The organism is Lysinibacillus sp. NPDC097231, from assembly GCF_044761885.1.
Classification (GTDB): Bacteria; Bacillota; Bacilli; order Bacillales_A; family Planococcaceae; genus Lysinibacillus.
In genome coordinates this window covers 1-56471 of the sequence record NZ_JBIWDH010000001.1, presented here as the reverse complement: position 1 = coordinate 56471, position 56471 = coordinate 1, and the positions used below count along the sequence as shown (strand labels likewise).

At 38.1% G+C, this 56471-nt stretch carries 64 protein-coding genes and 2 pseudogenes (1 of these 66 running past the window's edge); 44 read left to right on the top strand and 22 right to left on the bottom strand.

Features of this window, described 5'->3' with window-relative positions; translation table 11 throughout:
* Positions 1 to 1223 carry the 3' portion of a DUF2339 domain-containing protein gene (locus tag ACIQXF_RS00335; protein WP_402777495.1) on the top strand. Its footprint begins 916 nt before the window's first position, so the window shows 1223 of its 2139 coding nt (coding positions 917–2139); the start codon falls outside the window, past its left edge; it ends in the stop codon at positions 1221 to 1223.
* Between the two features lie 83 nt (positions 1224 to 1306).
* Here the strand turns inward: ACIQXF_RS00335 and ACIQXF_RS00330 are convergent, their stop codons facing one another.
* From ACIQXF_RS00330 to ACIQXF_RS00320, 3 genes are read right to left on the bottom strand one after another with little or no spacing between them, the layout of a single operon-like run.
* A complete protein-coding gene (locus tag ACIQXF_RS00330) occupies positions 1307 to 2521 on the bottom strand; it encodes a hypothetical protein (RefSeq protein WP_402777492.1) in 1215 nt (404 codons plus the stop codon).
* Positions 2521 to 2964 (bottom strand): type II secretion system protein, encoded by a 444-nt coding sequence (locus ACIQXF_RS00325; RefSeq protein WP_402777489.1) that lies wholly within the window; start codon positions 2962 to 2964, stop codon positions 2521 to 2523. The genes ACIQXF_RS00330 and ACIQXF_RS00325 overlap by 1 nt, the downstream gene beginning before the upstream one ends.
* A gap of 11 nt (positions 2965 to 2975) precedes the next feature.
* A complete protein-coding gene (locus ACIQXF_RS00320) occupies positions 2976 to 3440 on the bottom strand; it encodes a type IV pilus modification PilV family protein (protein WP_402777486.1) in 465 nt (154 codons plus the stop codon).
* 409 nt (positions 3441 to 3849) lie between these two features.
* Here ACIQXF_RS00320 and ACIQXF_RS00315 point away from each other — a divergent pair, with 409 nt between their 5' ends.
* The 10 genes from ACIQXF_RS00315 to ACIQXF_RS00270 all read left to right on the top strand — a co-directional run bounded on the left by ACIQXF_RS00315 (position 3850) and on the right by ACIQXF_RS00270 (position 13593).
* Positions 3850 to 5181, top strand: a complete 1332-nt coding sequence (locus ACIQXF_RS00315) for a G5 domain-containing protein (RefSeq protein ID WP_402777484.1) — start codon at positions 3850 to 3852, stop codon at positions 5179 to 5181.
* A gap of 17 nt (positions 5182 to 5198) precedes the next feature.
* Positions 5199 to 6869, top strand: a complete 1671-nt coding sequence (locus ACIQXF_RS00310; protein ID WP_402777481.1) for a GspE/PulE family protein — start codon at positions 5199 to 5201, stop codon at positions 6867 to 6869.
* Between the two features lie 11 nt (positions 6870 to 6880).
* Entirely contained in the window at positions 6881 to 7927 is a 1047-nt protein-coding gene (locus tag ACIQXF_RS00305) for a type IV pilus twitching motility protein PilT (protein WP_402777478.1), read from the top strand.
* A complete protein-coding gene (locus tag ACIQXF_RS00300; RefSeq protein ID WP_402777475.1) occupies positions 7924 to 9129 on the top strand; it encodes a type II secretion system F family protein in 1206 nt (401 codons plus the stop codon). Before ACIQXF_RS00305 ends, ACIQXF_RS00300 begins: the two co-directional genes overlap by 4 nt.
* 66 nt (positions 9130 to 9195) lie before the next feature.
* Entirely contained in the window at positions 9196 to 9657 is a 462-nt protein-coding gene (locus ACIQXF_RS00295) for a prepilin-type N-terminal cleavage/methylation domain-containing protein (protein WP_402777472.1), read from the top strand.
* Between the two features lie 113 nt (positions 9658 to 9770).
* The gene (gene pilM / locus ACIQXF_RS00290; RefSeq protein ID WP_402777469.1) at positions 9771 to 10745 is read left to right on the top strand and encodes a type IV pilus biogenesis protein PilM; all 975 of its coding nucleotides are present in this window, start codon (positions 9771 to 9773) and stop codon (positions 10743 to 10745) included.
* Complete coding sequence (locus ACIQXF_RS00285; RefSeq protein WP_402777466.1) at positions 10745 to 11338, top strand: PilN domain-containing protein; 594 nt, start codon at positions 10745 to 10747, stop codon at positions 11336 to 11338. The genes pilM and ACIQXF_RS00285 overlap by 1 nt, the downstream gene beginning before the upstream one ends.
* Complete coding sequence (locus tag ACIQXF_RS00280; RefSeq protein WP_402777463.1) at positions 11335 to 12024, top strand: hypothetical protein; 690 nt, start codon at positions 11335 to 11337, stop codon at positions 12022 to 12024. The genes ACIQXF_RS00285 and ACIQXF_RS00280 overlap by 4 nt, the downstream gene beginning before the upstream one ends.
* A 59-nt stretch (positions 12025 to 12083) precedes the next feature.
* Positions 12084 to 12836, top strand: coding sequence for a prepilin peptidase (locus ACIQXF_RS00275; protein WP_402777460.1), 753 nt, complete (start codon positions 12084 to 12086; stop codon positions 12834 to 12836).
* Between the two features lie 34 nt (positions 12837 to 12870).
* Positions 12871 to 13593, top strand: a complete 723-nt coding sequence (locus ACIQXF_RS00270; RefSeq protein ID WP_402777457.1) for a gamma-glutamyl-gamma-aminobutyrate hydrolase family protein — start codon at positions 12871 to 12873, stop codon at positions 13591 to 13593.
* A 155-nt stretch (positions 13594 to 13748) separates the two neighbouring features.
* On the opposite strand, the gene lexA is transcribed toward ACIQXF_RS00270, so the two are convergent.
* Positions 13749 to 14366, bottom strand: coding sequence for a transcriptional repressor LexA (lexA, locus tag ACIQXF_RS00265; RefSeq protein WP_402777454.1), 618 nt, complete (start codon positions 14364 to 14366; stop codon positions 13749 to 13751).
* 164 nt (positions 14367 to 14530) lie between these two features.
* Between lexA and yneA the strand changes: the two genes are divergently transcribed.
* Together yneA and ACIQXF_RS00255 are read left to right on the top strand one after the other, a co-directional pair.
* A complete protein-coding gene (gene yneA / locus ACIQXF_RS00260; RefSeq protein WP_402777451.1) occupies positions 14531 to 14845 on the top strand; it encodes a cell division suppressor protein YneA in 315 nt (104 codons plus the stop codon).
* Positions 14842 to 15510 (top strand): YneB family resolvase-like protein, encoded by a 669-nt coding sequence (locus ACIQXF_RS00255; protein ID WP_402777448.1) that lies wholly within the window; start codon positions 14842 to 14844, stop codon positions 15508 to 15510. Before yneA ends, ACIQXF_RS00255 begins: the two co-directional genes overlap by 4 nt.
* Before the next feature lie 321 nt (positions 15511 to 15831).
* Here the strand turns inward: ACIQXF_RS00255 and def are convergent.
* From def to ACIQXF_RS00240, 3 genes and pseudogenes are all read right to left on the bottom strand, one after another.
* Positions 15832 to 16410 (bottom strand): annotated as a pseudogene (gene def, locus ACIQXF_RS00250) (peptide deformylase).
* Positions 16403 to 16594, bottom strand: coding sequence for a helix-turn-helix transcriptional regulator (locus tag ACIQXF_RS00245; RefSeq protein ID WP_402778245.1), 192 nt, complete (start codon positions 16592 to 16594; stop codon positions 16403 to 16405). Before ACIQXF_RS00245 ends, def begins: the two are co-directional and overlap by 8 nt.
* A gap of 344 nt (positions 16595 to 16938) precedes the next feature.
* Positions 16939 to 17451, bottom strand: a complete 513-nt coding sequence (locus ACIQXF_RS00240) for a GNAT family N-acetyltransferase (RefSeq protein ID WP_402777445.1) — start codon at positions 17449 to 17451, stop codon at positions 16939 to 16941.
* A gap of 304 nt (positions 17452 to 17755) precedes the next feature.
* Between ACIQXF_RS00240 and ACIQXF_RS00235 the strand changes: the two genes are divergently transcribed.
* The 3 genes from ACIQXF_RS00235 to ACIQXF_RS00225 all read left to right on the top strand — a co-directional run bounded on the left by ACIQXF_RS00235 (position 17756) and on the right by ACIQXF_RS00225 (position 21160).
* Positions 17756 to 17989, top strand: a complete 234-nt coding sequence (locus ACIQXF_RS00235; protein ID WP_402777442.1) for a DUF896 domain-containing protein — start codon at positions 17756 to 17758, stop codon at positions 17987 to 17989.
* Between the two features lie 298 nt (positions 17990 to 18287).
* Positions 18288 to 20282, top strand: a complete 1995-nt coding sequence (gene tkt / locus ACIQXF_RS00230; RefSeq protein ID WP_402777439.1) for a transketolase — start codon at positions 18288 to 18290, stop codon at positions 20280 to 20282.
* A gap of 227 nt (positions 20283 to 20509) precedes the next feature.
* Positions 20510 to 21160 carry an HAD family hydrolase gene (locus tag ACIQXF_RS00225; protein WP_402777436.1) on the top strand — a complete coding sequence of 217 codons (651 nt, stop codon included), beginning with the start codon at positions 20510 to 20512 and terminating at the stop codon, positions 21158 to 21160.
* 218 nt (positions 21161 to 21378) lie between these two features.
* On the opposite strand, the gene ACIQXF_RS00220 is transcribed toward ACIQXF_RS00225, so the two are convergent.
* From ACIQXF_RS00220 to ACIQXF_RS00195, 6 genes are all read right to left on the bottom strand, one after another.
* The gene (locus ACIQXF_RS00220; protein ID WP_402777433.1) at positions 21379 to 22011 is read right to left on the bottom strand and encodes a response regulator transcription factor; all 633 of its coding nucleotides are present in this window, start codon (positions 22009 to 22011) and stop codon (positions 21379 to 21381) included.
* Entirely contained in the window at positions 21986 to 23023 is a 1038-nt protein-coding gene (locus tag ACIQXF_RS00215; RefSeq protein ID WP_402777430.1) for a sensor histidine kinase, read from the bottom strand. Before ACIQXF_RS00215 ends, ACIQXF_RS00220 begins: the two co-directional genes overlap by 26 nt.
* Complete coding sequence (gene liaF / locus ACIQXF_RS00210; RefSeq protein ID WP_402777428.1) at positions 23020 to 23712, bottom strand: cell wall-active antibiotics response protein LiaF; 693 nt, start codon at positions 23710 to 23712, stop codon at positions 23020 to 23022. The genes ACIQXF_RS00215 and liaF overlap by 4 nt, the downstream gene beginning before the upstream one ends.
* Positions 23713 to 23762: 50 nt before the next feature.
* Positions 23763 to 24878, bottom strand: coding sequence for an alpha/beta fold hydrolase (locus ACIQXF_RS00205; protein WP_402777426.1), 1116 nt, complete (start codon positions 24876 to 24878; stop codon positions 23763 to 23765).
* A gap of 118 nt (positions 24879 to 24996) precedes the next feature.
* Positions 24997 to 25635: a PspA/IM30 family protein gene (locus ACIQXF_RS00200; protein ID WP_402777423.1), complete on the bottom strand. Its 639-nt coding sequence runs from the start codon at positions 25633 to 25635 to the stop codon at positions 24997 to 24999.
* A 15-nt stretch (positions 25636 to 25650) separates the two neighbouring features.
* On the bottom strand, positions 25651 to 26004 hold the full coding sequence (locus ACIQXF_RS00195; RefSeq protein WP_402777420.1) for a lmo0954 family membrane protein: 354 nt from the start codon (positions 26002 to 26004) through the stop codon (positions 25651 to 25653).
* Between the two features lie 331 nt (positions 26005 to 26335).
* Here ACIQXF_RS00195 and sirA point away from each other — a divergent pair, with 331 nt between their 5' ends.
* The 3 genes from sirA to ACIQXF_RS00180 all read left to right on the top strand — a co-directional run bounded on the left by sirA (position 26336) and on the right by ACIQXF_RS00180 (position 27765).
* On the top strand, positions 26336 to 26761 hold the full coding sequence (gene sirA, locus ACIQXF_RS00190) for a sporulation inhibitor of replication protein SirA (RefSeq protein WP_402777417.1): 426 nt from the start codon (positions 26336 to 26338) through the stop codon (positions 26759 to 26761).
* A gap of 98 nt (positions 26762 to 26859) precedes the next feature.
* Positions 26860 to 27078, top strand: a complete 219-nt coding sequence (locus tag ACIQXF_RS00185) for a YneF family protein (RefSeq protein WP_402777414.1) — start codon at positions 26860 to 26862, stop codon at positions 27076 to 27078.
* A gap of 198 nt (positions 27079 to 27276) precedes the next feature.
* Positions 27277 to 27765, top strand: coding sequence for an S-ribosylhomocysteine lyase (locus tag ACIQXF_RS00180; RefSeq protein WP_402777411.1), 489 nt, complete (start codon positions 27277 to 27279; stop codon positions 27763 to 27765).
* A 297-nt stretch (positions 27766 to 28062) separates the two neighbouring features.
* On the opposite strand, the gene ACIQXF_RS00175 is transcribed toward ACIQXF_RS00180, so the two are convergent.
* A complete protein-coding gene (locus ACIQXF_RS00175) occupies positions 28063 to 29034 on the bottom strand; it encodes an alpha/beta hydrolase (protein ID WP_402777408.1) in 972 nt (323 codons plus the stop codon).
* A 499-nt stretch (positions 29035 to 29533) separates the two neighbouring features.
* On the opposite strand from ACIQXF_RS00175, the gene ACIQXF_RS00170 reads away from it, so the two are divergent.
* On the top strand, positions 29534 to 30718 hold the full coding sequence (locus tag ACIQXF_RS00170) for an acetyl-CoA C-acetyltransferase (protein ID WP_402777405.1): 1185 nt from the start codon (positions 29534 to 29536) through the stop codon (positions 30716 to 30718).
* A gap of 23 nt (positions 30719 to 30741) precedes the next feature.
* The gene (locus ACIQXF_RS00165; protein ID WP_402777402.1) at positions 30742 to 31011 is read left to right on the top strand and encodes a YqkE family protein; all 270 of its coding nucleotides are present in this window, start codon (positions 30742 to 30744) and stop codon (positions 31009 to 31011) included.
* A 57-nt stretch (positions 31012 to 31068) separates the two neighbouring features.
* On the opposite strand, the gene ACIQXF_RS00160 is transcribed toward ACIQXF_RS00165, so the two are convergent.
* The gene (locus tag ACIQXF_RS00160) at positions 31069 to 31521 is read right to left on the bottom strand and encodes a Fic family protein (protein ID WP_402777399.1); all 453 of its coding nucleotides are present in this window, start codon (positions 31519 to 31521) and stop codon (positions 31069 to 31071) included.
* Positions 31505 to 31681, bottom strand: coding sequence for a Zn-dependent hydrolase (locus ACIQXF_RS00155; protein ID WP_337991185.1), 177 nt, complete (start codon positions 31679 to 31681; stop codon positions 31505 to 31507). Before ACIQXF_RS00155 ends, ACIQXF_RS00160 begins: the two co-directional genes overlap by 17 nt.
* Before the next feature lie 550 nt (positions 31682 to 32231).
* On the opposite strand from ACIQXF_RS00155, the gene ACIQXF_RS00145 reads away from it, so the two are divergent.
* Entirely contained in the window at positions 32232 to 32678 is a 447-nt protein-coding gene (locus ACIQXF_RS00145; protein WP_402777393.1) for a GNAT family N-acetyltransferase, read from the top strand.
* 338 nt (positions 32679 to 33016) lie between these two features.
* Here ACIQXF_RS00145 and ACIQXF_RS00140 read toward each other — a convergent pair whose 3' ends face one another.
* The 5 genes and pseudogenes from ACIQXF_RS00140 to ACIQXF_RS00120 all read right to left on the bottom strand — a co-directional run bounded on the left by ACIQXF_RS00140 (position 33017) and on the right by ACIQXF_RS00120 (position 35724).
* Positions 33017 to 33502 carry a hypothetical protein gene (locus ACIQXF_RS00140; protein WP_402777390.1) on the bottom strand — a complete coding sequence of 162 codons (486 nt, stop codon included), beginning with the start codon at positions 33500 to 33502 and terminating at the stop codon, positions 33017 to 33019.
* 35 nt (positions 33503 to 33537) lie between these two features.
* Positions 33538 to 33741, bottom strand: a pseudogene (locus ACIQXF_RS00135) (DUF4879 domain-containing protein); the annotation flags it as partial.
* 235 nt (positions 33742 to 33976) lie between these two features.
* On the bottom strand, positions 33977 to 34120 hold the full coding sequence (locus ACIQXF_RS00130; RefSeq protein ID WP_402777388.1) for a hypothetical protein: 144 nt from the start codon (positions 34118 to 34120) through the stop codon (positions 33977 to 33979).
* Positions 34121 to 34333: 213 nt separating this feature from the next.
* Positions 34334 to 34828 carry a VanZ family protein gene (locus ACIQXF_RS00125; protein WP_402777385.1) on the bottom strand — a complete coding sequence of 165 codons (495 nt, stop codon included), beginning with the start codon at positions 34826 to 34828 and terminating at the stop codon, positions 34334 to 34336.
* A complete protein-coding gene (locus ACIQXF_RS00120; RefSeq protein WP_402777382.1) occupies positions 34825 to 35724 on the bottom strand; it encodes an aldo/keto reductase in 900 nt (299 codons plus the stop codon). Before ACIQXF_RS00120 ends, ACIQXF_RS00125 begins: the two co-directional genes overlap by 4 nt.
* A gap of 76 nt (positions 35725 to 35800) precedes the next feature.
* Here ACIQXF_RS00120 and ACIQXF_RS00115 point away from each other — a divergent pair, with 76 nt between their 5' ends.
* The 15 genes from ACIQXF_RS00115 to ACIQXF_RS00045 all read left to right on the top strand — a co-directional run bounded on the left by ACIQXF_RS00115 (position 35801) and on the right by ACIQXF_RS00045 (position 47952).
* Entirely contained in the window at positions 35801 to 36337 is a 537-nt protein-coding gene (locus ACIQXF_RS00115) for an NUDIX domain-containing protein (RefSeq protein WP_402777379.1), read from the top strand.
* A 73-nt stretch (positions 36338 to 36410) separates the two neighbouring features.
* Positions 36411 to 36923 carry a hypothetical protein gene (locus tag ACIQXF_RS00110; protein WP_402777376.1) on the top strand — a complete coding sequence of 171 codons (513 nt, stop codon included), beginning with the start codon at positions 36411 to 36413 and terminating at the stop codon, positions 36921 to 36923.
* 124 nt (positions 36924 to 37047) lie between these two features.
* Entirely contained in the window at positions 37048 to 37512 is a 465-nt protein-coding gene (gene fur / locus ACIQXF_RS00105) for a ferric iron uptake transcriptional regulator (RefSeq protein ID WP_004232171.1), read from the top strand.
* Positions 37513 to 37832: 320 nt separating this feature from the next.
* Complete coding sequence (gene xerD, locus ACIQXF_RS00100) at positions 37833 to 38735, top strand: site-specific tyrosine recombinase XerD (protein ID WP_402777373.1); 903 nt, start codon at positions 37833 to 37835, stop codon at positions 38733 to 38735.
* Positions 38736 to 38824: 89 nt separating this feature from the next.
* Positions 38825 to 40006, top strand: a complete 1182-nt coding sequence (gene deoB / locus ACIQXF_RS00095) for a phosphopentomutase (RefSeq protein ID WP_402777370.1) — start codon at positions 38825 to 38827, stop codon at positions 40004 to 40006.
* A gap of 14 nt (positions 40007 to 40020) precedes the next feature.
* Positions 40021 to 41271: a thymidine phosphorylase gene (locus ACIQXF_RS00090; RefSeq protein WP_402777367.1), complete on the top strand. Its 1251-nt coding sequence runs from the start codon at positions 40021 to 40023 to the stop codon at positions 41269 to 41271.
* A 320-nt stretch (positions 41272 to 41591) separates the two neighbouring features.
* Positions 41592 to 41771, top strand: a complete 180-nt coding sequence (locus ACIQXF_RS00085) for a hypothetical protein (protein ID WP_402777364.1) — start codon at positions 41592 to 41594, stop codon at positions 41769 to 41771.
* A gap of 24 nt (positions 41772 to 41795) precedes the next feature.
* Entirely contained in the window at positions 41796 to 42368 is a 573-nt protein-coding gene (locus ACIQXF_RS00080) for a hypothetical protein (protein ID WP_402777361.1), read from the top strand.
* A gap of 72 nt (positions 42369 to 42440) precedes the next feature.
* Complete coding sequence (locus tag ACIQXF_RS00075; protein ID WP_402777358.1) at positions 42441 to 42623, top strand: hypothetical protein; 183 nt, start codon at positions 42441 to 42443, stop codon at positions 42621 to 42623.
* A gap of 250 nt (positions 42624 to 42873) precedes the next feature.
* Positions 42874 to 43227: an anti-sigma F factor antagonist gene (gene spoIIAA / locus ACIQXF_RS00070; protein WP_402777355.1), complete on the top strand. Its 354-nt coding sequence runs from the start codon at positions 42874 to 42876 to the stop codon at positions 43225 to 43227.
* Positions 43220 to 43660: an anti-sigma F factor gene (spoIIAB, locus tag ACIQXF_RS00065; protein WP_402777353.1), complete on the top strand. Its 441-nt coding sequence runs from the start codon at positions 43220 to 43222 to the stop codon at positions 43658 to 43660. The genes spoIIAA and spoIIAB overlap by 8 nt, the downstream gene beginning before the upstream one ends.
* Before the next feature lie 58 nt (positions 43661 to 43718).
* Complete coding sequence (gene sigF, locus ACIQXF_RS00060; RefSeq protein WP_402778243.1) at positions 43719 to 44462, top strand: RNA polymerase sporulation sigma factor SigF; 744 nt, start codon at positions 43719 to 43721, stop codon at positions 44460 to 44462.
* Positions 44463 to 44477: 15 nt separating this feature from the next.
* Complete coding sequence (locus ACIQXF_RS00055; protein ID WP_402777350.1) at positions 44478 to 45926, top strand: spore germination protein; 1449 nt, start codon at positions 44478 to 44480, stop codon at positions 45924 to 45926.
* A 132-nt stretch (positions 45927 to 46058) separates the two neighbouring features.
* Positions 46059 to 47378 (top strand): diaminopimelate decarboxylase, encoded by a 1320-nt coding sequence (gene lysA / locus ACIQXF_RS00050; RefSeq protein ID WP_402777347.1) that lies wholly within the window; start codon positions 46059 to 46061, stop codon positions 47376 to 47378.
* Between the two features lie 199 nt (positions 47379 to 47577).
* A complete protein-coding gene (locus ACIQXF_RS00045) occupies positions 47578 to 47952 on the top strand; it encodes a GNAT family N-acetyltransferase (protein ID WP_402777344.1) in 375 nt (124 codons plus the stop codon).
* On the opposite strand, the gene ACIQXF_RS00040 is transcribed toward ACIQXF_RS00045, so the two are convergent.
* Positions 47946 to 48452: a DUF309 domain-containing protein gene (locus tag ACIQXF_RS00040; protein WP_402777341.1), complete on the bottom strand. Its 507-nt coding sequence runs from the start codon at positions 48450 to 48452 to the stop codon at positions 47946 to 47948. The genes ACIQXF_RS00045 and ACIQXF_RS00040 overlap by 7 nt on opposite strands.
* A 55-nt stretch (positions 48453 to 48507) precedes the next feature.
* On the opposite strand from ACIQXF_RS00040, the gene ACIQXF_RS00035 reads away from it, so the two are divergent.
* From ACIQXF_RS00035 to ccsB, 7 genes are all read left to right on the top strand, one after another.
* Complete coding sequence (locus tag ACIQXF_RS00035; protein ID WP_402777338.1) at positions 48508 to 49287, top strand: segregation/condensation protein A; 780 nt, start codon at positions 48508 to 48510, stop codon at positions 49285 to 49287.
* Positions 49259 to 49852: an SMC-Scp complex subunit ScpB gene (gene scpB, locus ACIQXF_RS00030; RefSeq protein ID WP_402778240.1), complete on the top strand. Its 594-nt coding sequence runs from the start codon at positions 49259 to 49261 to the stop codon at positions 49850 to 49852. The genes ACIQXF_RS00035 and scpB overlap by 29 nt, the downstream gene beginning before the upstream one ends.
* Before the next feature lie 108 nt (positions 49853 to 49960).
* Complete coding sequence (locus tag ACIQXF_RS00025; protein ID WP_402777335.1) at positions 49961 to 51031, top strand: D-alanyl-D-alanine carboxypeptidase family protein; 1071 nt, start codon at positions 49961 to 49963, stop codon at positions 51029 to 51031.
* A 521-nt stretch (positions 51032 to 51552) separates the two neighbouring features.
* A complete protein-coding gene (locus ACIQXF_RS00020) occupies positions 51553 to 52284 on the top strand; it encodes a pseudouridine synthase (protein WP_402778237.1) in 732 nt (243 codons plus the stop codon).
* A gap of 629 nt (positions 52285 to 52913) precedes the next feature.
* Complete coding sequence (gene resA / locus ACIQXF_RS00015) at positions 52914 to 53447, top strand: thiol-disulfide oxidoreductase ResA (RefSeq protein ID WP_402777332.1); 534 nt, start codon at positions 52914 to 52916, stop codon at positions 53445 to 53447.
* A 13-nt stretch (positions 53448 to 53460) separates the two neighbouring features.
* On the top strand, positions 53461 to 55125 hold the full coding sequence (gene resB / locus ACIQXF_RS00010; protein ID WP_402777329.1) for a cytochrome c biogenesis protein ResB: 1665 nt from the start codon (positions 53461 to 53463) through the stop codon (positions 55123 to 55125).
* Positions 55122 to 56309, top strand: coding sequence for a c-type cytochrome biogenesis protein CcsB (ccsB, locus tag ACIQXF_RS00005; protein ID WP_402777326.1), 1188 nt, complete (start codon positions 55122 to 55124; stop codon positions 56307 to 56309). Before resB ends, ccsB begins: the two co-directional genes overlap by 4 nt.
* Positions 56310 to 56471 lie beyond the last annotated feature (162 nt).

Below are 56471 nucleotides of genomic sequence, written 5' to 3'. Positions count from 1 at the left end.
TTAATACTGAAACTAAATGGAAACATATTCATGTTGGTCTTCAATTTAGCCTCGGAGCTTTTAGCTTATTGCTCATGAATCTTATTATTTGGCCAATTGAATATGGCGAAGCACTATTACTCGTGTTAGTCATCTTGTTTGCAGCTTTAGCGGGTTATGGCTATAAGCAGAAATGGCAGGAGGCATTTGATAGTGCCGTAACACTCGCATTTATCACACTATGTAATACGTTACTTGTTATGAGTTTGCCAGAGAAAGTGGATCATTTGTTATTCCCGTTCATCGCATTTGCAGGTGTTATGATGAGTTTACGCTTGCGAGCAAGCTTGATGAAGGTCGTCGGCTCATTGTTATTTGCGATTACTCTCACGATAAGCTTTATGATCCATGAGCCGACACCATTTTTCAGCATAGATCATGCTAGCTTGTTGATGCCTGGTATATATCTCCTGATTATATATGTATATGCAAGACGTCCAAAAGAGACGCTGACTACATTTGAAAAGTTTACGAAGGATTTATATGTAATTGATATTTTAGCAGTTATTGTGGCAGGCTATTTCTTAGCCTATATCGGCAAGCTTGACGCAGCTTATTTTGTAAGTGCGAGCAATATTCCGCATATGATGTGTATGGCCCTCGCACTATTATTTGCAGGATCACTACTCGTACCAACAAAATATATAGGGCGTGCATTAACACCAGTCCTTACTGCATTTTTTCTTCTCTTTACCCTATCTATTGAAGTTATTCCGTACAATATGCAGGGCGTTGAGTGGTTAAATATAGTGACAAGAATCGTCTATCTTGCTGTTATCGTAGCAATAATTGCCGATTTACTAATGAAAGGGCGCATTTATCAAATCTACAAAGAGCGAATGGAGAAACTGTTAGATCCAATTGTCAGTGCAGGCGTGGTACTTACGATGATAGCCGTTTGGGGTCTAATATTCCAACTTTCATACAACAGTATACTTGATTGGAAGCTAAGCATTGCCTTTTCGTCCATCACATTATTCCTGACAGCAAGTATTGCGCTATGGCTTAGCTCAGTACGCAACTTACGAACATTACGCTTAACAGGTTTCATCATTTTAGTCTTTGCGTTTATTAAGCTAATATTCTTTGATTTGTCAGCACTAGATTTATTAATCAGAGCGGCACTGTTTATCACGATTGGTGGTATTGGGATGTTGTTGTCGGGTAGGTTGTTGAAGAAATGAAAAAGGGTTACTTAGTTTGCCGTTATAATTACGGTATTCTAAGTAACCCTTAATTATTGCTGTGATTAGCTAACGAGTAGCAATTAATAAGAATATTCATAGTCAGTAGTATAGTTGATAGATCCCGGATCCGCTGAAGAGCCACCACCTGTACATGCAGCCTCAAATGCGGCATTATCAGTATTAACCATAGGATTATTAGATGTTTTCGCATAAATACTGATTTTGTTTGAGTCACTCTTGATTTGACCTATTTGTAAATCGCCATTGACGCAAATTTTGGAATTTTGTAATTTATTCACATTATCGATTGAGGCATCTCCTTTAATAAACATGGTAGAGTTAATTAATTTTATATTCCCCATTTGGGCACTTCCACCAACTTCAATAGTAGAGTTGGATAAACCACTTCCAATAACATTACCGACTGTAAGTGAACCTTTAACATGTAATAATAAACCATTCGTCGAGTTTAAATTACCACTCGTCATGCTTCCGAGTATATAAATGGTTGAATTTTCAAGTCTGCTATTATTTAAATTACCAGCCATAAATGCCCCACTTACTCGGTAGATCGCGTTTGAAAAAGTTAAATTCTCATTTTGCTGATAAATAACACTTCCGTCGATTTGACAAGATTCATTAGTTAAATTTGCTTTTTTCTCAGCAGGGCAGATTTTTAATTTTGTACCTGGATCAGCAATCAAATCAGTTGTATCTTTAGGTATATGGTTGGCTTTTGGCTCAATCATATTAGAAAAATCGACTGTAATTGTGCCCTTAATCTCCGCATGCTTAGCCTCAGCATAACCTGTACTTGTAAAAGCGATAATCAGATTATCACTCGTTTTTGAGAAATATTCTGGTTTGTAAGTAGGTGTAATATCGAACGTATTTTGTTTATTTTGTTTTATTTCCACATTAATGGTTTTATCATCGTCTGTTAGAGAGGAGATGATGTTTTGTAAATAATTTTCCATAGCATTGATGGCTAAGCCTTTATAGTAGTCATCGTTTTCAATAATCATGTTTATAATATCCTTGTCTCTCTGAGCGATTACTTCTTGAATAATTTCATTTTGCTTGGTGATGATTTCATTGGTCATGGCATGTTGAAAATAACTTACGCCCATTTCAGCGATAGATTGTGATTGGAATGTACCTTCTATAATGTTATTTTGCTTTGTTGTATTAGAGGAAATCGCTAAAAATGAGAAAAAAATCACAGTGAATAATATTGAAATTATTAATACTAATGCCAATACATAACCTTTATCATTATTTATGACACCCCTCATTAATTTTTCTCCTCCTTTAAGCGACTTAGCAAAGTATTGATTTGAATTTTATTTTTAGGGTTGCCCTTTTCCTCGATTAATAAATTGATTTCTGTATCAGTGGTTTTGGGGGTTATAGGGTTTGTAAAATTATCTGCTAATTTAATGCACATAAGGCTGTTTTCAAATACGTCTGTTTCTGTCATACCTCGAACAGTATATTGAACTGAAAAGCTACAGCTATTGGGTGTGGCAGAATATTCGGTGGAACGTTTATGAATAGAGTTTAAACTAGCTATAATAACATTAGCTTCTTGTTGCATTTGGTTTTTTGAGACAGCTTTCTTTGAGAATTCAGTGCCTTGAAAAAATATACTCCACGCTAGAATCGAAACTAAAGAGAAAATAATCACTGTTGCCAACACTTCTACTAAAGTAAGACCTCGTTCGTTTTTAGTTGCCATTAACCTCACCCTTAATAAAAGACATAGCCATATATTTCTGTTACTAAAATAGAATTATTTTTATAGATGAAAACGCTAATCTGATTAGCTTTTGTAGGTAATGTATCTAAATCAGGTGTTTTTGTTATTTTTATTTCTGTCGTATATTTTGATGACATTGATTTCGTAGTAGCTGTTCGAATCATAATGGTATCGCCATCATCTGTAAGTATGTCACCAGATTCGACAAAGGAAAATGTATCATCTGGATTAGCTAATAAGGCAGTAAAATCATCTTTTAGCACGGACTGCCAATAGGCGAGCTCTTTGGATGCTAAGTTTACAGCTACCTGTTTATCTTCATTTTGTTTGCTTTTTAAGCCCATTTGTGGAAGCAAATTAATGACTGAAACTAAAATAATGGCTAGTAAGGCAATAGCAACAACAACTTCCACTAAAGACATACCACGTTCATTTAATAATTTTTTTTGGTTCATTTTCTCAACACCTTCTATCAGCAGAAAATTGTGGATTACTTTTGATTCGGGAAAACGTTGAATTGAAGAGGTTGCAAAATCGTTTACTCACAACTAACGAAAAAATTACTTTCCGTTTCATATTATTTCATGTGTCAAATTTGCATAGAAAATCTGGTGCTTCATCGAAACTTTAACTTGATGAAACTAGATAAAAATGACTATTAAGGATAGTATAACGAAATCTTGAATCAATATCTAATGATTTTTTCTGTTTATTAATTCTATTGAACTATTTTTTGAATTATTTTTGAATTTTTGAGTAATTTTTAAAAGAGAAACCGGGATAAAGTTTATTTTTATAGTGTCAAACTACTATGAATGTAGTATTATTTGTAATAAATAGAAATTGCAACGAAGGGTGATGTGGATGAAAACATACATAAAAGTAATTGGTTTATTAGTAGTGATTGTTCTAATTGTAGGAGTTTACATTCCATTGCTTGTACTAAATGGCACTGTCTATGCTGAAGAAAGTCCTGGTGGGTCAACAATTGGTGGGGTATCTATTGAAGGGCTTGAAAGAGAAGAGGCTATCCAAGTTATTCGTGATTCTGTTGAAAAATGGCAGGAAACCCCTCTGGTCATTGGTGGCGGTGGTATCGAGCAGGAAATTGATACGCATGATTTACAGTTCGATATAGAACAGGTAGTTGCCCAATACGAGAAGCTGACAAAAAAGCCATGGTATGCATTTTGGCAAAAGGAGAAAACTGTACATATGCCCATTCCTTTAACAGTCAATAAATCAATTGTTCAACAAATGGAAAAAATGGGTGTTTGGGATATAGAAAAAAATCTTCAAAAAATAATAATACAAGCAAGCTATTTGAAAAATCATGAGGTTCAAGCAGTCACTAATCCAGAATTTATGCGAACAGATGAGAGGATTGCCTTTCAAATTGCGGATTTTCCAGCAGATGGAGAAGGGGTTTCGAAAATCATTCCATTGCTAAATGATGTCATGCTTGTACCAAACCAAACGATATCTTTACTTTCCCTTTTTGGAGAACAAGTAGGAGCTGTTAATGATGCGGATTTAGATTTTGTTGCATCAATACTATACAGTGTGATTCTTCAGACAGATTATGAAATTTTGGAACGATATTCTCAGCAAGCCAACCCTGCCTATATACAACAGGGAATAGAAGCGGATGTCAATGCTACATTAGCAAAAGACCTCCAATTTATTAATCGATCTCATCAATTAGGTAAACTGAAAGCCACTATTGAAGGCAATCAATTAAAAATAGAAATCTTTGCGACAGGAAGGGACAAGGACATTACAGTTCGGGTCAGCAAGGATACAATCGTCAAGCCGCGCATCATTTATCGATATTCGGATGATTTAAAGATTGGACAAGAACGTGTAGAACAGGAAGGCAAAGAGGGGGCTCGTGTTGAGGTTTACCGTTCGATTGTAGAGGATGGTGCAACGGAAGAACAGTTGATTAGTAGAGATTACTATGCACCTCAAAATAGAATTGTTACACGTTCATCAAAGGAGCCTGTCACAGTAACTACTCCAACACAAAATGCAGGCGCAAATACAACAGATCCAGATTTAGAAGTGGATTTAGATGGAAATGGTCTGCCTGATATAAAACCTTCTACACCAGAGGAGTCTAAGCAAGAAGACGGACCAGAAATTGTCTATGGTTATTATGATAAGGGTGGAAATTTTGTTCAAACAAGTCCATAACGATGGGAGGTATGTTTATGGCAATGAAGCCAGGTCGTAAACGTTTAGGTGATTTACTTGTAGAATCAGGTGTTATCACGGCTACACAACTAGAGTATGCACTAACTACTAAATTGAAAAGTGAGAAACTAGGGGATTTTCTTATAAAAGAAAACTTTTTAACGGAGCAACAGCTCATTGAGGTACTTGAGTTCCAGCTTGGAATCCCACATATTAGCTTAAATCAATTTTCTATTAGTCCTGAATTATTGCAATTAATTCCTGCCGAACTTGCAAAGCGAACAAATATTATGCCCATCCGCAAGGAAAAAAATAAGTTATTTATAGCAATGGAAGATCCGATGGATTATTTTGCAATCGAAGAAGTTCGTATGACGACTGGTTGTCAAATCGAGACAAGTATCGCAGCAAAAGATGATTTATATCGCACCATTACCAAATACTATGATTTGCAGGAATCAATGGATGCTGCAATGTTAGATTTAGCAGCAACTAGTACTGAACAGCAGGAAGAAATTGATAATGAAGATTCCCCTATTGTTCGCTTAGTTAATCAAATAATCGCGAATGGCGTAGCACAACGAGCGAGTGATATTCATTTCGATCCACAAGAAACAGAGCTACGTGTACGTTATCGGGTAGATGGTGTACTGCGTACTGAGCGATCATTACCAAAGCATATGCAAAATGTGGTACTGGCTCGAATTAAAATAATGGGCAATTTAAATATTACGGAAAATCGTATTCCTCAAGATGGTCGTATAAAAACCAATGTGAATTTTAGACCTGTAGATATACGATTAGCAACACTACCGACCGTTTATGGTGAAAAGATTGTTATGCGAATTTTAGATTTAACCAGCGCGGCAAATGAGATTGATAAACTCGGTTTTAGTGCAAGTAATGAAGCACTTTTTAGGAAAATGATAGCCCATCCAAATGGTATTATGCTCATTACAGGACCAACAGGCTCAGGGAAATCCTCTACGTTATATGCAGCACTCTCTCATTTAAACGAGGAAGGCGTAAACATTATTACGGTTGAGGATCCTGTGGAGTATCAGTTGGATGGAATCAATCAGATTCAAGTAAAGGAAGAGGTTGGTTTAACGTTTGCCAAGGGTCTGCGTTCGATTTTACGACAGGACCCTGACATTGTCATGGTGGGAGAAATTCGCGATCTGGAAACAGCCCAAATTGCTATCCGTGCTTCACTAACGGGACATTTAGTGTTAAGTACTTTGCATACTAATAGCGCAGTAGAATCTATCTCGCGTTTACATGATATGGGAATTGAACCATTTCTTTTATCTTCCTCACTTGTAGGAATTATGGCGCAACGTCTCGTGCGTAAAGTTTGTCGAGATTGTGCAGAACCATATGTATTCACTGCCCGTGAGCTTGAAATACTAGAGGAAAATGGTATAGAGGGTGTAACGCATGGTAAAAAAGGTCGTGGCTGTCCTGCCTGTAATCATACGGGTTACCGAGGTCGTATGGCCATCCATGAAATCCTACCGGTTGATCGCCAAGTGAAAGACATGATTTTAAGTAGCGTGGGCGATATGGCTATACATGATTACATGAAAGAAAAAGGCTATTACACATTATTAGTGGATGGATTATTAAAGGTTGTAGCTGGCCAAACAACCACATCAGAAATTTTACGCGTTGCAAGTGCAGACTAGGGGTGACAGAAATGACAGCATATTCAATTGTTGAATTATTAACACGTGCGTTTGAGGAAAAAGCATCAGATCTACATTTAACAAAAGGCATTCCACCGGTATATCGTATACACGGACAGTTGGAGCAATATGGCACAGTACCGTTAGAAACGAATGATTTAAAGGAAATGGTAAAGGCTATTCTTCCTGTGCATAAACAGCAGGAGTTTGACGAAAAGGGAGAAACGGATTTCAACTTTTCATTGCCCGGGAAATGTCGATTCCGTGTAAATGCCTATCATCAGCGCAATGAAGTAACAATAGCAGCACGCTTAATCGAAGCGAAAATACCATCAATCGAGTCACTTAATATGCCACAAGTTTTATACAGACTTGCAGAAAAACCACAAGGATTAATTTTAGTGACTGGTCCTACGGGTTCAGGGAAATCAACTACACTAGCAGCAATGATAGATTATATCAATGAAACAAAATCAAAACATATTATTACATTAGAAGATCCAATTGAATATCTGCATACACATAAAAAATCCATCGTCAATCAACGTGAGGTTGGTGTAGATACAAAGAGCTTTGCGAATGGCTTACGTGCATCTTTGCGTCAGGACCCCGATATTATTTTAGTTGGGGAGATGCGTGACTACGAAACCATTTCAACGGCTATTACGGCTGCTGAGACTGGGCACTTAGTGATGGCAACACTCCATACAAGCAGTGCACCAACTACAATAGATCGTATTATTGATGTATTTCCACCACATCAGCAAGGTCAAATTCGGGTACAGCTTGCTAATGTCCTACAAGGCATTATTTCTCAACGCTTATTTGTGCGTAAAGATGTGAAAGGCCGCATAGCCGCAACGGAAATTTTAGTACAAGCACCTGCCATTTCGAACTTAATTCGTAACGAAAAAATTCATCAAATCCAAAGTGCTATGCAGACAAGTAAAGCGTTAGGTATGCACACATTAGAATCATCGATGCAGCATTTAATTGCAACGGGGAAGATTTCGCTAGAGGATGCACGACCATATATGAACGCTGGTGATTATAATTGACAGTATTTCGTTATAGTGGTCGTACAAGAACGGGCTCTCTTAAAAAGGGCATAATTGATGCGCCAAACAAAAAGGTAGCCTTTGAAAAGCTTCGGGCTCAAGGTATTAATGCACGAGAACTCCAAGAATCAAATAGTATTTTACATAAAGATATTGCCTTAGGCACCAAGGTTAAACACCAAGATTTTGTTATTTACTGTCGGCAATATGCGACTTTAATACGCGCAGGCGTTTCCGTTGTAGAGGCTACCCATATTTTGAGTGAACAAACAAAAAGTAAGCCATTAAAAAGAGCGTTGATACAGGTTGAAGAAGATATTCGTAATGGAACAGCCTTTTCAGATGCAGCAGGCAAGCATCCTAAAGTGTTCCCTGTGCTATTCGTTAATATGATGCGTGCAGGGGAAGCAACAGGTAGCGTAGACGACACATTAGATCGTCTAGCAGGTACACTTGAAAAGCAGTATAACATCAAGAAAAAAATTCAATCAGCGATGACCTATCCAGCAATATTATCACTATTAACACTAGTAGTGGGGATGTTTTTAATGATTTTTATAGTCCCGACCTTTATGGATGCATTTAAAGAGATGGATTTAGAAATGCCATTCATTACAGTGATAGTTGTTGGTATTAGTGATTGGCTGATCGAGTTTTGGTACTTTCTGATTTTAGTCTTATTGGTGCTAGTAGTAGGCTTTCACCTTTTCTATAAAAATAATAAAGAGTTTCATTATACTGTGAATGTTTTCCTACTACGTATGCCGATATTCGGACAGCTTTTGCAAAAAGATATTATAGCGAGGGTGACAAGGATATTGTCAACTTTATTTAGCAGCTCAGTGCCGATTTTACAAGCCTTAACAATTGCTGAAAAGGTTGCAGGTAATCCAGTTATTGGGAAAGTGGTGCTGGAGGCTCGTGATAATTTGGAAAAGGGTGGCACATTATCAGAGCCACTTGAAAAAAGCTGGCTATTTCCGCCACTCGTTACGCAAATGACGTCAATTGGTGAAAGAACAGGCTCCCTGGATTATATGCTTGAAAAAGTTGCTGATTTTTATGAGGAAGAAGTAGATCGTGCCGTAGATACTTTAAAATCTTTGATTGAGCCCTTAATGATTGTTGTTCTTGCCTTCGTTATTGGAATTATCGTTGCGGCAATTTTCCTACCAATGTTCCAACTATATGAAAATATGTAGAAATAATTTTAAGAGGAAGTACGTGTTATTACACTTCAAATAATAAAAAATAAGGAGGAACCTATTATGATTAAAAAGTTAAAAAATAAAAAACTAGTAAAAAATGAAAAGGGTTTGACATTAATTGAGTTATTGGCAGTTATTGTGATTCTTGCAATTATCGCAGCGATTGCGGTGCCGGCGATTGGGAATATCATTAATAAATCTAAAGATCGTGCTATTTTAGCTGAAGCTTCAAATATTTTAGCAGGGGCTAAGATTGCTTATATTGATGGTGCATGTGAGGATGATACATGTAGTAATACTGAGTTAAAAGGCTTTGTAGATGGCATTGCGCTAGATGCTAATGATCAAGTAGTGTATGACGGTGAAAAATGGGCAATCAAATACTCAAAATTTGATAAAATAAAATTAGAAGCTTATAAAGAAAAGATTGATTCAAATAATACAATAACAGAAGCTGATTTAAATATTAGCTTGACAGATGCAGGTGGTAAACCAAAGACTAATCCAACAGAAGATGAATAATCAGTCCTCCCAACCCATTCAGAAACGCAAGTTTTCCTGCGTTTCTGGCTGGGAAATGGATGACTAATTGACAAAATCATGTATCCTCGGGTAGGAGAAGGAGGTCTTTTCACATGTTTAAGAGAAAGAGAAAGTCGCATGTTTCGATTGAATTGAAGGATTATGTGCTGCGTGCGATTATGGCGAAAGGACCAGAGCCTAGTCAGTGGCAGGGCTATGAATATCCTTTAGAAGCAGGCATTGTTGAAACAGGGGCAATTGTTGATGAAATGGCTCTTTTTGAGATAATGAAAGAACAGATTAAGAAATGGACGGGAAAAAAACAGGCTGTTCGTATATTTGTGCCTGATACGACGGTTTTATTGAAAAACTTTGAGCACCCACTAGATGTGAAATCACAGGAATTACGAGGATATGCGGAGATGGAGCTGGGCCATTCGATTCATTTACCTTTCCAGGATCCATTAATTGATGTCTATGATGCTGATACTGAGGATGGTAAGGCAATGTTATTTGCAGCACCCTCAGAGGAGATTACGAAAATGGTGGGGATGCTGTTAGATGTATCATTAGATCCCGAAGCTGCCGATATTCGAGCATTATGTAATATACGCTTATTAGAACATATGGCTTTGTTAACACCTGAAAAAACCTATTTAATTGCCGATTGGTCCATAAATGAACTCTCTATTAGTATATTTTCAAATGGCCAGGTTGAGTTTCTGCGTTATCAATCTATCGATACGGATGTGACGCAATGGCAGGGCAAAAAAGAGGATGAGTTTAGCTATCAATTTACCTACAAGGGTGAAACTGAAGATTACCAAATGGTTGTCATGGATCAGGTTTTAGAGATTGATCGGATGATGAATTTCTTTAAGTTTTCTTTACATAAAGGTGAAAAAGCAGTGGATGAAATCATTATGCTTGGCGATAATCCAATGATGAAGTCAATTGGGAACTTGTTAGCCTCTAATTTAGAAACACCTTTGATGGTTATTGATGGCGCAAAAATCGAAGAATTCTTTCCACATTTTAAGAAAGAATTTTCAACGTTACTCGGCTTAGCATTAAAGGAGGTTCATTAATGGTTCCAGATATAAACCTCTTACCGCAACTCGAAAAAAGGACAGCCTCGCCAAAGCTTTTTTATACCTTGATTATCTTAATTGTTGGCTGCATCCTTGCTTATTTATTATTTTTATTTTTTACAACGAAAAGTGACTTAGCTCGTTTAACTGCTGAACAGCAAACGTTAAATACACAGCTTGATCAATTACAGCAGGAGCTGCAGGCAAGACAAAGTGTCAATCAAGGTTCTCTAGAGCAGTCTGTGACATTTATTCAAAGTGTTTCTTATCCAGTGACACCACTAATTAATGAAACGAAAACATTGCTACCAGTTCATGCCTATTTGCGTAGCTACACCTTTGGGGCGAAAACAGTTAATATCGAAGCTGATTTTGAAACGATGACAGATATATCGAAATATGTTGAGAGACTTTTAACAAGTAGTTTTTTTACAGATGCACAAATTAATACAGTCTCAAACTTTCATATAGAACTAGGCGAAGACAAAGAGTTAACGCCTGAACAAAAGTTTAAAGAAGTGCCACGTTATTCAGTATCCATTACAGCGACCATCGATTTTATGTATTTGGCTGGAGGTCGGCGCTCATGAATAAATTAACTAGTAGTAAAAAGTCGTCTATTATTCTTTTAGTAGCTTTAGTAGCCGCTATCTTATTTGCGCTATATTATTATTTGTTATTACCAAAATTGGATGAAGTGGCAGCAAAAGAAAGTAGTATATCGAAAGCACAACAAGAAATCTCTCATTTAAAAGAGCAGCTTGCTCAATTAGATAAAGAGCAGGGGCAACCCACTATAAATATTTTAACGTTGCGGCAAAAACTACCTGAAACAAGAGCGGTAGAAAAGATTATTCTAGATTTGGCTGAGATTGAAGAAGTGACAGGAACACGTATTGAGTCATTAACTGTTCATAATGATGATGCAGCTGTCTCACAATCAGAGGTTTCTAATTCCAATATCCTTGAACAAGCTGATGCACAGGTGAATGACGATCAGGATAATGAGGAAGCAATTACCCCTATTGTATCTATTGCAAAGGAATCTCTTCCAGCTAATTTAAAACTAATCACTTTTACTTTAGAGGTTGCTGCACTAGATTATCCTTCACTTGAGGCTTTCTTGCAGGAGATAGAACAATTAGAGCGTGTGATGAAAACCGATTCCATTGATTTTAAATTACCTGGAGAGCAGGATCAGCTAACGAAAGATGCAGATCTAATTTTAAAGGCGACCGTGCAAGTAACAACGTTCTATTACGAAGGACAACAATAACATGATAGGCGCACATACTGCAAATGTATGAGCGCCTATTCGTTTAGGAGGTCATAAAAATGGAAATGGCTTATACAATTGTAGTTTTAATATTTGGGCTCGTGCTTGGCTCTTTTTTTAATGTAGTGGGCTTACGTGTACCTATGAAGGAATCCATAGTGCGGCCACCCTCGCATTGTACCAATTGTCAGAGACAGTTGACGGCAATTGATTTAGTGCCTGTTTTGTCTTATTTGTTTTTAGGTGGGAAATGCCGTAGCTGTGGGCAAAAAATTTCTTGGATTTATCCACTGATGGAATTGATAACAGGAGTCTTATTTGCTTTTGCTTATTGGAAATTAGGTTTTAGTGCGGAGCTTTTCGTAGCACTATTATTGATTTCTTTATTAGTCATTATTGTCGTATCGGATTTTGCCTATATGCTTATTCCAGATAAAGTACTGCTATTCTTTTTACCATTGCTTGTGCTTGGACGAGTGATATCGCCGTTGTCACCATGGTGGGATAGTTTAGTGGGTGCTGTTGTGGGCTTTGGCATATTATATTGTATTGCTGTTTTATCAAGAGGTGGTATGGGTGGGGGCGATATTAAACTTTTCTTTTTACTCGGTCTCGTACTCGGCACGCTAAATGCACTGCTGACACTATTTTTAGCATCCGTGATAGGAATGTTTGCTGGTATAATTATGGTAAAGCTACGCAGACAGGGCAGAAAAACACCTATACCATTTGGTCCATCCATTGCTTTAGCAGCAATCATCGTTTATTTCTATGGGGATGTATTGATTAATTGGTATCTAGGATTTTGGTAAGCTAAAAAGCTTGTGAATTTAGGAGGGAAATATCATGAAACCAGTGATCGGGATAACGGCGTTTGTGGAGGATGATTTGTCCTCGGGATTAAATGCGGCCTATAGTAAGAGCATTATAGAAGCTGGGGGCATTCCTCTTATTATTCCGCTTGGAGTGGAAGCGGATGTGGCACAGATTTTATCGTTAACGGACGGATTATTGCTGTCGGGTGGTCATGATGTCCATCCATTCCTCTTTGGTGCAGAGCCAACACCCAAATTAGGGAAAGTTCATCCAGAAAGGGATTCGGTGGAGCTTGCATTAATTGAAGCGGCCTTTATTCGAAAAATGCCGATCTTTGCTATTTGTCGTGGCATTCAAATGCTAAATGTTGCACTAGGAGGTACAGTATATCAAGATATTGATAGCGAATACCATAGTAGTAAGTTAATAAAGCATAAGCAACAAGCGGCTAGAGGCGTTGCAACACATTATGTTAATGTCACACCAAATACATTATTACATTCGATTATTGAGGAAGAAAAAATTGCAGTGAATTCATTTCATCACCAAGCGGTCAATGTATTAGCGGAGAACTTGATAGTTGCCGCAAAATCAAGTGATGGTATCATTGAAGCGTTGGTACATGAAGAATTACCATTTTGTCTGGGCGTACAGTGGCATCCTGAAGAACAAGCTATTTCAGGGGATGAAGTAGCAAAGAAGTTATTCACTGCATTTGTGAATACATGCCTGAAATTCAAGGTAGAGAGATAAAATAGATCAGGGCTATTTCACGATGTTTTGTTAAATAATATAAAATACAGGCGACGTAGCAAGGAATCCATTTGAAAGTGGATTCCTTTTTTAAAATCAAAAAAGAGGTATATGCTCTTTTACGAACATAATAACCTCTTAGAATTTGAAGTATTTTAGTGTACGCGACGATAGAGTCCAACAACTTGCCCTAAAATAGAAACTTGATCTACAATAATTGGCTCCATTGTAGAGTTTTCAGGCTGCAAACGGAAATGATTTTTTTCCTTGAAGAAACGCTTTACAGTTGCTTCGTCCTCTTCGGTCATAGCAACGACAATATCACCATTGTCAGCAGTTGCTTTTTGTTTAACAATGACTAAATCTCCATCAAAGATACCAGCTTCAATCATTGATTCACCCATAATTTCTAGCATAAATAACTGTTCTTCGCTTGTACCATAAATATCCGGTAGTGGGAAATATTCATCGATATTTTCAATGGCAGTTATCGGTGAACCTGCTGTGACCTTCCCTACAAGTGGGACATGAATAACACTTTGCTTTTGAATAGAATCCTCTGGCTCCAGAATTTCGATAGCACGTGGCTTCGTTGGATCTCGACGAATAAAGCCTTTTTGTTCTAAACGAGCTAAATGTCCATGAACTGTTGAGCTTGAAGCAAGTCCAACTGCCTCACCGATCTCACGTACAGATGGTGGATACCCCTTTGCCCGCACTTCTTCCTTGATGAACGCTAAAATGTCCTCTTGTCTTTTCGAAACTTTTTTCATGATTGCTCACCTCTTTTTTCTATTCATTCTACTTAATTAAATAGTATAGCAGAATGCGAACACTAACGCAAACATAGGTTCGAAAAGTGTTTGACAAAAACGTTTGTTCGCATTATTATGAGAACATATATTCCGAACAAACATTCTAAAAAGGGGCAATAATCATGAAATTCTTAAAGAAAAATCCACATATTACAACTTTATTAGGGGCTTGCGTATTATTTGCAGCATATCTTTTTATAACAGATCCAGGAGATGTTTCATATACAGAAATTGAAGTTGAACACGGTGATAGCTTATGGTCGTTAGCTGAACAATACCGTGGTAAAATGAGTACGGAAAACTGGATTAAGATTGTGAAAGCAGAAAATGAATTACCAAACGTTAAAATTATTGCAGGTAATTCACTAGTGATTCCAGTAGTGGGGGGCCATTCCAAGCCTCTAAATACAATCGAAATCGCGAGAAATGAGAAATGATGAATCAACAACAATCGGCTGTTGTCTATTGCCGCGTGAGTACAGAAAAAGAGACACAAAGTTCCTCGCTTGAGCGTCAGCAGGAGGAGTTAGTGCGCTATGCTAAAGAGCAGGGCTATGAAGTGAAGAGCGTTTTTAAGGATAAGCATAGTGGCTACGATGTGGAACGCGAAGGCTTACTAGATATGCTCGATTTCATCAAAGAAAAAGATATTAAAGCATTATTTGTGCAGGATGAAACACGTTTAGGACGTGGCAATGCTCGAATGGCAGTACTGCATTTATTGCAAAAAATTGAAACGGATGTTTTTTCTATGAGAGACGCAGGGCCAGTACAGTTAAATGAAATGGATACGATGCTGCTGGAGATTTTAGCAATAGTAGAGGAATACCAGCGAAGAATGCATAATGCTAAAATACGGCGAGGCATGCGTCGTGCTGTTGAAAATGGCTATCGTCCTGAAAACAATTTATCGAATCGTGGAAATCCTCATGGTCAAGAGCGCAAGGATGTGCCTGTAGAGGAAATTGTAAATCTTCGTAATCGAGGTTTTACCTTTGAGGAAATCGCCATAACGCTTAGAGGTCTTGGCTTTGAGGTAAGTAAAGCTACTGTACATCGAAGATATCGGGAATATCAAGAGGGAAGCGTGCAAATGAAGTAAGGTTTTGTCAGTGGGAGTTTTATCGTCCCACTGATTTTTTACTTTAAAAGGCTCTAAATGGTGGTAAAGGATAGGCTCGCGGAAGTGACGGATAGAAGGGCGGAATAGAACCGCCGAAGTGACGGATAGAACGTCGAAAGTGACGGATAGAAGGGCAAGTGACGGATAGACTCGCCGAAGTGACGGTTAGAATGGCGGAACTGACGGATAGAGTCGCCGAAGTGATGGTTAGAATCACCCAAGCGACTGATAGGACGGATTCCACCTTCAAAATAACAGGTACAATAAATAACTAAGTCCTATTTATCCTAAAGTATTAAATTAATACAAACTTTCGATAGTCACATTGTCTGGTAGTTTGAATGGATTTTCTTTATTTATTCTGTCATAAAACATGATCCCGTTTAAATGATCTATTTCATGTTGCATTAAGATTGCACCGTATCCATTAAATTGAAAAATGGCTTCTTGCCCATGTATGTCATATGCTTTGACCTTAATTCTTTCATATCTTGGAACAAAACCATTAACTCTTCTATTAACCGAAAGACATCTTTCTCCCTCTGATAAATAAATCATGTTTAAAGAGTGACTAATGATTTTAGGATTAATTAACATATATTCATGATTTTTATCTCAATCTTGAAAAAGTGCAGCAAACATTCGTTTATTAAGACCAATTTGATTAGCGGATAACCCTGAACCAGGACGCAATTTGTATTTCTTTGAAAGATCCGGATCTTGGCTATTTCTCAAGTATTGAAGCATGCATAATAAACTATCTTTATCGTCTTCTGATACAGGTAACGTAACCTCTTTGGTATTCTTTCTTAATATTGCAGCACTCTCTTTTACGAAATCTTTCATTGTTATCATATACTCTGGACGAAACTTACTCATATATAAACACCTCATCTACTTTTCTATTTAGAGCTTTAGCAACTCTAAAGGCCAATTCAAGAGTAGGGTCATACTTATCATTTTCAATACAATTAATAGTTTGTCTTACAACGCCACATTCCTTTGCGAGTGCCTCTTGAGTCATACCTAATTTTTTTCTTAAAACTTTAATAATGTTTTTCAGATTTATCCCTCTTTTGTCTAACATATTGGACATATCATATAAAATAAATTCATAAATGTCCAATCATTTGGACATTGTAGATATAAAAATAAGAGAAGTAGAGCGATTTCAACTTCTCTTTCTCACGTATTCTCATAATGTTTAAAATACAATTGTGCTAGATATCGTTATAGGTATGACATTAGCAGTTTTCTGGATATTCTTGATACCAGTTCTTAACAAATAATAATTCATATTCTCTAAATTGGGATACAATAATGCTTTAAACGAAGATTTAGAAAACGACATGCGTTATTACATATGAAGTAGGTTTTATTAATTGATAGTACATTCTGAAATATTTCTTATGTCCACTCCTCATCTAAGACAGCGTAGTAGTATTCATCCCACCATTCCTCTCCGTGTGGTATACATTTTTTAAAATAACCCTCGCGTCTCATTCCGATTTTCTCCATTACCCGATAGGATGGGATATTTTCTGGCTGGCACGTTGCGATAATTCTATGTAGTTTCATAACCTTAAATCCGTAGTCCAATACAGCCCTTGCTGCTTCAGAGGCATATCCATTATTGTAATAGTTCGGATTCAATACCCAGCCGATCTCATACGTATGGTCACCAAAATATTGATGGAAAACAATATGACCAATAACAATATTTCCTGCCTGTAAAACGACAGGGAAGTATTTAGGGGTATCTTCACTATTCTCCATAACGAATTTTTTTGCTTCTTCCTCATTAAAAACGCCCTCAGGAATATATTTCATGACCGTTTTATTGGACGTATAGTTATAGACTGCCTGCCAATCATGAATATCAAATTTTCGTATTACTAATCTATTAGTTGTTATATTCATTTTGTTTTCCTCCCAATTCCTCTTTAAAGTAAACATAGTCAGTAGTGGTTTTCTTCGTCTACAACTGATTATTAGTTTTCACCAATCGGGCGTTAATCCTACCAAACTTCTTTGCTATCGCTGATGAGTCTTACCCCGTTCATGCTAGATAACTTAGTTATACACTTTTCACTTCTCAAAGTCATGTAATTTAATGGTATTTATTTCTAAATTAAAAAGGTTGGTATAACTGCATCTTAAGGGAATACATGCTATACTTTGCATACCAAATACATTAAGATATGTACTTGAAAGGTGTGTAATTATGTTATCCAAAGAAAAAATTAACCGAATCAATGAACTTTCTGCCAAAGCAAAAAGCGGTACATTAACGGAGGCAGAAGCTAAGGAACAAACAGCGCTTCGTAAGGAGTATTTAGATACATTTAGAGCAACGATGCGTGATACGATTGAAAATGTAAAAGTGGTAGATCCAGAAGGTAATGATGTAACCCCAGAGAAGGTAAAACAAGCGAAGAAAAATAAATTTCTAAATTAATATGGCACATTTAGATTACTTAGGTTTCGGCATCATTATGACCGGATTTTGAATTTGAAGTACAACTCAAAATCCTTGACATCTGCCAGTGGTTATAACTTTGTTCAGTATTTTACTCTGTTCCTGACTGTGAGGGTTTAACAGCTTTTTAAATTTTTTAGATGGGGATTTTACTACTGAAATAAAGATTAAGTATGTCATAAAAGCAAATAGTATAACAAAAGCATTGTTTTCTGAAGCAATGTTGACTAAACTGTATAAGAACAATATATAGGACGAGAAAGGATGTCACAACAAAATGACTCAACATGCGGATCAACTAGCGATTAATGCTATCCGAACATTGTCAATCGATGCAATTGAAAAAGCAAATTCAGGTCACCCAGGTTTACCGATGGGGGCAGCGCCAATGGCTTATACGCTTTGGACAAAACAACTTCGCCATAATCCGGCAAATCCAAAATGGTATAACCGCGATCGTTTTGTACTTTCTGCAGGTCATGGCTCTATGCTTCTTTACAGCCTACTACATCTTGGTGGCTACGGCTTACCAATGGAGGAAATTCAAAACTTCCGTCAATGGGATTCATTAACTCCAGGACATCCTGAATATGGTCATACAGTTGGGGTAGAGGCAACTACGGGGCCTCTAGGTCAAGGTATTGCTATGACAGTTGGTATGGCAATGGCTGAGCGTCATTTAGCAGCTACTTACAACAAACAAGGTCATGACATTGTTGATCACTATACATTCGCACTTTGTGGCGATGGTGACTTAATGGAAGGTGTAGCGGCTGAAGCTATTTCTTTAGCAGGTCACTTAAAGCTTGATAAATTAATCGTACTTTACGATTCTAACGACATTTCTCTAGATGGTGATTTAGAAAAATCATTCTCAGAAAACGTTCAAAAACGTTTCGAATCATATGGCTGGAACTACTTAAAAGTAGCAGATGGTACAGATGTTGAAGCGATAAACGCAGCAATCGAGGAAGCTAAAAAATCTACTGGCAAACCAACACTTATCGAAGTAAAAACGGTAATTGGCTATGGTTCACCAAACAAATCAGGTAAAGCCGATTCTCACGGTGCTCCACTAGGTAAAGATGAGGTTGTTTTAACAAAAGCGTCTTATGAGTGGTCACATGAGCCATTCCAAATCCCTGCTGAAGTTTATGATACATTTGCAGCAGCAGCTGAAGTTCAAGGTGCACAACCGGAAACAACTTGGAATGCTAAATTTGAAGCATATAAACAAGAGTTCCCAGAATTAGCGGCACAATTTGAAAAAGCGATGAATGGTCAATTACCAGAGGATTTCGCTTCAGAGTTACCAGTGTATGAAGCAGGTAAATCAGTAGCTACTCGTTCTTCTTCAGGCGATGCCATCAACGCAATTGCGAAGAAAACACCATCATTCTTCGGTGGTTCAGCTGACCTTGCTGGCTCAAATAAAACAACAATGAAAGGCGCTGGAGATTTCTCTTCAGACGATTATGCTGGCCGTAATATTTGGTTTGGTGTACGTGAATTTGCAATGGGTGCAGCTATGAACGGTATGGCACTTCACGGTGGTGTGAATGTATTCGGTGGAACATTCTTCGTATTCTCTGATTATGTTCGTCCAGCAGTACGTCTTTCAGCTTTAATGGGTCTTCCTGTTACTTATGTATTTACACATGACTCAATTGCTGTAGGGGAAGATGGTCCGACACATGAACCAATCGAACACCTTGCATCCTTACGTGCAATGCCAAATCTATCTGTAATTCGTCCAGCTGATGCGAATGAATCAGTAGCTGCATGGGAGCTAGCTGTAGCATCAGAAAAAACACCAACTGTTTTAGTATTATCTCGTCAAAACTTACCTGTACTTGACGCATCTATTGATACAGTACGTGAAGGTGTAGCTAAGGGTGCTTATACAGTATCTCCGGCTACAAAAGAAGTAGCAGATGCCATTTTAATTGCAACAGGCTCTGAGGTTTCACTTGCAATTGAAGCACAAAAAGCATTAAAAGCAGACGATGTGGATGTAGCAGTCGTTTCAATGCCATCTATGGATCGCTTTGAAAAACAAGACGCAGCTTACAAAGAATCAGTTCTTCCAAAAGCTGTGACAAAACGTCTTGCTATCGAAATGGGCGCATCATTCGGCTGGCATAAATACACTGGTTTTGAAGGTGACGTTCTTGCTATCGACAAGTTCGGCGCTTCTGCACCAGGTGAAGTAGTTATGGAAAAATACGGATTCACAGTAGAAAATGTTGTAGCGAAGGTTAAAGCACTTTAATTTTTGCTATATAAATACCGCAATACTCAGTAGGGTTATCCCTCTGAGTGATGCGGTATTTTTTCGTGTTTTGAAGAATTTCACTAAAGAAATCAAAATACGATGGATTAGGATTGGTACCAGCAAAAAAGACAAAACCCATTACATTTTGATTATTTCAAAGATATTCACGATTTTGGCTCAACTGTCTATCCATCTCTTCGATAATAAAAAAAGGAGTGGTTATAATGAAGAAATATAGTGTAATTTTATTTGATTTAGATGGTACATTATCGGATCCTAAAATAGGCATCACGAAATCGGTTCAATATGCTTTACAAAAGATGGGTATAGATGAAGGTGATTTAGATAAACTTGAAACGTTTATTGGCCCGCCATTGCAAGTATCATTTCGTGAAATATATGGTTTAGATGATGCACAAATTAGTCAAGCAATTGGCTATTACCGAGAACGTTTTTCCGAAACAGGCATGTATGAGAATGAAGTGTATCAAAATATCTCCTCATTATTAGAACATTTGCAGGGGGAAGGATATAAATTAGCCATAGCTACGTCAAAGCCAACTGTATTTGCTGAACAAATTTTAAAATATTTCAATCTTCAGCAGTATTTTGAACTTGTTGTGGGAAGTCATTTAGATGGTACACGCTCAGCAAAAGGAGAAATAATCGCATTTGCCCTAGAGCATTTTAGTGAAGTTCCTATTGATCAAGTTATCATGATAGGAGATCGTAAATACGATATCAATGGGGCACATGAAAATAAAATTGATTCTGTTGGAGTAACATATGGCTATGGTTCACCTGAAGAATTAATGGATGCGAAAGCCACGTACATAGTTAACAGCGTACAAGAGGTTAAAGAGCTTTTTAGTTAATAAAGAAACTGTATTATAAAGTATGACTTTTCTGCAAAGGAGGGGTTGATTCCCGTTCCGACTGGTCGCTTTGTTCTGTGCGACAGCGACAAAGCGAGTAGCCTGGAACGGAAATCTCTCATTACAATATGCAAAAAGGTTTCTTTGACAATTTTGTTTTACAACATTGTGAAACAAAATTTTAGAAAATGCAGTTTCGTATATTTTAAAATGAACACTCACTTTGCCAGCCCATTTTGAAAGGCGTAGACTACTGCCTGTGTACGATCTTGGACATCTAGCTTCGCCAAAATATTGCTGACATGTGTTTTCACGGTTTTTAAGGCAATATATAAGGCATCCGCGATTTCCTGGTTTGCTTTGCCTTGAGCCATGAGCAATAATACTTCCATTTCTCGATCGGTAAGCTGCTCATAAAGGGGAGTACTAGTGCCGTAACGCATGCGATGCATCATTTTTGACGTTACTTCTGGCTCTAAAACGGTTTCGCCACCCATCGTTTTACGAATCGCATCAGCGATTTGTTTAGCATTCGAAGTTTTTAAAATATAGCTGACTGCACCTGCCTCTAATGCAGGATAGACTTTGTCATCATCTAAAAAACTCGTAACCATCATAATTTTTGCCTCAGGCCATGCTGCTAAAATTTCAGCTGTCGCCTCAGCTCCTGTCATGATTGGCATGACATTGTCCATTAAAATAATGTCTGGACGTAGGGCGAGGGCACGTTCGACTGCCTCTTTACCATTTTCGGCTTCACCCACAACGGTAATATCTGGTTGTGCTGACAAATAGGCAGAAACACCGATACGCACCATTTCGTGGTCATCCACTATTAACACTTGAATCATTTACCTCAACCTCCTGATGTAGTGGAATTTTAACCTCTACAATTGTACCTTCCCCAGGCACTGACACAATTTTGTACATGCAACCAATTTCGACAGCTCGTTCCGCAATATTTTGCAAGCCATATGAAGTAGATTTATCAGCTTCAACATCAAAGCCAAGGCCATTGTCCTGAATACGTAAAATAGCTAAATCGTCTCGGGCAACGAGCAGTAATTCAACTTCGCTCGCTTTGGCATGTCGTAGTGTATTCGATAACGCCTCCTGTGCAATCCGGAATAAATGATCTTCCTCCGCTTTGGATAACGACATTTCCTCCAGCTCATATTCGATATGGAAAAATACCTTTTGTTGTAACTCTATAATTAGCTCCTCAAGACCTTGTGCAAGTGTTTTATTATGCAGAGCTACAGGACGTAAATGTAATAATAATGCACGCATTTCAAGTTGAGCCTGTTGAACAATTTTCTCAACCTGTTTTAAGCTAGTAGCATTTTCATCATTTTCCGTTAAAGCCGACAATAACATAGAAGCGGCAAATAATTGCTGTGATACAGAATCATGGAGTTCGCGAGCAAGGCGTTGGCGCTCAGCAATAATTCGTTCTTGAATAATTTTATCGTTAGCTTCTGCACGTTCATTTGATAGACGCTGCAAGCTTTTTCGTTGCGTATCGATTAATTCACTTGTTTGTACTAAAGCTTTTTTCAATGGTTTCGGTAAAGGCTGTTTTTTCGGTAAGACAAAATCTGGTTCAATTAATTGTTTGACAAAGCGAGTTGCCTGAGCTTCTCTTGCGCGAGCAGTCAAACTGATCCAGCTTGCAATTAGTAAGCTAATCGCAAGAAGAGCGAGAACAATAATACCACCGAGGGGCATGTTATTATAATTTTGCTGCCATAACGGCTCCCAGGTTTTCTCGTTTGGCTCACCCCAAACAACAAAAAGGAGGCCAAAAGCAGCACCTATTAAAATGAAAAATAGTGTAGATAATCTTGAGAAAAAGGCAATCATTTACGTAGCACCTCCAAATCCCCAAGCCATGTTGCCACATGTATGACAAGTGTACGCTTTGCATCCTCAGGGTTTCCATCTGCGAAACTTACACTTTCATTGAGTAAACGTTGTGGCCCAACATGTAAGCATTTAATTTCACCAAATAGTGTCGTATAGTGTAATCGGAATGGAACTTCATACGGGATATAAACTTGCACCTTACCAATGCCCTGTCGAATGGTAATGAAACTTGTGCCGGTAGGTAAAATTGTTTGAGTCGTATCAATCGTAATATCACCAGCAAGTCGCTGAATTTGAACATCTTGCCATTTATAGGCTTCTACAGGTGCAGGCATAGTACCAAATAATTCGTTCTTAGTAGCTGGAAGCTTTTCGAATAACCCCAAACCAACAACTTTTGGTTCGTTTTCTCTTTGTAAGTATCGATAGAGCATGTATAAGAGCATGATGACGATAAATAAACGTAAACTCCACATCGTAAAGAGTGCAATTGCGATGAAGAAAATTCCTGTCCATTTAAAAAAACGAGTTTTTTTCGAGAAACTTACATAAAGAAGTCCTACCCCAATCAATAGACAAAAGGCGCCACCGTTATTAAAAACGGTGAGTTCCACAAAAACGAGTAAAAAGAAGCATAGTACCCAAAATGTGAGTTTGTTGGTTGTGAAATTTTGCAAAAGGGTCACCCTTCTTTCTACAAATTGATGAGAGAAGACGAACTTCTCTTTTAGTGATGTTATTTTTCTTCGAGCATTTTTTGGATTGTGTTATGCATGAAGGCTGAATCAAGCTCATTTGGATAATGAGCAGAGTGTTCTAGCGTAATAAATTCCTTACCCTTTGGTGCATCTAAAACCTCATAATATTGTTTTGCTAATTCATAATTCGCCTGTTTATCATATTGACCGTGAATAAAATAAACAGGAATATCTATACTTCTTACAGCATCAAAAAAATTAGTAAGGATAATTTCTTTTTTTAATTCCTGACTTTTAACAAGACTAAATTGAGGTCCTGAAATAAAAACTTTATATAAATCCTGTAAAGAGTAATCAGGGGAAGTGAAAGCTCCCTTTACCAAACCAAAGAGATTCACTTTCTCAATCGTATCATCAAAATAATTCATGCCTTTATATTGATTGATAAGGTCGCTAAATTGATCCTCGTCTTCTGCTAAATAAGGACCTTTTCCTAAATTCTCTAATATACGGAGAGTTTTTTCATCGTTATTAGCTATAGCTTCTTTTTGTAACCAGCTATAACCAAGTTCTTGCCCTTTAGTAATATCGGTTATTTGAGAAATACCTGCATAGGCGTGGAATTTCTCAGGATATTTGGACACTAATTGAGTTCCAATTACTGTACCAAATGACATACCAATGACAAAGATTTTTTCTTGTCGATAATGTTCTCTAATATAATCAACTATTATAGTAGCATCTTCAGTAAATCGAGAAAGATTCATTGTATCAATGGATAGTTCCTTATGAAAGCTTTTACCTGAACCTCTTTGATCATAATAAACTGCTACGCAATTCTCTGTTATTTCAGGATATAATGATCGAGCACTTACGCCATAGGGAAATGGTGACCCTGGCCCACCATGTAGAAATAAACAAAAAGGTTTTTCCTTATCTTGTCCTTCTACTAATATATACTGTTTATCTCCATTTACATTGATTTCTTTTAATTCACTAATACCACCATTTTCAATTATTTCAGCACTTTTTTGTTTTATTTGTTGTTGTACTATAAAGCGATAACTTAATAACATGATTATAAATAATAAAAGAATAAAAAAAGCGAAAATACATATTTTAATCAAAGGACTAAACCACTTTCTGTTTTTCATTATTATAATTTCCTTTATCTCTTTTTGGTCACCTTCCATATAGCTAGAAGTTTTTTCTTCAAAGAAATGGGATGCTTCAATAATTGAGGCATCCCATATTTCTTTATATTATAGCATGTTATTTGTTTTCGATTAGTAGAGGTGCGTTTTCTTGTGTTGCATTTTTTTCTAGCTGTGCAAGTCTAGCCTCAAAAGTTGTTACTTCGTGATCTTTGTCGATTTGGTTAGCAAGCTTATCGATATATGTTTCTAAATCTTCAAAGTTCGTTTTATTGTTTTTCGCAAGCATACCGTCCATTTGATGGTGAGCGCGTGTTACGTTTTCTTTGCCCATCAACTGTAATTGACGTACTTTCATGTCTTTAATTTTGTGTTTCATTGTTTCGAACTTACGCTCTAGCTCAAAGTATTCGCGTGTGCTTGCTTCAATACTAGCTTGCAATGTGTTGTTGCGTGTTGTGTAAGCAGTTACCTCATCAGAAGCGAAATCAATTAAATCCTGCTCCCCGCTAGAAGTAGCTAGCTTTAGTTGAGCCTCACGCTTTGCAAGTAACTCCGCGTTTTCCTTAAATTCCTGCTCTAGTTTTTCTTTTAACTGACCTTGGCGCTCTAACAATTTTCCTGTTTGCTCTGTTTGTTTTTCTGCCTCGCGAATATATTGGTTTAACATCGCAATTGGATTTTTTTGTTCCTTCTTATCAAATAACTGATGTAAATCTGCCTCTATTGTATATTTAAAACGTTGAAATAAGTTCATTTGAATCCGCTCCTTTTATTTTGTTAAGTTTGACCATTCTTTTTCGAAGTTTGTGAATGGATCTACTTCCTTCGCTTCAATTGTTGGAATTTTTACATCTTGGCCATTCCATTTTTTATAGATCACATAGATGATAGCGATTGCCGCTAAACCAACCATTGCTGGGATGTTAGATATTGCTGAAAGAACACCAATCAGACCAACTGTAAACCAAAATATTTTGCCGAATGTCGACTTGCTTGCAGTGTAGAAGTGCATGCCAAGTGCTACAAATAAACCCGAAAATAGTAACCCTGTTAGTGGTCCGATTAAAGCAAGTGCAACACATGCTGCGACGATGCCTCCCGTAAGTAGAAGAAATTTTTTCATATGTTTTAGCTCCTTTCGTTTGTACCTTTATATTACCTATTAGCAAGTTCTTCTAAAACGGACTGGAAATTGATTTTACTCTAGGTCTTGAGGCTGAGCTGGATCTAAGCAGTTATAGAAAAGGCTTTATTATGCTGCAATGACGTACTTCAATAGAGTATTTGATTGTTTCAATATAGAAGGGAACTGATTATTCCATAAAGTAATTGATAGAACCGAAACTAGAAGGTTTTCGACAAAAATAGAAGATGTATCCTTCCTTCGTTTGACAAATTAAGGAGAATGAATGAGCTATACTTATGGAAAAGAAACGAGCGAAGGAGGATTTCTAGTGAGAACCTACTCCATATATAAAATAAAAGAAGAGCATTTAACGTTTATTTTCGGTAGAGAGCGTAAGTTATTAGAAATGATGCAAGGCTGTGAAGACGCTAACGAGAAATCCTTAAAAGAGCTGGCATATATATGTGAAAACGTTCGCTTTGATGAGATTGCGACAATGCTGGAGGCGCAACTAGATTCTAAGTATGCACATTTAGAGAGAGCTCGTAATGCCTTATTTTTAGAGCATCCGATCAAAGGGAAAATGGCTATTTATTTGGTGGAACGCAAAATCTGCGTCTATTGTGAGGGTTCACGAATGCTTGATTTGGATTTATTCCAGATGCTTGCAAAAATGAGTGAGCGTTTTATTGCATTTAATAAACAAGATAATGAATGTGGATGGTTAAAACCTATGAAGTATACGATGCATTAGGAATATTCACTACAATATAGTAACACGCTATTATTTGGTGTATAATGGAGCGTGGAGAGTTTTTTCTCGGTATATTGTAGTGGAGGAGGTTGGCAAGATTGCAAACTTGGATTTGGATTATTATCGTAATTATTGCGTTAGCAGCGGGTGCGGCACTTGGTTTCTATTTCGCTCGTCAAGCTATGATGAAATATTTAAAAGAGAACCCACCAATTAATGAGCAAATGATTCGTATGATGATGGCACAAATGGGTCGTACACCGTCTGAAAAGCAAGTACGTCAAATGATGGCACAAATGAATAAATTCCAAAAATAATAGGAATTTTTAAAGAGCAACTAGTCCAAGCATGGCTAGTTGTTTTTTTATCTTCATTCAGCGAATGTATACTGTGCGAAAGCGAAGCGACAGCAACAATTATTACGCCAAAGTGAAATTGATTTAACGCATCATTTAAATAATTCTTAAAAATCATACAATTCTATCGGAAAACTCGTTATAATGGAATTATTCTATATGAAGGAGTTGTGTGCATTGCAGAAAGAAAAAACAAATGTTGAAAGTTTTGATTTAGATCATACGAAAGTGAAAGCTCCGTATGTTCGACTAGCAGGTGTTAAGACGGGGAAAAACGGCGATGAAGTGTACAAATATGATATTCGTTTTAAACAGCCAAATAAAGAGCATATGGAAATGCCTGCATTACATTCCTTAGAGCATTTATCGGCCGACATTATTCGCAATTACTCTGATCATATTGTTGATTTCAGTCCAATGGGCTGTCAAACAGGCTTCTATGTATCGCTTATTAATCACAATGATTATGAGGATTTATTAAATATTTTAGAAAAGACATTTACGGATGTTACAAAGGCAACAGTAGTGCCTGCATGTAATGTAGTGCAATGTGGCTGGGCAGCAAGTCATAGCCTAGAAGGTGCACAAGCGTTAGCCAAAGAATTTTTAGCGAAACGTGATGAATGGCATATCGTTTTCGCAGAATAAAAATTTTAAAAACCTTGCGTGAATAAATGAACGGCACTCCAATCGTTAGACAGCATCTAACAATTGGAGATGCAGTTCAGATTGCAAGGTTTTTCGTTGTGTCTGTGAGAATTATGCCGCTTTGTTTTCACACAGATACATTGTTAAAGATTCGTTTTATCACTATAAATTAAAATGACATGCTATGTGAATTGGGTGATTTCCGTTCCGACTGGACGCCCCCAGGAAAGCACCCAGTCGGAACGGAAATCACCCCTAGCTTTGCTGAAGAGCTATATTTTAGTTTTTTCATTTGTATTAAAAATGAAAAGGAATGACATTAGATGAGGAAGAATCACGATTAATTTTTTGATAGATGAAACTTTCTAAAAAGTCATGGATTAAATCCTCGTATTCGACCATATTTTCATTAAAGGACTGTGCATGAGCACCATGATCAAACAGCTTCAATTTTTTGGAGCCATCCTTTTTATTATATAAATCCAGTGACATGGAAGCTGGGATAAAGCTATCAGGAATACTATGGATAAAGAGCACTGGCTTGTTAATATTGGTTACAGCCTGAGCTGGTGTTACACTTTTGAAGGAATAACCGTCTCGCAAGCGAACAAAAAAATCTGCAAAACGAATGGGGATAATGGAGCCGTATTTAAATTCGGTTTTTGCAATTTGTTTAAGCAGCATTGAAAAATCAGAAAAGGCACAATCAGAAATATAAAAATCAGCACCGTCCTCGATAGTTCCTGCATATAGTAACATTGTTGCGGCACCCATCGATTCACCGTGAATACCAAGAATAGCGTCTTCACCAATCATTGCCTTTACAGTTTTCACAACTGCATCGAGGTCGTTTTTTTCATAATAGCCATAGCTAGTTGTTTTCCCACCTGTCTCCCCATGTCTACGATGATCAAAAATAACGGAATTATAGCCAAGCCGCTCAAATAGTCGAGCATATTTGACAGAGTTGATTTTATTTTCTGTTACTCCATGACAAATAATGATTGTATTATTTGTTTCTAATGGTTGAAACATAATACCTCGAATCGTATAGCCATTGGGAGAGTCGATATTTAATTCGCATTTTAAATTTTTATTGTACCAAGTTTCGTCAAAACGTTTAGCAGTGGTTTCGCGTTCACGAACAAATTCAGGATCCTTTTGCTGAATGTACATTAATTTATTGGAAAGCGCAAAGCCAAACAGACCAGTTGCAGCTGCGGCAAGCGTCGTCGTTATACCTGAAAATATAAGCATTTTCTTTTTCATTGTAAACACCTCCACATCCTGTTTCTTTTGTTGTCTAGGCACACACCTTTTGGTGAATGCTCTTTTCTTACTTGTAATGTTCCCAACTGAGATTGTTTAAAACACGTCAACATTTTACATTATCTTTGGCAAAACTGCGATTATTTCTTTTATCTTCATTCAGTAGAAGATTCCCACCTCAATAGTGGTGTGATGAATGAGGTACTGGTTCCTTTTCGGTGGGTGTCCAAACACCTACTGAAATAGATGAACTCAGTCTAAGAACACCACGTCCTGTGGCAACGACTGAGTGACCAACATCACGTTGGCCTAAAGCCTCCGGCGGATGTCACGGATTTTGAAAGGAATAAATTGTGCGGGCACAATTCAAAATCCGGACGCAATTACGCTAAAGCGAAATTGATCGAAAATCGTCAAAATATTTGTTAAAATATACATATCTGCTAGTAGCATATGCATGCAGTGTTCATTTTTGAACGGGGAAAAGGGGAGAATGTTTATGACGAAAGAGGTAGTAATAGTAAGTGCTGTACGTACAGCTATTGGTTCATTCCAAGGAACATTAAAGGACGTACCTGCGACAAAATTAGGAAGCATTGTTATTAAAGAAGCATTAGGACGTGCTGGTGTAGCAGGTGAACAAGTCGACGAGGTCATTATGGGGAATGTTTTATCGGCTGGGCTTGGTCAAAATCCAGCTCGTCAAGCGGCGATTGCAGCAGGCTTACCACATGAAGTATCGGCATTAACGATTAATAAGGTATGTGGCTCTGGCTTAAAAGCCGTTCACCTTGCGACACAAGCCATTTTAGCAGGGGATGCGGATATTATCGTAGCAGGCGGCTTTGAAAATATGAGTCAAGCACCGTATGTATTACAAAATGCACGAGAAGGCTTCCGTATGGGGGATCAAAAGGTAGTTGATACGATGATTCGTGACGGATTGTGGTGTGCATTTAATGATTATCATATGGGCATCACTGCAGAAAATTTATGTGACGCCTATGAGATTTCACGAGAAGAACAGGATGCCTTTGCCGCGCGTTCACAGCAACGTGCAGAAGCAGCGATTGCAGCAGGAAAGTTTAATGATGAAATTGTAGCTGTAGAAATCCCTCAGCGTAAGGGAGAACCGATTGTTTTCAATAAAGATGAATTCCCTCGCGAAGGCGTGACAGCTGAGTCTTTATCAAAGCTACGTCCAGCTTTTAAAAAGGATGGTTCAGTGACAGCAGCAAACGCATCAGGTATTAACGATGGCGCAGCAGCTGTTGTTGTGATGTCGAAAGAAAAAGCTGCAGAGCTAGGCATTCAACCAATGGCACAAATTACAGCAAATGCTAGCGCTGGTGTTGATCCAGCCATTATGGGAACTGGTCCTGTAACAGCAGTAAAAAAAGCATTAGCAAAAGCCGATGTGACGTTAGAAAATATAGAGTTAATTGAAGCAAATGAAGCGTTTGCAGCGCAATCTATTGCTGTAGATCGCGAACTAGGCTTTAATCATGATAAACTAAATGTGAACGGGGGAGCAATTGCTCTTGGTCACCCTATTGGTGCAAGTGGTGCACGTATTTTAGTAACGCTTTTACATGAGATGGAAAAACGTGATGCTAAAACTGGTCTTGCAACACTATGTATCGGTGGTGGACAAGGGGTCGCAACAATTGTCAAACGCCCTTGAAGTCAATAAGAAGGTGAAAAGCAATGGGAAAGAAACGAAAACAGCAACAACAACGCGTAGATGCTGGCGTGACAGCTAGTCTACCGAAGCAAGAGGCAGTTACATTAGCTGACCAACTAGGTGGTGATGTGCTTGCCAAATTAAAAGCTGCCAAGCAAGACTTAACAGCGAAAGAGCAGGCCGCTGAAGAAGAGCGCCAAGCGAAACTAGCATTTGAGCGCAAGCAGCGTGAAAAAAACAAAACGTTTGAAGAACTATTAAACGAATACGGCGATAAAGGCTCAAAATTCTAAAGTGAAACAGTGAATCTAAATGCGGATTCACTGTTTTTATGTTTTATCGGACTTTGATTAGATAAATTCTATAGTATAAAAAAATAACTTTTCTAGTAGTTCTGTATTGGTAACAGATTGGATCATCGCGTTTAAATAAGTTTCTTTATCCACATTTGTAAAGTTCCAATTAACACCTTTAGATTGTGCATATGCTTGTACAAAAATACGAATAGTACGGCCGTTTCCCTCTCGAAAAGGATGTAACATATTCAATTCAGATTTGTAATATGCCAATCTACTTGCAGTTTGATTAATTGTAGTCCATGCGGGTTCATTATTTAATTGATAAAACAATTCATCGGCATAGGAATTAATAAATTGAAATTTATATGTTCCTTGCTCAATTTGTGCGGCTCTTAGAGAAAAAACAAATGCTTCTGCTAATTCAAGACTTTTGTAATCAGTAATGTCCAGAAGATTTGTTTTTAAAAGGAAGTCATCATTAAGTTTTTTATTGTACTTTTCCATTATTCAGAACTTCCTTAATAATGGTCGGTGAAATTTGTATACCAGAATTAACGATTTCAAGTACTTTTTTCTGAAGTGTTGGAGTTAGTGATAAATTTTCAAATTGTAAATTTTTAAGTACACGATTAAATTCAGGAGAGTTTAATTGGATTTGTTTCATTTTAAATTGCTCCCTTCTCTTACTTCTTATTATAAGCTGTTGTGACGACTTCGACAATCAAACACTTTCGCAACAGAGGTAAAGCGCCATTAAAGTGAATAAAAAGGTGAATGCAATGGGGAAGAAACGAAAACAGCAGTAACGCGTGGATAGTAGCGTAACAGCTTGTCTACCAAAACAGGAGGCAGTTACATTAGCCGAACAAATAAGCGGTGACGTGCTTGCCAAAGCGGCAAAGCAAGCCCTTTGAGCGCAAGCAGCGTGAAAAAAACAAAACGTTTGAAGAACTATTAAACGAATACGGCGATAAAGGCTCAAAATTCTAAAAGAAAACAGTGAATCCAATTGCGGGTGCACTGTTTCTATGTTTATATGCTTCATTTTTTAAGTTTACATATTATTCCTTGGATGATACTATTAATCATCTTTAAATATAAGGAGAAAAATATATTATTCTTTATTTTAAGAATTTTAAAATGGGGGACGCTGCCAATAACATATATCTCATATAGTTTATCTTTTATATAAACATTATGATAGGAGAACAAAAATGTTTGAATTAATCACTGAAAGATTAAGGTTAATCCCATTGAACGCTAAGTATTTAAAATTATTCATCGATCAAGAGGATACTTTGGAAAAAGATTTGTCATTATGTAATTCAGAGGTTTTTCTTGATGCGGAACTTAAACAAGCTTTGTCGTTTAGACTCTCAAAATTATTAGCAGATGAACAAAATTATATTTGGCATACGAACTGGTTAATCGTGTCACAAGAAAAAAACTGCCCTGTTGGTGGCATTATGGTAAAAGGTCTACCAAATGAAAACGGAGAAGTAGTAATCGGATATTATACCTTTCCACAATATCAGGGAAATGGATACATGACAGAAACGGTTAGATTCTTAAAAGATTGGTTACTTCGTCAGCCTAAAGTTAAGTATGTGATTGCAGATACTGATCAATTACGCCTTGGCGTAATTGCGTCCGGATTTTGAATTGTGCTCGCACAATTCATTCCTTTGAAAATCCGTGACATCCGCCGGAGGCTTTATCTTCATTCAGTAGGTGTTTGGACACCCACTGAAAAAGTAATCAAAATAGCATTCATATCACCATCTATAGAGGTGGGAGTCTTCTGCTGAATGAAGATAAAAGTAATATTGCCTCACATCGGGTGTTAGAAAAGATTCTAGTTTTATTCAGCTTTCAAATTTTCGCCAGTTACATTTGGACTTGTAGATATAAAAGAATGTATTTCTTGCTTTCCTTGGATGGAATAAAAAAACTCAGCCATGCCAAAAAGAAAAAAGAGCAGCACTCGCTGCTCTCATTTTTAACGCGATAATCGCTCTAAAATCTCAAGAACCTTTGTATTTCTTTGATAACCAATTAAATTGCCATACTTAAAATTTTTCTGTGCCCTTGCTCCAAACTCCGCAATCCAATCTCTTTGTCCATTACTATTAGCAATCGTTTCATACATATCAAAATCAACCGGAATATATCCTGGAGCATGTCGTTTTAAAATGTTAGTAGATTTTTCATAATCGAATGTTAAAACGGCATGTTCTGTTAAAGATATCTCTCCTGCCTTATATAACGCATTGGATATTTCAACAATTTCTCCAAAAGTAGCATTTCTAACGTCATATTTATCGGAAAGTTCTTTGTAAACAGCAGAGGAATCCTTTTGTTTTGTATCTGTTTCTCCAACAAGAAATAAAGACCCCTCTACTTCTTCCGACTTCACATTCTTCACATTAGTATTTTTAGTATAATATGAGGTTAATTGATAAGAAGTAATAGAATTCACATTCATATAATCAACTACTTTCCGTCAAAACATATGACATTTTATTTAATAAAAATGGAATCAGACATTGTATTATTTGGGAAATTCGTCGAAGTGTTTTGGTAATTAAATGTACCACTGTCATTACCACTAGCATCCCACCAAATATACCATCCATCGACAATTGAATCGCCATTTAAGTCTATATCTTGGCTCATTTTTTGTTTCAAATTAACTCCAATAAATTTAGCGTATCTGATATGGTCATACCCATATTCCTCTCCTTTTTTCGGTTATCATGTTAATTATCGACAAAAAAGGTGTAATGTTTGGTATTTTTCCAATTTATTTCCCCTAACAAAAAGAGTAAGCAAAATTATTTCGAGGTAAGGGAGAGTGAGAGTAACAATTTGATATGCCAGTTTCACTAACCCTGTTTCATCGACTTTTGGTTTAATAATACTTTTGTTCATCTCCTAACAGGAATCACTTTATTAAGTTTCAATAAATCAAATTCAATAACTCTCCACCCTTCTTTATCGCTATTTCTATAAGCGTTAGGGAATTTACCTGACCGCAACGTTTAATAGTTTCTTCGTGTTTACCTAATAAGTTAGCCACTTCTTTTACTTTATTTTCTTTCAAGCTATTGCCTCTCAACGGGATGTATGTTCTGTTTTGCTACAACATTTAATTGCTGTAAATATTTACTTACTCACGGTAGTTGTGGTAGTGAATGGGTTTATTTAGAGGTCTAACAAACAAAAAAGTACACCACTATATAAGTGATGTACTAATTATTTAATACAATGTGTGACATTAAAGACAATCTCTTGATATTACTGTTTTATAATACATTCACTTGTCTTTCATTTTATAGAGTAGAGCCCTTTGTCTTTTAGTTAAAAATTTTCTCACCAACACGACAACCCCAACAAAAACAATCGCGCCAGCTGTATCCAACATAACATCCTGACCATTCATCATGCGTCCAGGTGTAAAGCTTTGACGAAACTCATCAAGCATTGCAATAAGAGCTGTTCCAGCAATAGCGACAATTGCTGCGAAACGACGTTTTCCCCATACAAAATATATAGCAAGTGCAATACAACCGAATCCAACAAAATGCGTTAATTTCCGAACTAAAAATTCTACAAATTTAAAGTAACCACGTTCTTCCACAGAAGCAACTGTGTCCCAATAAGGAATTTTTAAGACCGATAATTGCTTTTCAAAAGGTTTATTTGCTAATATTTGCTCTAATTTCGGAACAATTGTTTGCTGTTCATAGGTCATGCTAGAGGAAATAGCAAGCACTACTAAAAATACAAGTAGTATAAGCCATTTTTTCATCGGTGTTCCATGTATTGTTCGTCTTTGGTTAGTTCATTTGCAGCTTTAAAATCTGTTATCGAATCTATTTTTTCATAGGCAGCGAGTGTTTGTGCAAGCTGTTCCTGTGAGCTTGCACCGATCACAGTTGAGGCTATAGAAGGTTCCTTTAAATTAAAGGCAATTGCTAGTGCATGTAAATCATCATAATGTGCGGCTAAACCTGTTAATGTTGTTGTTAGAACGTCCGCTGTATATGTGTTAAAGCTATTAACGCGCTGTAAACGTTCTTTCCAGCTACTTGTTAGTAAACCCTTTGCAACAGTACCACGTGTTACAACAGAAGCGCCCTCGCTGGCAATAAAGTCGAGCCATTCCTCTGGACGACGATCTAAAGCGCTATATTGCATCATGACACTTTTGGCTGAACCTGCTGGTAAAAAACGCTTTAGCACATTTGGACGAATCGAGGAAATACCGTATTCTCTAAGCAGTCCATCTTTTTTCAAGCCTTCAAATGTGTCGATAATTCCGTCCCAGTCATCCTGGATGGTACCACCATGTAGCTGATAGACATCAATATAGTCCGTCTTTAAACGTTTCAGACTAGCATGAACGGCTTCCTTTATATAGGAAGGGGATGCATCCCAATACCAGCCGTCTACACCTTCCGTCCATCGATTACCCACCTTTGTAGCTACAATAACATCCTGACGACGCTTCCCTAATATAGCTCCAATAATTTCTTCATTTGCCCCAAAGTCATATAAATCGGCTGTATCGATATAATTAATGCCGGCATCTAGGGCTATATCGACAATATTGGCCGCCCTATTCTTATCTGTCGAAAGAGACATGCCCCCTAAACTAATTTCTGAAATAAACAATTCACTTGAGCCAAGCTGTCTTTTTTTCATGTAAGTGACCTCCTTCGATTTCTCTACTTGTAATGGTACAATGAACATATCTGAAGAACAAGCGAGGTTTTAGTCAATGAAAAAGTTTGAAGAAAAAACGACAAAGACTACACCCATTTATGACGGGAAAATTGTGAAACTACAAATTGATGATGTCACTTTACCGAATGGTCATGTTGCCAAAAGAGAAATTATTAAGCATCCAGGTGCGGTAGCTGTTATTGCTGTTACGCATGATGACAAGCTTGTTTTGGTAGAACAGTATCGTAAAGCGCTAGAACGATCAATTATTGAAATTCCTGCTGGTAAGCTTGAACCTGGTGAAGAGCCAATTGATACAGCGCGTCGTGAGTTAGAGGAAGAAACGGGTTACGGTGCACAGAGCTTTACCTTTTTACAAACATTTGCAACATCCCCAGGCTTTGCAGATGAAGTCATTCATCTATTTGTGGCAAAAGATTTATATAAAATAGAAAACAAAGCAGACCTAGATGAGGATGAATTTGTCGAATTGTTAGAAGTTTCGTTGGAAGAGGCGGGGCAAATGGTTGCAGACGAGCGTATTTATGACGCCAAGACAGCGTTTGCTGTACTTTGGCTAGCCACACAATAAGAAAATAAACTTTAGCATAATAGAAGCGGACGAGCATAAGCTGTACAAACCTTGATAGAAAAGGAGCATGCTTATGTCTCGTACGGTGTCTATATTTTATCACGCTTCCATTATTGCTGTGAGTTTTGTTTGTGGTGTTATCTTATTTCATATTATTGGTGGGCATAATGCTGAGCCTTTTATTTTATTTATAGAACCTCGTTTAGCAGATGGGGACAGGCACTCCATATTTCGCTTAGTACTGCCTGTTGTTGTTTCGTTAGTTCTTGTGTTATTGCTAGCCACACATAGCGTCTTGAAGGTTTTAGTACGTGTCACGGTGGCGATGCGTGCAACCTTTTTTGGCTTTAGCTCGGTTTTTTTATTACAAAAACTTGAAGCTTTTTGGGTTTATACGATTTGGTGGTTTCCATTTCAGCTCATCTATTGTATATTGTTGCTAGTCCTATGCAATTTACTAGTACCCGCTTGGTCAAAGCGAAAAATCGGGAAAAGGGTATCTGGTCGGACAATTTTGTTGAATTTTATCACATTTTTCATCATAATAGTGGCTGAGTTTATTGTTATTTCTTATGTATTAAAATGATGAATATCATTCACGAAAATTAGCATCAGGTAAAAACATGCAAAAGCATACTTGAAATCTATTCACTATCTTGTAATAGGATTTACTCCTTTGGTATAATGGAATGAGTTTAGGGGGGCGTCACATGGAGAGCCGAATTGATCGTATAAAAAAACAGTTGCACAGTGCTAGTTATAAGCTGACGCCGCAGCGAGAAGCAACAGTTGCTGTACTGCTTGAGCACGAAGAAGACCACCTAAGTGCAGAAGATGTCTACCTTTTAGTAAAAGAAAAGGCACCTGAAATTGGTCTAGCTACTGTCTATAGAACGTTAGAGTTACTAACTGAGCTCAAAATTGTCGACAAAATCAACTTTGGCGATGGCGTATCGCGCTATGATTTACGCCAAGAGGGAGCTGCGCATTTCCACCATCATCTTGTTTGTATCGAATGTGGTGCGGTTGATGAAATTCAGGAAGATTTACTTGAAGATGTGGAAGCCGTTGTTGAAAAACGTTGGAACTTTATCATAAAGGATCACCGACTAACTTTCCACGGCATTTGCTGGCGCTGTCATGATAAAAACGACGAATCGAATGAAGAAAAATAACGAGAAGCTGTCTGTTTTAATCTTAAGTAAAGATTGAAATCGGGCAGTTTTTTGTTTTATTGGAATAAGACTTATTAGGACTAGGTATGTTGATTAGGAAAAAGGGTTTGTAATTGCTCAAAAAGGATTTCTTATTGATATTTTGCTTATAATGCCCATTTTCGGAGGGCTTCCGACTTCCGTGGGGCAAGCGAGTAGCCCGTAGTTGAAATCAACGTCTTTCTATAGATGGGGGAAATGGTTTTCTAACACTCCTGTTTTAGCACAATTCCAATTGCCGTGCTAAAATAGAGAATAATTTACAGTAAGGGGGCGTTGTGATGAATGAATTTCAATATGCAGTAGAGGATTATATTCATTTTATCCAAGTAGAACGGCAGTTATCCGATAATACATTAGCATCCTATCGCCGAGACTTAGAAAACTATGTAAACTTTTTACGGGAAGTAGAAGGAATGTCTGATTTTCGTAAAGTGGAAAGAACGACTATTTTACGTCATTTAGAGCAGTTACGTATGCAAGGAAAGACGAGTCGAACTGTTGCCCGCCATATCTCCTCTATTCGTAGTTTCCACCAATTTTTACTCCGAGAAAAGCGTGCAGAAACAGATCCGACAGTACATTTAGAAATGCCAACCATTGAGCAAAAGCTACCAAATATCCTCTCTCTTGAAGAAATCGAAGCTTTATTAGCGGCGCCAAATCGTAGTAAGCCACAGGGCATCCGTGACGTGGCAATGCTAGAGCTATTATACGGCTCAGGGATGCGTATTAGCGAGCTGATTGCCTTGGATTTAGCTGATATTCATCTAACAATGGGCTTTGTTCGTGTTTTTGGTAAGGGAGGCAAGGAGCGTATCATTCCTCTTGGCAAAAGTGCCCTTTCTGCATTAACCACATATTTAGATGGTGCTCGTAGTCAATTACAAGGGAAATACCCAAAAACAGATGCGTTTTTTATTAATCAAAGAGGAAAACGTTTAACAAGGCAAGGTTGTTGGAAATTAATGAAGGAGCATGCACTAAAGGCAGGCATCCAACATGAGTTAACACCTCATACACTTCGACATTCCTTTGCCACACATTTAGTGGAGAACGGTGCGGATTTACGAGCTGTACAGGAGATGCTTGGACATGCAGATATTTCTACAACACAGATTTATACGCATATTAGTAAAACACGATTATCTGAGGTTTATAAGCAATTTCATCCACGTGCTTAAGAAAGAAAATATAGTTCAGTCGGATGTCTGACCTTTATTTTTCGCTGTTTTTTGGTAAAATAAAGACATGAGATTAGGAGGCAACAATTATGAATAAACCATTTAAAAAAATCCATGTAGTAGTATTGGACTCAGTTGGAATTGGTGAAGCTCCAGATGCAGCGGACTTTGGTGATGTGGGTGCACACACATTAGGACATATCGCTGAAAAAATGAATGGGCTTACAATGCCTCATATGGAGTCATTCGGCTTAGCGAATATAGAACCACTTCAAGGTATGCAGGCAACTGAAACACCAAAAGCATACTACGGAAAAATGCAGGAAGCATCTGTTGGTAAAGATACGATGACCGGGCATTGGGAGATTATGGGGTTAAATATCGATAAACCATTTAAAGTGTATCCAGAAGGATTCCCAGCTGAGCTTATTGCAGAGCTTGAAAAACGTACTGGTCGTAAAGTGCTGTGCAATAAACCAGCTAGTGGTACACAAGTTATCGAGGACTTTGGCAAAGAGCATATGGAGACAGGAGCGATTATTGTCTATACATCTGCTGACCCTGTCTTACAAATTGCTGCACATGAAGAAATTATTCCACTAGAGGAACTGTACAAAATTTGTGAAATTGCTCGTGAGCTTACGTTACAACCGGAGTATTTAGTGGGCCGTGTTATTGCTCGTCCATTTATCGGTACACCAGGAAACTTCACACGTACATCTAATCGTCACGACTATGCGTTGAAGCCATTTGGCCGTACAACGATGAATGTGTTAAAGGATGCAGGCTTTGATGTAATAGCTATCGGAAAAATCTCTGATATTTTCAACGGTGAAGGTGTCACAGATGCAGTACGTACAAAAAACAATATGGATGGTATGGATAAATTTGCAGAGGTCGTACGTCGTGATTTCCACGGAATAAGTTTTTTAAACTTAGTAGACTTTGATGCGAATTTTGGGCATCGTCGTGACCCTCTAGGTTATGGGAACGCACTACAAGAATTTGACGCTCGACTACCAGAAATTACTGAGGCAATGACAGCAGATGATTTAATAATGATTACAGCAGACCACGGCAATGACCCAACATTCCATGGTACAGATCATACACGTGAATATGTACCGTTAATTATCTATTCACCACGCTTTAATGGTGGTAGTGAGCTAGCACTTCGTGAAACTTTTGCAGATATTGCAGCAACAGTTGCTGAAAACTTCAAAGTAGAAGCACCTGAGTTTGGTAAAAGCTTCTTAAATGATCTGAAGTAAGGGGGATTATTAACATGAATATGGCGCAGTTATTTGAAAAGAAAAAGCATGGCAAAGAGCTATCTCAGGCTGAAATTCAGTATTTTGTAGAAGGCTACACAACTGGTTCAATCCCTGATTATCAAGCAAGCTCTTTACTAATGGCCATTCGCTTATTGGGCATGACGGATGATGAAACATTCTATTTAACAAAGGCAATGATAGAATCTGGAGATGTCATTGATTTAACATCTATTGAAGGCTTTAAAATAGATAAACACTCGACTGGTGGTGTAGGCGATAAAGTGACACTAATCGTCACTCCGATCATTGCTGCACTTGACATTCCAGTAGCAAAGTTTAGTGGTAAAGGTCTAGGTATTACTGGCGGCACAATCGATAAATTAGAATCCATTCGAGGCTTTAAAACAGAGCTTTCATCCCAAGAATTTATCGATAATGTCAATAAACATAAAATTGCGGTTGCTGGTCAAACAGGTAATCTTGTACCAGCTGACAAAAAATTGTACGCATTGCGAGATGTGACAGGTACTGTCGATTCAATTCCACTAATTGCGGCATCTATCATGAGTAAGAAAATTGCAAGTGGCGCAGACGGCATTGTACTAGACGTTAAATGCGGCTCAGGTGCATTTATGAAAACGGAACAAGAAGCTCAAGTTTTAGCTGACACGATGACGGCAATCGGTGAAAAGCTAGGGCGGAAAGTAGTTGCTCATATTAGCGATATGGATAATCCACTTGGAAAAATGATTGGTAATAAGCTTGAAGTAGTAGAGGCATACGCTTTACTAAGTGGCCATATGAGTGAAACACATGAGGATCTACTTGAGGAGTGTATTATCATTTCTTCGTTAATGTATCAAGTTGCGGCGGGAGTAGATGAAGCGCAGGCAACAGCAGCTGTTAAACGTGTGTTAGAAGATGGTACGGCAGTAGCAAAATTTGAAGAATTTATCGTGGCACAGGGCGGCGATGTAGCAGATATCGTACAAAATGACACGGTCAATAAAGTAGCTGTCAAAGCGCTGGCTGAAGGCACTGTAGAGACGATTAATGCATTATTAATCGGAGAAGCTAGTGTTGGGCTTGGTGCAGGTCGTTTGACGAAGGAATCTAAGCTTGATTACGATGCTGGGATTCAATTGATTGCTAAAAAAGGCGACCATGTTAGTGCTGATGAAACAATTGCTTATTTATATTCAAACCGTCAAATTGATGAAGAAACAATCGAAAAAGTACAAAATGCGTATACAATTGCATAAATATTTTGGGGCGAGAACTCTCTTTGAAGAAAGAGGGTTCTCTCTTTTTGTTGTTCTGAGGAAGATAGAAGAGCTGGGGCGGGGAGAGAGCTGGAATGATGGATAGAATGGCCAAAGTGACGGATAGAGAGGGTGAAGTGACGGATAGAAGAGCCTGAGCGGAGGATAGGACAGGGATGCCGGAAAGAAAAGCCGAACTGGCGGATAGAATGGCCAAAGTGATGGATAGAGAAGGCGAAGTGACGGATTGAATAGCCTGAGCGAAGGATAGAGAAGGCGAAGCGACGGATAGAAGAGGCGAAGCGAAGGATAGGGCGGGGATGCCGGAAAGAAAAGCTGAACTGATGGATAGAATGTCCAAAGTGCCGGATAGAGAAGGCGAAGTGCCGGATAGAAAAGTCGTAGCGAAGGATAGGACTGAACTGCCGGATAGAATCGCTGGACTGCCGGAAAGAATGTCCAAAGTGATGGATAGAGAGGGTGAAGTGACGAATAGATGAGCCTGAGCGGAGGATAGGACAGGGATGCCGGATAGAAAAGCTGAACTGACGGATAGAACGGCCAAAGTGACGGATAGAGAAGGCGAAGCGACGGATAGAAGAGCTGAAGCGAAGGAAAGGACGGGACTGCCGGAAAGAAAAGCTAAACTGATGGATAGAATGGCCAAAGTGCCGGATAGAGAAGGCGAAGCGACGGATAGAAGAGCTGAAGCGAAGGAAAGGACGGGACTGCCGGAAAGAAAAGCTGAACTGATGGATAGAATGTCCAAAGTGCCGGATAGAGAAGGCGAAGTGACGGAAAGAAGAGCCGAAGCGAAGGAAAGGACGGGACTGCCGGAAAGAAAAGCCGAACTGCCGGATAGAATGTCCAAAGTGATGGATAGAGAAGGCGAAGCGACGGAAAGAAGAGCCGAAGCGAAGGATAGAACAGGACTGCCGGAAAGAAAAGCCGAACTGCTGGATAGAATGGCCAAAGTGATGGATAGAGAAGGCGAAGCGACGGAAAGAAGAGCCGAAGCGAAGGATAGAACAGGACTGCCGGAAAGAAAAGCCGAACTGCCGGATAGAATGTCCAAAGTGCCGGATAGAGGAGTCTAAGTGAAAGATAGAAAAGTCGAAGCGAAGTAAAGGACAGGACTGCCGGAAAGAAAAGCTGAACTACCGGATAGAATGTCCAAAGTGCCGGATAGAGAAGTCGAAGCGACGGATAGAAGAGCTGAAGCGAAGGAAAGGACGGGACTGCCGGAAAGAAAAGCTGAACTGCCGGATAGAACGTCCAAACTGCAGGATAGCGAAGCCGAACTGCCGGATAGAGTCAAAGTGCCGAACAGACGCAAAAAAAAGCCGAAGTGACGAATTGAACCATTGTACAAGTGGATAAATTTGCGTACAGATTGGTACCTCATTGTTATTGCATAATTAGAATTTCTGTTTTAAGAGTCTATCGCGTTTAAAAAATGTTGATTTATCCCATACTGCACTTAACCTAAAAAGCTATAAGTATGTCGATTTGACACTATTTCGGAAGACTTTGCACTAGTTCTGTCAGTCACAAGGATTCACCGCATAGAATGTGGAATTGCACGAGGAGGAGGCGATGTTCATGCATTTTCAATTAGAAATGGTAACAAGAGAGACTGTGGTTATACGTTTATTTGGGGAGCTCGATCATCATGCAGTTGAGCAAATTCGGGCGAAAATTTCTACAGCAATTTTTCAAGGCGCTGTATCGACCATTATTTGGAACTTAGAGGGGCTTTCCTTTATGGACAGTTCGGGTGTAGGTTTAGTACTTGGTCGAATGCGTGAGTTAGAAGCAATCGCTGGACGCACAATTTTATTGAATCCATCGCCGACAATGCGAAAAGTATTTCAATTTTCAGGTTTAGGGCCATGGATGATGGATGCAACAGAAGAAGAAGCGATTGAAAGAGTGAGGGGGATTGTAAATGGATAACGAAATGACATTAACTTTTTTAGCACTTAGTGAAAACGAAGCCTTAGCACGTGTAGCCGTGACGGGCTTTATTGCACAATTAGATCCAACAATTGATGAGCTATCCGAATTTAAAACGGTTGTCTCCGAGGCTGTTTCCAATGCCATTATTCACGGCTATGAAGAGAATGGTAAAGGCGTTGTTACAGTTCGTGCAAAACGTGAGGATGATGTTGTAACAGTATCTGTTATGGATAAAGGTATTGGAATTGAGGATGTAAGCCGAGCTATGGAGCCGTTATTTACGACGAAAAGTGCGATGGAACGTTCAGGTATGGGCTTTACAATTATGGATAGTTTTTCAGATCAATTGACAGTAATGTCCAAGTGGCAAGAAGGTACAACGGTAACTTTTACGAAGAAATTTTACTCGGTTCGCACAGCGGTAATGTGAGGTTACGCTGGTGAAGCCGTTAGAACAGTCGTCCGATAAGCTATTGTCACAGGAAGAAATGCGTGATCTCATTGCACGTGCACAGCAGGGCGATCATGAGGCTCGTAAACGAATGATCGAAGGGAATACGAGGCTTGTGTGGTCCATCGTACAACGCTTTACAACTAGGGGCGTAGAGCTCGAGGATTTATTCCAAATTGGCTGTATAGGGCTCATGAAATCTGTGGATAAATTCGATTTAACGTATGATGTAAAGTTTTCGACATATGCAGTTCCGATGATTATCGGCGAAATTCAACGCTTTCTAAGGGATGATGGCATGGTGAAAGTTAGCCGATCCATTCGTGAGCTTAATTTTAAAATTCGTCATGCAACTGATGAATTCATTAAAAACAATGAGCATCCACCAACCATTCATGAATTGGCACAAGTGCTTGGAGTCACAACTGAGGAAATTGTAACAGCTTCCGATGCATTGAGAGATCCTGCTTCCTTACATGAGCAATTATATGAAAGTGAAGGAGATTCAATCACATTAATGGATCAAATGAAGGATGAAAAATCAGAGCAACCATTCGACTATATTCCACTAAAAGAGGTGCTCACAAGACTTGATCCTAGAGAGCAATCCATTATTTATTTACGATATTTCTCAGATTGTACCCAAACTGAAATTGCAAACAGGCTTGGCATATCACAAGTTCAGGTATCACGACTTGAGAAAAAGATTCTTGCCCAATTGAAAAGTTGGATGGCTACAAGTGCCACAATTGAAGAGGAAGAGGTAAAAAAAGACATCTAAGAAAATGGTGACAGCATGACAGATAAAGATAAACTTTTTAACAGCTTAGAAGAAGCCGAAAATTTTCTTAATGAACAATTTGGTGACGGCGAATCATTTGACGTTTCAATCAAGCATGTATTTGTCAAAGATTTGCCGGTTCTTTGCGCATATATAAGTGGACTTGTGGATGGGATTGTATTAACGCAATTACTCTCTAATATGTTGCCTGAAGAGGACATTGATATTGAGGATGAAAAGGAGTATTTTGAAGCCTATTTCAATTATCAAGGCCGATCAGAGGAAACAAAACGCGAAGCTATTTTATTATCCATATTAAGTGGACAAGTAGTTTTTATAACTAAAAGTGGTTACGGCTATGTTGCAGAGATTCGAAGTTATCCAGGACGTACACCTGAGGAGCCTGATAATGAAAAGGTTATTCGGGGATCCAGGGATGGTTTTGTTGAAGGTATTTCACAAAATGCTGCTTTGGTTCGTCGGCGTATTCGCAGTAGTAATTTACGTTTCGAGCTACATAAAATATCCGAAATCGGTCAAACTGATGTCGCGCTAGCGTTTATAAAGGGTATTGCGAATGATGAAACGCTCGATAAATTACGACAGCGCATTGGACAAATTCATCATGATGGCTTGACTATGACTGATAAATCACTAGAAGAATGGCTGTTTAAACAGAAGTTTCATCCAGTTCCTTTTGTACGTTATACGGAACGGCCAGATATTGCAGCAGCTCATTTACTTGAGGGCCATATAGCCATTATTGTCGATACGTCTCCTTCTGTCATTATTGTGCCTGCAACAGTTTTTCATTTATTACAACACGCTGAGGAATATAGGCAAGCTCCATCAGTTGGAACCTTTGTCCGTTTTATGCGATATTTTGGAGCAATAATGGGTTTGTTTTTATTACCTTTATGGTATGTATTTGCAACAAATCCATCTTTATTACCGGATGCGTTATCCTTTTTAGGTGCAAAGGAAAAATCGCATATCCCACTTTTACTGCAAGTACTTATTGGAGATGTTGGGATAGAATTTTTGAGGATGGCCGCCATTCATACCCCATCACCATTATCCACTGCGATGGGGTTAGTTGCGGGTGTAATTATTGGTCAGATTGCCATTGATGTTGGGCTATTCTCGTCAGAGGTAGTGTTATATACAGCCGTTTCAGCTATTCTGACATTTATTATTCCGTCCTATGAGCTTGGTATCTCCATTAAACTCTTTAGACTAGGGTTGTTAATAATGACTGGAATTTGGGGAGTTAATGGGTTATTTATCGGGATATTTATATTATTTACGTATTTATGTTCATTACGTCCGATGCAAGCGCCATATTTATGGCCGCTTATTCCGTTCTTTCCAAAGGCGATGCTTCGCGTACTTGTTCGTTTCCCAATGACAGAAGATGCATTAAGACCTTATGTAGTCGATTCCAAACAGCGAGAAAGATCTTAGAAGCCGTTGCACTCGTTTTTTTCATGTGATAAAGTTCACCTATAGTATTTTGTGATTTTTGCAAAAATTTCTTCATGAGATTAAGGTGCAAGGTATCACAAGATGGAACGATGTGAAAAGGGAGAGATGCACATGCATTTATATGGAACACAAGCGATTTCTGAAGATGGTCATTTAACAATTGGACAGGTAGATACACTAGAGCTTGCGAAAGAATATGGTACACCTTTATTTGTGTACGATACAGCATTAATTCGTAAGCGTGCACGAGGCTTTATTGATACGTTTAAAAAACTAGGTGTGAAAGCAGAAGTAGCTTATGCTTCAAAGGCATTTGCATGTGTAGCTGTGTACCAATTAGCGGCAGAAGAAAATCTATCTTTAGATGTTGTCTCTGGTGGAGAATTATTTACAGCCTTAAAAGCGGGATTCCCTGCAGAGCGTATTCACTTCCATGGTAATAATAAAAGCATTGCTGAATTAGAATTAGCCTTTGACTCGAAAATTGGTTGTATTGTCGTGGATAACTTCTATGAAATTCAGCTTTTAAAAGAAATTTCACAGCGCCGTCAACAAAAAATGCGTATTTTACTACGTGTCACACCAGGTGTTGAGGCACATACGCATGATTTCATTACGACAGGTCAAGCAGATTCTAAATTTGGCTTCGACTTAAATAATGGTCAAGCAGATAAAGCTTTCCAACAAACCTTTAACCATGAATACTTAGAGCTTCTAGGCTTACACTGCCATATTGGCTCTCAAATTTTTGATACAGCTGGCTTTGGCTTAGCGGGGGAAAAATTAATTGATAAAATTTCTGATTGGAACAAGGCTCACGATTTTACGTGTACTGTGTTAAACTTAGGTGGGGGCTTCGGAATTCGTTATACAGAAGAAGATGCACCGCTTGAGCCGCAAGTATATGTAGAGGATATGATTACAGTTGTCAAAAACAAAGCGACTGTACTTGGTCTAACGATGCCAGAAATTTGGATTGAACCAGGACGTTCACTTGTAGGCGATGCAGGAACATCACTTTATACCATTGGTTCACAAAAAACAGTACCAGAAGTACGTAAATATATTGCTGTAGATGGTGGTATGAGTGACAATATCCGTCCAGCTCTATATGATGCGAAGTATGAGGCAGTCATTGTAAGTAAAGTCAATGAACCAAAAAGTGAAACCTATACAGTTGCTGGTAAACTTTGTGAATCGGGCGATAAATTAATTATTGATGCTAAGCTTCAAGAAGCAGCTTCTGGAGATGTATTAGCAATCTTCTGTACTGGCGCTTATGGATATTCTATGGCGAGTAACTACAATCGTGTACCACGTCCAGCAGTAGTATTCGTAGAAAATGGTGAGCATCAGCTAGCAATTCGACGCGAAAGTTATGAAGATATTATACAAAACGATCTCCCGCTAATGTTAAAAAAGGGTGAGTAAATTTGAGAAAAAATAAATGGGTTTTACTAGCGTCCATTTCAGCTTTTATTTTGTTGTGGGGCGTTGTCTATTGGGTGTTGGCGTCAAAAGGAATTCTTGGACCTGGTTCGTAAGACAGAAATTGGCTTGCGGGAAAAGTACAAATCGTGTAGGATAGTCAAAGATTATGTACAGCTAGAAAAAGAGGGAATAGACAAATATGTTAATTCGATATAAGAAAGCTTTCGAGAAAATAGCAATGGGGCTACTCTCGTTTATGCCTAACGAAAAAGACATAAAAAAGCTCACAGAGACAATCCACTCCTATGAAAATGGTGGTAATTGGGTATTATACTTATGGAAAAAGAACGATGAGTATGTTGGCATCGTTGGACTTGTAACAGATGATCAAAATATAGCTACAATTCAGCATGTTTCCGTTGTCCCTTCGTATAGAGGTGAGGGGGTGGCGAAGGAAATGCTACAAGAAGTGGCAGAACTTGGCCAGTATCGAAGTGTGCGCGCAACAGATGAAATACGTAAATTTGTTCAAAAATGTATAAATTGTATCGATGAAGAAGCAGACGATCATTGACGTCTGCTTTTTCTATGTTTGTTTTCTTGTCGTTCTGCAAGAATATGTGAGCGATCTCGAAGCATATGTTTATGAAGAAGATAGTTAGAGTCACTAATTGGTAAAAGTTGTATGCGGGCGTGTGTTAGTTGTCTCAATGTGGGTGAAAGTGGTAGCTGAAAAGCTTGAAAGGACTTGCCCATTTGGACGGCAGCAAGTGCATCTGATAGTTGTATCAGTAGTTTATCGTAGTCAATTTCGTTAAAAAAATTATGACCTATATTATGTTGGAAATTACTAAATGCTTTCTCTAACATTCGTTCAGCGCCAGTATAATTATCACGGCGCCAATGATAAAAGCCTGTTGCGAGCTGTACGTATCCAACGAGAGGGTGTTTTTTATCACCTGGCGCAATATCCTTCCAGTATTCTTCAAGAACTTCATGGCATTCAAAAAAATCTTGATTACCATTGAAAAAGGCACAGTAGTCGATAAATAAAGTATGGTGCTGTGGATGCATTTTGGACTCCTTTCTACTATACTAAAAGAACATAGAATCTCAGGGTGGTAAAACAATGTCTTATGAAGTAAAATTAGAAGCCTTTTCAGGGCCACTTGATTTATTATTGCATTTAATTCACAGATTGGAAATTGATATCTATGATATCCCAATGGCTGAAATTACTCAACAATATATCGATCATATACATGCTATGCAGGTACTGGAGTTAAATGAAGCTAGTGAATATTTAGTGATGGCTGCAACACTATTGGCAATTAAAAGCCGTATGCTCTTGCCGATTCATGAAGGGGAACTCGAAGATGCCGAATTAGAAGTCGACGGTCCGGACCCTCGTGAAGAACTTGTACAGCGTTTAATAGAGTATAAGAAATATAAAGAAGCAGCGAGTAGTCTACAAGAGCTTGAAACAGATCGAGCGCAGTTCTTTACACGGCCGCCATCAGATTTAACAGGGTTAGCATCAGATGAACAAATGGCGTTATTTGATTTGAATGTCAACATTTATGATATGCTTGGGGCCTTTCAAAAACTAATGCGCCGAAAAAAATTAAAGAAACCACTGAAGACAACGGTAGCAAGACAGGAACGTTCAGTGAAAGATCAAATGCGTTCAGTTGTCGATTCACTAAGAACAACAGGTGGACGTGCATCATTTTTCGAGCTTTTTCCCTATGAAGATAAGCCAACGCTTATTTTGACGTTTTTATCTCTTCTTGAACTGATGAAACGTCAGGTCGTCATCGTAGAGCAAAATGGTAACTTTGAAGAATTAACGGTTACATTACAGAAGGAGGAATGGGATGATGACGAAAACAATGATGCTACAGAGTAGAATAGAAGCCTTATTATTTGTTGTAGGAGATGATGGCTTAACCATTAAACAATTGTCGCAGCTCTTAGGAGAAGCGGAAGAATTAGTCGTACAGGCCATGGAAGCTTTACATACAACCTACGAAGAAGATTTAGCTAGAGGTATTACTGTAAAAGAAATAGCTGGAGTTTATCAGCTCATAACAAAATCTGAGCTTGCAGATACCATTCAAAGATTAGTAGAAAATCCAACTGTTCAATCATTATCTCAAGCCTCGCTGGAGGTGCTTGCTATTGTGGCATATAAACAGCCAATAACACGAGTAGCAATTGAAGATTTGCGCGGTGTGAAATGTGAAAGACCAATTCAAACGCTCGCTTCTAAAGGATTAATTAAAGAGGTTGGTCGTTCAGAAGGGACAGGGCGTGCAATTTTATATGGCACGACAAAAGAATTTTTAAACTACTTTGGTTTAAATAATATTGAAGAAATGCCACCTCTTCCTGAAGAGGAACTGCTTGAAACAGAGCAAGAAACAGATTTATTTATGACGAAATTCCAAGAAACCTTTAGTGGAGTAAAGTAAGTCAAGCAAGGCATAAAAATCCCTATTAACTTAAAGGTATATAATGCTTAGCTTTAAACATAAATATTAATCTATACTTTCCTATTACTTTTAATAAGGAGTGGCTCGTTGCTTCGGTTAGTACGTATCATATTGTTCACGATAGTCGTGGTAATGTTAATGCTTCCGCAAACTAGCCTTGCAAGAGGAGGTAGCGGATATGTTGTCCTTGATGGAGATACGGGCCGTGTTTTATTAGAGTCAAATAGTGATGCACGGTTACCAATTGCTAGCTTAACAAAAATTTGGACAGCACTCGTTGCTATTGAAAATAGTGACCTTCAAGATGAAGTAGTCATTTCGCCAAGGGCTGCGATGGCTGAGGGCTCGTCAATTTACTTGCAGGCAGGTGAAAAAGTTACAGTTGAAACATTGTTGTATGGTTTAATGCTACGCTCAGGTAATGATGCAGCAACAGCTTTAGCAGAGCATGCCGGGGGATCGGTAGAAGGATTTGTAAAATTAATGAATGAGCGAGCCGTTGTGGCTGGCCTCACAAATACTGTTTTCATGAATCCGTCTGGCTTGCATCATGATGAGCATTTATCATCAGCGAGAGATACTGCTGAGATGCTAAGAATTGCGCTTCAAAATAAAACCTTTAAGAAAATTGCCTCAACAGTTTTATATCGTGCTGATACTGAAAACGGTATGCTATGGGAAAATAAGCACCGTTTATTACGTGAAGGGGCAGGAGTTGCTGTTGATATTGATGATGAGACAACACAGCCTGTTAGTTCATTAAAATCAGCAACAGGTACAGCATTTGCCGGAAAAACAGGCTTTACAAAGGTAGCCGGTAGAACACTTGCAACCGCCTTCCAAAAGAATGGGCAAATCTGTATTGTTGTCACACTGAATGAATCAGATGACTGGAATGTACATCGGGGGTTAGCTAACAAGGTGTGGCAAGACTACAGCATAGAGACAGTGGTGAAAAAAGGGAAATATAATGTGAACAAAAAGGTAGCTATACGTTTAGATCAACCAATCCGTTTACAGTTAAATAAAAAGGAAAAAGAAAGTGTAAGGCAAGTATTGCATATTTCCAGAAAACGTAAGGAAGCGGTATTATCCATTTTTATCGGTGACGAGCTTATTTATGCAACGCCGGTAGCTGTTGAATCAGCGGATCGTTAAAAGCGATTCGCTGATTTTTTTGGGGAATTGCACAAGATATCGTAGAGTAAACAATTGTGGAGAAAAAAGTGTAACTGTTCCTAATAAGCTGGTGGTTCAACAATTGTACAAACTCTATCTTTATTTAATGCTTATTCAGTTATTAATATCGAATTAGGTTTGCCTTTACTATCAAATAGTGAACATACGTTTAGAAAAGCCATAGAAATGGGCTGCACCCTAATTGTTAGTCACAACAATAAGAGGTGCTTTTTTTATAGGAAAATTTCATAAGTGAAGGCGATTTGCAATTTGATGAAAAGAGTATACTAGAAAAGTACAAATTATTAAGGTAACTAGCTAATGAAAAACTATTTCAAATACTCTAATTACTCAAGTGTAATTAGTTTTTCTTTAATATTGTACAAAAGTATGACATAATTTTCACAGATTAGCGGGAAAAATAGCCTTATTCATCTTGTGCGAATGAGGTTTATATTTTGGCATCTATGTCAATATGAATGAAAATTAGAGGTGAAAGAATGGAAAGATTACAAAAGGTCATTGCGTATGCAGGTATTGCGTCAAGACGTAAGGCAGAGCAATTGATATTAGAAGGTAAAGTAAAAGTGAATGGCGTCGTAGTACGTGAGCTAGGTACAAAGGTTTCTAACTCAGATACGATTGAAGTAGAGGGCGTTAAGCTTGAAAAAGAGGACAAGGTTTATTTCTTACTTTATAAACCACGTGGAACGATTTCAGCTGTAACAGACGACAAAGGACGCAAAACTGTCACAGATTTGTTTAAGCATATTCCGCAACGTATTTTCCCAGTAGGACGTCTTGATTATGATACATCTGGCTTATTGTTATTAACAAATGATGGGGAATTCTCCTATATGCTGACACATCCTAAGTTTAAAATCGACAAAACATATATTGCTCGTGTCAAAGGTGTTCCAACGATTGAAGGTTTAAAAAAACTACAACGAGGAATTAAGCTGGAAGACGGCAAAACCGCACCTGCTAAAGTTAGTATGACTTCTTTTGATGAAAAAGCAGGCAAGGCGATCTGTGAAATTACAATTCACGAAGGGCGAAATCGCCAAGTACGTCGAATGTTCGAGGCAATTGGTACACCGGTTGTCAAACTGAAACGTGAGCGCTTTGCCTTTTTAGATTTATTTGGGCTAGCACCAGGGGAATACCGTGAATTGACAAAGCATGAAGTGAAGCAGCTAAGAGTTTTAGCGGAAACAGGGAAAATCGGATAAAGTGAAACTTCAATCAGTGGATCCTCCACTGATTGTTGTAGAGGAACACAAGCTAAGTACTCCGCATCCTGCGGAAACGCTTGTGTGACCAACATCGTGTTGGCCTCAATCGGGCATTTACGGGCAGTTGATCACCCACTACATCATGAGATGGGAATCTTGTACCCGACGTTTCACTTCCGGTACAGATATTACTGCCCGTTTATGCGGGATAATTGAACATTTTCTAAAGAAAGTTAATATATCACTATATGTATAGTGATGTTGGTGAAATCGTTCATAAATCATTCATAATTAATAGCTAAGCGTTTTTGTATCATTTTGCTATAATAGGTGAGAATAGTACACCTAGATTAGTTTCATTCAGATGAAGCATTTTCATATTTATTCTTCATTCAGATGAAGATAATACCTACGGCGGATGTCACGGACTTTGAAAGGAATGAATTCTGGACGCAATTACGCCAAAGCGAAGTTCATCTGGAGCTGCTTGGCGCCCAAGCAAATGACAAGTATAGAGTCTGATTGACATAAATGTTGTAGACAAGATGGTAAAATCTATACATATTATAGAAGCTTAGCGTCAAATGAAGTTACTCTAAGCCGTAATTGATAGGGGGTTTATTAACTTGGAGAAGAAGAAGAAACGTCTCGTAATACGTACCATTATTTTAGCAGTTTTAGTACTAGCAATTGGTTATACAGTATACGGAACAGCGACAAAAGAGAAAGTAGAGTTAGTAGCAGTGGGCTCTGAAGCACCAGACTTCACGTTAGTAGATTTAAACGGTGAGAAACATAAGCTGTCTGATTATAAAGGGCAGGGGGTATTTTTAAACTTCTGGGGAACTTGGTGTAAGCCGTGTGAGAAGGAAATGCCTGCAATGGACCGTCAGTATAAAGTCTTTAAAGATCAAGGAGTACAAACACTGGCTGTCAATATTGCACAAACAGATTTTGAAGTGCAGAATTTTGTCGATAGATATGACTTAACGTTCCCAGTAGCTATTGATAAAACGAAAAGTGTTATGACTGCCTATAATGTAGGTCGATTACCTGCAACAGTCCTTATTGATTCAAATGGTAAAGTAGTAAAAATTATTACGGGTGAAATGACGGAGGGAGATATCGCTTCGTACATGGAATTAGTGAAGCCGAAATAAGGAGTAAATGACTATGGAAAACATCATTTGTGCTTGTGGTCATAGTAACCCATATGGCACGAAGCTTTGTGAAAAATGTGGTCGCCCTTTAACTGAGGAAGGTAAACAAACTAAAGTTGTTGATATGCGCTATGACGGAATGGCGATTCGTTCAAAAACGTACAACAAATCAGTTATCGACAAAATTTGGAATTTCTTCTCAAGTGTAAAAGTGGGAATTGCCCTCATTATTATAACGTTGGTCGCTGCGTCAATCGGAACAATACTACCACAAGAAATGTATGTAAACCCTACAGATACCGATAAAGCGGGCTATTACGCGAAAGTGTATGGTTGGTTTGGAAAACTTTATAATTATTTAGGACTTTCTGATTTGTACAGTACTTGGTGGTTCCAAATTTTGGTGGGTATGCTGGCTATATCTATTATTGTTGCGAGTTTAGACCGTGGGATACCATTGCATAAGTCACTGAAAAATCAGCGCGTTAAACGTCATGAAAGTTTCATGAAACGTCAACGAATCGTTGCGGAAGGACAAGTTTCAAACCCTGACGAAACTTTAGATAAAGTTGAACAAAAAATGACTGCATTAAAATATAATGTCCGTCGTGATGGAAGTGCATTATTAGCAGAACGCGGTCGTTTTGCTCGATATGGCCCATACATAAACCATGTCGGTCTCATTATCTTTTTAACAGGCGTTATGTTACGTTTAATGCCAGGCTTTTATGTAGATGAGACGATGTGGATACGTGAAGGTGAGACACGAGCTATACCAGGTATGGAAGGCTATTTTGTTAAAAATAACAAGTTTATTTTGGAGACCCATAACAATAATGAGCAATTGATGGAAGGTGTAAATGTTATGGCGAAAAACTTCCAAACAGACGTCACTTTATACAAACAACCTGAGGGTGCTCTTCCTGGGGATTTAGACAATCTTGAAAAGGTAAGAGATTACTCAATTCGTGTCAATCATCCATTAAAAGAAAATGGATTTGCACTATATCAAATGAATTATCGACTTAACGAATTGAAGCAAATGAATTTTAATTTGGTGAATAAAGAAACTGGCGAATCACTTGGTCTAGCAGAAATTGATTTAACAAACCCTAAAAAAGAGTATGATTTAGGAAATGGTTCCTCAGTACAGATTCTTGTTTATACACCAGATTTTGATGGTTTTGATAATGGTGAACCACAAACAAAAACATCAATACCAAATAATCCAGCATTTTTATTTAGAATGATAACACCGGAAACACCAGAAGGTGAGGTAAGTTTCGTTGAGATTAGGAAGCCACCGCTTGAACCACTTGGTGAAAACAAATATAGAATGAAATTTGCTAGTGCAGACACACGTAATACGGCAAACTTTACAATTCGCAAAGATAGTACGATCCCAATTTTATTTGTCGGTGGTATTATTTTCATGATTGGTGTGGTGATTGGCTCATATTGGAATCATCGTCGTTTATGGTTACAGGTGGAACCAGATGGTCGAGTGCTAATGGCTGCCCATGTTAATAAAAATATGTTCAGTATGAAAAAGGATTTAGATGCCGTTACTGAATTTGCCGATCTACCAGCATATAAAGATCAGCTAGAGAAATCAGAAGACATCGAGAATTCAACAAAGCCAGGCATTAATAAAAAGGAAGGTGACAACACCTTATGAGTTTGATTGATATAAGTGGATACCTATTATTTGTAGCATTTATAGCCTACTTAGTTGCGATATTATTATTTGGCGGTTCGATTAAACAATCGAATGCTACAGGCAACAACACGGGTACATGGGGCAAGCTGGCAATAGGTGTTACAATTATAGGTTTTCTATCCCAGCTTGGTTACTTTATTACCCGTTGGATTTATTCAGGACATGCACCTGTAAGTAATATGTTTGAATTTACAACTGCATTTGGGATGTTCATCGTAGCAGCATTCATTTTAATTTACTTTATTTACCGAATGACTGCACTTGGTTTAATAGCATTACCAGTAGCTTTACTAATTATTGCCTATGCAGCAATGTTCCCAAAAGAAGTAACTCCTTTAGTACCATCTTTACAAAGTTACTGGCTAACAATTCATGTTATTACAGCTGCTTTAGGTCAATCCATTTTAGCGATTAGTGCCGTAGCAGGGCTAATTTATTTATTAAAAGTAGTTGACGTAAAGAAACCATCTTTATCACGATTTGGTTTAGAAGCGGTAATGTTCTTTTTAGTAGTAGTAGTTGGTTTTGTAGCTGTTACAACAACATTTAGTGCGATGAACTATGAATCAAAATATACTTATGTTGATAAAGAGGGTACTGAACGTCCAATTACCTACAATATGCCGCCGATTTTTGGTATGAATGAATATAAGGCAGTAGAAGAGCATGGTATGTCTCCAATAGTAGAAATGCCGCCACTTATTAATGCTAAGAAATTAACGACCGTTGTCTGGTCTCTATTAGCAGGTTCAGTATTATATTTACTAATTCGATTAATTGCACGACGTCGAATAAGTGCGATATTCCAACCGTTTGTCAAACGTGTAAATTTACAATTAGTTGATGAAATCGGTTACCGATCAGTGTTAATTGGTTTCCCAGTATTTACATTAGGAGCCTTAATCTTTGCTATGATTTGGGCACAAGTTGCCTGGAGTCGTTTCTGGGGATGGGATCCAAAAGAAGTATGGGCGCTTATTACATGGTTATTCTATGCAGCATTCCTACATTTACGATTGTCAAAAGGCTGGGAAGGTAAGAAATCTGCATGGTTAGCGTTAGTTGGTTTCGGAATTATCTTATTTAACCTAATTGCTGTTAACTTAATTATTGCAGGTTTACACTCATACGCTGCAAGTTAATGGAAAACTTATAAACGGTGTGATTTTCCATGTCGCTAGTTTTAGAAAGAAAAGCCTTCTTGCTGTGTAAAATGTACCCTATAAGATAGACACTTAAAAAAAGTCTCTCTTACAGGGTACTTTTATTTATAATGAACATAACAACTAGATGGAGCAGAACTT

What these genes read in the sequence shown, in the direction of transcription:
- spoIIAA (WP_402777355.1), top strand. Translation starts at nt 42,874, where the DNA reads ATGCATTTTCAATTAGAAATGGTAACAAGAGAGACTGTGGTTATACGT.
- ACIQXF_RS00225 (WP_402777436.1), top strand. Translation starts at nt 20,510, where the DNA reads ATGAAGAAATATAGTGTAATTTTATTTGATTTAGATGGTACATTATCG.
- ACIQXF_RS00180 (WP_402777411.1), top strand. Translation starts at nt 27,277, where the DNA reads ATGAAGGAGTTGTGTGCATTGCAGAAAGAAAAAACAAATGTTGAAAGT.
- ACIQXF_RS00325 (WP_402777489.1), bottom strand. Translation starts at nt 2,964, where the DNA reads ATGGCAACTAAAAACGAACGAGGTCTTACTTTAGTAGAAGTGTTGGCA.
- ACIQXF_RS00235 (WP_402777442.1), top strand. Translation starts at nt 17,756, where the DNA reads ATGTTATCCAAAGAAAAAATTAACCGAATCAATGAACTTTCTGCCAAA.
- ACIQXF_RS00310 (WP_402777481.1), top strand. Translation starts at nt 5,199, where the DNA reads ATGGCAATGAAGCCAGGTCGTAAACGTTTAGGTGATTTACTTGTAGAA.
- ACIQXF_RS00090 (WP_402777367.1), top strand. Translation starts at nt 40,021, where the DNA reads ATGAATATGGCGCAGTTATTTGAAAAGAAAAAGCATGGCAAAGAGCTA.
- scpB (WP_402778240.1), top strand. Translation starts at nt 49,259, where the DNA reads ATGACGAAAACAATGATGCTACAGAGTAGAATAGAAGCCTTATTATTT.
- ACIQXF_RS00170 (WP_402777405.1), top strand. Translation starts at nt 29,534, where the DNA reads ATGACGAAAGAGGTAGTAATAGTAAGTGCTGTACGTACAGCTATTGGT.
- ACIQXF_RS00080 (WP_402777361.1), top strand. Translation starts at nt 41,796, where the DNA reads ATGCCGGATAGAAAAGCTGAACTGACGGATAGAACGGCCAAAGTGACG.
- ACIQXF_RS00120 (WP_402777382.1), bottom strand. Translation starts at nt 35,724, where the DNA reads ATGAAAAAAAGACAGCTTGGCTCAAGTGAATTGTTTATTTCAGAAATT.
- xerD (WP_402777373.1), top strand. Translation starts at nt 37,833, where the DNA reads ATGAATGAATTTCAATATGCAGTAGAGGATTATATTCATTTTATCCAA.
- ACIQXF_RS00255 (WP_402777448.1), top strand. Translation starts at nt 14,842, where the DNA reads ATGATGAATCAACAACAATCGGCTGTTGTCTATTGCCGCGTGAGTACA.
- ACIQXF_RS00075 (WP_402777358.1), top strand. Translation starts at nt 42,441, where the DNA reads ATGTCCAAAGTGCCGGATAGAGAAGTCGAAGCGACGGATAGAAGAGCT.
- fur (WP_004232171.1), top strand. Translation starts at nt 37,048, where the DNA reads ATGGAGAGCCGAATTGATCGTATAAAAAAACAGTTGCACAGTGCTAGT.
- sigF (WP_402778243.1), top strand. Translation starts at nt 43,719, where the DNA reads ATGCGTGATCTCATTGCACGTGCACAGCAGGGCGATCATGAGGCTCGT.
- ACIQXF_RS00200 (WP_402777423.1), bottom strand. Translation starts at nt 25,635, where the DNA reads ATGAACTTATTTCAACGTTTTAAATATACAATAGAGGCAGATTTACAT.
- ACIQXF_RS00140 (WP_402777390.1), bottom strand. Translation starts at nt 33,502, where the DNA reads ATGAATGTGAATTCTATTACTTCTTATCAATTAACCTCATATTATACT.
- ACIQXF_RS00305 (WP_402777478.1), top strand. Translation starts at nt 6,881, where the DNA reads ATGACAGCATATTCAATTGTTGAATTATTAACACGTGCGTTTGAGGAA.
- ACIQXF_RS00165 (WP_402777402.1), top strand. Translation starts at nt 30,742, where the DNA reads ATGGGAAAGAAACGAAAACAGCAACAACAACGCGTAGATGCTGGCGTG.
- ACIQXF_RS00195 (WP_402777420.1), bottom strand. Translation starts at nt 26,004, where the DNA reads ATGAAAAAATTTCTTCTACTTACGGGAGGCATCGTCGCAGCATGTGTT.
- pilM (WP_402777469.1), top strand. Translation starts at nt 9,771, where the DNA reads ATGTTTAAGAGAAAGAGAAAGTCGCATGTTTCGATTGAATTGAAGGAT.
- ACIQXF_RS00320 (WP_402777486.1), bottom strand. Translation starts at nt 3,440, where the DNA reads ATGAACCAAAAAAAATTATTAAATGAACGTGGTATGTCTTTAGTGGAA.
- ACIQXF_RS00035 (WP_402777338.1), top strand. Translation starts at nt 48,508, where the DNA reads ATGTCTTATGAAGTAAAATTAGAAGCCTTTTCAGGGCCACTTGATTTA.
- ACIQXF_RS00275 (WP_402777460.1), top strand. Translation starts at nt 12,084, where the DNA reads ATGGAAATGGCTTATACAATTGTAGTTTTAATATTTGGGCTCGTGCTT.
- ACIQXF_RS00045 (WP_402777344.1), top strand. Translation starts at nt 47,578, where the DNA reads ATGTTAATTCGATATAAGAAAGCTTTCGAGAAAATAGCAATGGGGCTA.
- ACIQXF_RS00285 (WP_402777466.1), top strand. Translation starts at nt 10,745, where the DNA reads ATGGTTCCAGATATAAACCTCTTACCGCAACTCGAAAAAAGGACAGCC.
- ACIQXF_RS00315 (WP_402777484.1), top strand. Translation starts at nt 3,850, where the DNA reads ATGAAAACATACATAAAAGTAATTGGTTTATTAGTAGTGATTGTTCTA.
- ACIQXF_RS00160 (WP_402777399.1), bottom strand. Translation starts at nt 31,521, where the DNA reads ATGGAAAAGTACAATAAAAAACTTAATGATGACTTCCTTTTAAAAACA.
- ACIQXF_RS00040 (WP_402777341.1), bottom strand. Translation starts at nt 48,452, where the DNA reads ATGCATCCACAGCACCATACTTTATTTATCGACTACTGTGCCTTTTTC.
- ACIQXF_RS00115 (WP_402777379.1), top strand. Translation starts at nt 35,801, where the DNA reads ATGAAAAAGTTTGAAGAAAAAACGACAAAGACTACACCCATTTATGAC.
- ACIQXF_RS00205 (WP_402777426.1), bottom strand. Translation starts at nt 24,878, where the DNA reads ATGAAAAACAGAAAGTGGTTTAGTCCTTTGATTAAAATATGTATTTTC.
- ACIQXF_RS00145 (WP_402777393.1), top strand. Translation starts at nt 32,232, where the DNA reads ATGTTTGAATTAATCACTGAAAGATTAAGGTTAATCCCATTGAACGCT.
- ACIQXF_RS00270 (WP_402777457.1), top strand. Translation starts at nt 12,871, where the DNA reads ATGAAACCAGTGATCGGGATAACGGCGTTTGTGGAGGATGATTTGTCC.
- ACIQXF_RS00155 (WP_337991185.1), bottom strand. Translation starts at nt 31,681, where the DNA reads ATGAAACAAATCCAATTAAACTCTCCTGAATTTAATCGTGTACTTAAA.
- lexA (WP_402777454.1), bottom strand. Translation starts at nt 14,366, where the DNA reads ATGAAAAAAGTTTCGAAAAGACAAGAGGACATTTTAGCGTTCATCAAG.
- ACIQXF_RS00020 (WP_402778237.1), top strand. Translation starts at nt 51,553, where the DNA reads ATGGAAAGATTACAAAAGGTCATTGCGTATGCAGGTATTGCGTCAAGA.
- resB (WP_402777329.1), top strand. Translation starts at nt 53,461, where the DNA reads ATGGAAAACATCATTTGTGCTTGTGGTCATAGTAACCCATATGGCACG.
- ACIQXF_RS00280 (WP_402777463.1), top strand. Translation starts at nt 11,335, where the DNA reads ATGAATAAATTAACTAGTAGTAAAAAGTCGTCTATTATTCTTTTAGTA.
- spoIIAB (WP_402777353.1), top strand. Translation starts at nt 43,220, where the DNA reads ATGGATAACGAAATGACATTAACTTTTTTAGCACTTAGTGAAAACGAA.
- ACIQXF_RS00175 (WP_402777408.1), bottom strand. Translation starts at nt 29,034, where the DNA reads ATGAAAAAGAAAATGCTTATATTTTCAGGTATAACGACGACGCTTGCC.
- lysA (WP_402777347.1), top strand. Translation starts at nt 46,059, where the DNA reads ATGCATTTATATGGAACACAAGCGATTTCTGAAGATGGTCATTTAACA.
- ccsB (WP_402777326.1), top strand. Translation starts at nt 55,122, where the DNA reads ATGAGTTTGATTGATATAAGTGGATACCTATTATTTGTAGCATTTATA.
- tkt (WP_402777439.1), top strand. Translation starts at nt 18,288, where the DNA reads ATGACTCAACATGCGGATCAACTAGCGATTAATGCTATCCGAACATTG.
- ACIQXF_RS00110 (WP_402777376.1), top strand. Translation starts at nt 36,411, where the DNA reads ATGTCTCGTACGGTGTCTATATTTTATCACGCTTCCATTATTGCTGTG.
- ACIQXF_RS00125 (WP_402777385.1), bottom strand. Translation starts at nt 34,828, where the DNA reads ATGAAAAAATGGCTTATACTACTTGTATTTTTAGTAGTGCTTGCTATT.
- ACIQXF_RS00330 (WP_402777492.1), bottom strand. Translation starts at nt 2,521, where the DNA reads ATGAGGGGTGTCATAAATAATGATAAAGGTTATGTATTGGCATTAGTA.
- ACIQXF_RS00220 (WP_402777433.1), bottom strand. Translation starts at nt 22,011, where the DNA reads ATGATTCAAGTGTTAATAGTGGATGACCACGAAATGGTGCGTATCGGT.
- deoB (WP_402777370.1), top strand. Translation starts at nt 38,825, where the DNA reads ATGAATAAACCATTTAAAAAAATCCATGTAGTAGTATTGGACTCAGTT.
- ACIQXF_RS00055 (WP_402777350.1), top strand. Translation starts at nt 44,478, where the DNA reads ATGACAGATAAAGATAAACTTTTTAACAGCTTAGAAGAAGCCGAAAAT.
- yneA (WP_402777451.1), top strand. Translation starts at nt 14,531, where the DNA reads ATGAAATTCTTAAAGAAAAATCCACATATTACAACTTTATTAGGGGCT.
- ACIQXF_RS00215 (WP_402777430.1), bottom strand. Translation starts at nt 23,023, where the DNA reads ATGATTGCCTTTTTCTCAAGATTATCTACACTATTTTTCATTTTAATA.
- ACIQXF_RS00295 (WP_402777472.1), top strand. Translation starts at nt 9,196, where the DNA reads ATGATTAAAAAGTTAAAAAATAAAAAACTAGTAAAAAATGAAAAGGGT.
- ACIQXF_RS00240 (WP_402777445.1), bottom strand. Translation starts at nt 17,451, where the DNA reads ATGAATATAACAACTAATAGATTAGTAATACGAAAATTTGATATTCAT.
- ACIQXF_RS00085 (WP_402777364.1), top strand. Translation starts at nt 41,592, where the DNA reads ATGCCGGAAAGAAAAGCTGAACTGATGGATAGAATGTCCAAAGTGCCG.